The organism is Streptomyces sp. A 4/2 (assembly GCF_940670765.1).
GTDB lineage: Bacteria > Actinomycetota > Actinomycetes > Streptomycetales > Streptomycetaceae > Streptomyces.
This window is the reverse complement of sequence record NZ_CALNVW010000044.1, coordinates 1-56,682: the sequence shown is the minus strand read 5'-3', so window position 1 is coordinate 56,682 and position 56,682 is coordinate 1. Positions and strand designations below refer to the sequence as shown.

The following is a 56,682-nucleotide window of genomic DNA, read 5'->3' as shown; positions in this document are numbered from 1 at the left end:
GGCGGCAGCGTGTGCCGGCAGGTGTTGCTCAGCCCAGGTTTCGGCAAGGCTGAGGAAGTCCTGCACATCCTGCTGGACGCCGGTGACGAGCGTGCGTATCTGGTCTACCGACAGCTCGATCACCGGGCTGCTGTCCGTCTCGTGGGCGTCGAGCGTCAGCCGGACGATGTCGCCAAGTCGTTCGGCCATCGAGGACGGATCGTGGCCGAAGTAGAAGCAGCCGGTGCCGTTGAGCACCTCCAGCCAGTCGCGCCAGGTCTCCAGGCCGTTGCAGCAGCCCGGCTCGACGAAGACGATGTCGGTGGCGTTGTCGATCACCCGGAAGCCGCCGGCAGCGAACAAGTCAGGCATGGTGAGCAAGCCGTGCAGGAAGGTGCCGAGCGGGTCGGTCGGGCACGGCCCGTGCTCCTCCTCCGGCTCGAAGTCGTTGCAGTCGGCGATCTGCATAACCGCCGTGCCGACCTCCGCCGGAGTGAGCTCCCCGTTCAGCACGAGGTAGCCATATGACTCGTGCTCGCGAACAGGCCAGAGCGCGAAGTCGTCGGCTGCGGAGATCTCCAGAACGGGTTGCATCACAATCACATGGGGATGATGCCGGACCCACTGCTACACCGCCACGGGCTTTCAGCTGGCATCGGGCTGGGAACGGGGCCCGCTACCTGGTCAGTTTCGCGGTGCGCTCCGGGCAGGCGGCGCTGACATAGCGCATGGCGGTCTGCGCGGTGACCCCGAAAAGCCGCATCAGCTTGAGGGGATCACCGGTGGCAAACGCCTCGTTGAGTTTACCGACCGCGGGAGCTCGTGATTCGGCTCTGACCTGCGGCAATTCATAGACTACATGTCCGTGACGCCGAGTTGGGGTCGATGCTGTCGCTCGTCCGAGTGATCCGGGTGGCGACCATGGCTCGGCGGACTCTCATGCGTTGTGCTGCCGAGGATCAGTCGGTGGCGCCTGCCGAGCGGAGCGAGCGGCCGAGATCGCCGACGAGCAGGCGAGGGTGGCGCCGCCACCACCACATGTCGATGGGGTCGAAGCCACTGATCCGGTGGAACTGCGACAACGCGATGCCGTCGTCGAAGACGGTGGCAGCCCGAAAGCGGTCGTCGAGGGCTTTGATCTGCGGGGTCCATAGGACGATCTCGCGCTCAGTGAGGATCGGCCATGCCTCGTGCAGCCAGTTCCGGCTGTAGAGGTCGTTGGTGTACTCGTCGACCAGGTCGCTGTAACCGTCATCGACTTTGCCCACGAGCCAGGCCCACTTGTCGACCATCTCTTGGACGGTGAATGCCTTGCGCCAGCCGCGTTGATGCAGAACCTCGCCTGCGGCCTGTTTGTTGTGGGGCTCCATATGCTGGAGCCTGGCATACGGAACGGTCCGGTGACCACGGGTTTCCCCTGGTCACGGGACCGGACTGAGCGGTCCCCGGGTTGTCAGGTGCCCGCGATCTGGGCTTCGAGGTCGGCGACGCGCCGGTCTTGGAAGCGGAGGTTGGAGCGGGCGGCCTTGAGCCGTTCGTCGAGGGTGCGGTTGTCGGTGGTGAGCTGGCGGACTCGCTGCTTGAGTGTGGTGTTCTCGGTGGTGATCCGCTGGATGGCTTCCTCGGTCCATTCGGCCTGCAAGTCGCGGAGCTGGCCGAGTAGTTCGCCGATGCGGGTGCGCTGGGCGAGGATCTCGGCGTGAGCAGCCTTGAGGGCGTCCTCAGCGTTGAGTGCGCGCTCACGCCAGGTCGCCTCGCGCTCGTCGTCCTGGTCGGTGAGCGTCCGGGACCGGCGGTCTCCGGCGTCGGCCGTAGCGGAGGCGACTGCGGCTCTAGCCTCAGGATTGTCGTAGAGGAAGGTGCGGGAGACATCCGCGCGACGGGCGACGGCAGCAACGCTGACCCGGGCCCTCTCACGGCGGAGGCGGGTGATGGCCTCGTGGACCCGTTGGAGGGGGGTCTCGGTCTTGCAGCGGCGGGCTGCCAGGGCAGCGGCCGTGCGGGGCTCGGGGACGGCGGCGCTCGTCATGCGACGTCCTGTTCAGGGTCGACGTCCTCGCCTGTGCAGGTATCGCTGTACTCGCCCTCCTCGCCCTCGCTGCCCGCGTCGACGAGGTCGGCGGCGCGGAAGACGGTGGACCACACGCGGTGGAAGTAGTCCTGGGGTTTGCGCAGGTCCAGAGCGAGGGCGTCGTCGAGGAGGCCGAGGCCGGCCAGGGCCTTTTCCAGGCCGTCGATGGCGCGGGCTGTGGGCTCGACGTAGCGGTGGAGGTAGTCGGCGGTGGCGTCGTCCGGGGCGCCCTCGGCCAGCAGCCGCCACTGCTCGCGCTTGCGCCGCCAGTAGAGCAGGTCAGCGCCGGACAGCACGAACTTGTCGCAGTTGTGGCAGTCGAGGTTCCAGGGGCAGGCGCCGCCATCGACGACTGGCTTTATCGAGCAGCAGCTACAGGTACTGAGCGAAGGTCTCGCAGTGCCCGAGCCCTGTTGCCGCCACCTCGAAGTCGCCCTTGGCCGCAGACCGCCGGGCCGACGCGATCGACGGCAGCAGGTTCCGCAGCGGGCTGTCCTCGCCGGAGGCCGCGGCCTCTTCGATCTGGGCTCGCAGCGCGCGGTGGGCCTGGTCCAGGACCTCAGACCACACACCGCCGTACTCAGCCGGGTCGACTCCGGTCAGCCGTGTGAGCCAGAGGTCGGCGTGCGACTGAAGCCGTTCTTCCCCGGAGCGGTAGTCGAACACGGTGCCCGCACGGGTTCGTGTCGTCGTCCGGGTGGTCCGCGATGCCGGGCCAGCCGTCCAGGTCCACGGTGTGGACGGGGCACAGGTACGCGAGCCAGCCCGCGCCCGGCCCGGAGACCTGTGCGGAGCCTTGGCAGAGCACGGTGGCCTTGAAGGGGCAGTCCAGCAGGACGCGGAGCCCTCCGAGGTCGCGGTGGCCGGTGAGCTCCTGGACGATGGACGGCACTGCGGCTCCTTCGCGGGTCAGACCTCGATGTACGCGACGACGACCGGCACTATCTCGGGTTGCGGCGTGTTCTCTGCAGGTCGGGTTGATCTGGCAGCGTGAGGGACGTTAGGCATGTAGCCGGTGTCGGCTGAGCAGGACAACTGTCATGGGCCAACTTGGCGGACTCCCGTGCAGGCCAAGACGACGCTGGCATCCTTGGCGAGGAAGAGCATGAAGGCCCAGGATCTGTCGCGCGCGAAGATGCAGCCGATTCGCAACGGCGTGGTGCCGTACTGGGTGCGAATGTCGACGGTGGCTGACAAGGCGAGTGTCTCGGTGCCCCGTTTCCTTGCGCGCCGGTGGCGAGCGGCGTAGATGCTGGCAAGTTGCTGACCGGGGACATTGCCGTCCCAGATGACGAAGTCGCCTCCGCCGAGAAGTGCTGCCTTCGCCGGTTCGCAGGCTGCGGTCTGTTCGTTGAGCATCTCGGCCAGGGCTGCCCGGTTCATCTGCCCCCTTCCTGCCCTTGGTGCCGGAGCTCCACTCAGTCGTTGTAGTGGAGCCGCTGGCGGGTCCAGAGAGTGAGGTCGCTGCTGGTGGCGACGGCCAGGGTGAGGCCGGAGGGTGAGAATCCGGCGGTGCGAAGTTCTGAGTACTCCGAGTGGAAGACGTGCCACCATGCCTCTCCTGCTGGGCCTTTGTGGGTCCCGCCGTCTGCGGAGAGGATGACGCGGTCGTGGGGCCATTCTGGGCTGACGACGTCCAGGGTCCAGCCGTCGGGGGTGGTGCTGTGGAGGCCGCCGCCGAAGATACCGGCGATGCGGACCTGGGTGCCTTCGATCGGCCCGAGACCGGGGCAGGTGAGGTCTGGGTGGGCGTCGGGGGTGCTGATGTCGGGGTTGGGGTCCCGGTCGCGGGCGATCTTCTCGCCGGTGACCGCGGTGAAGAGCCCGTGGCCGTCGCTGGAGACGACCATGACGAGGTCGTGCCCGCTGTCGGGGTGGACTGCGAAGCCGATGCCGAGCAGGCCGCCGATGGGGGTTCTGCGGTCAAGTACCGGCTGCCATGGCTCCGGGGCCGGCATGACGGGGGCGGCGAGGTAGCGCTCGCGCAGCTTCTGCTGGTACTCCGTGATCAACTCGTCTCCTCGGTGCGATTCGCGTCGAGGGTCTCTCGCACAGCGGCCCAGGTCGACTCAAATTCATGCTCGGTGATCTCGGTAGGGCCGTCAAAGTCTTGCCACCCGTGCAGACTGCCCTCCGCGAGGACTCCATACGTCCGCTCGTAGGTGGTCATCGCCGCGAGGTCGGCGTGGTCCCGGACCTCGATGACCTCCGTCAGGGAAGCCGCAGCCACGGGCCGGCGCTGAGGTCCTTGCAGGTCGACCTGCCGTAGCGCCCCTCCGTTGTCGTCGAGTTCGATGTACGACCAGGTGTCGCTCTCGTCGTCGTAGGCGCGGATCCAAGGGGTCACGTTGGCATGATCTCGCGGCGGGAAGATGCAGGCGCCGGCGGGTCGACGGCCTGGGTTCCTTCGACGCGGGTGAGGAACGCGGCGAGCGCGCCAGCGGCTTCGGGCTCGGTGCTGGCGATCCGGGCCGTGAACGCCAGCTCGTCGACGTCGGCGCCGGGGGCCAGGCGGGCGAGTTCGGCGAGCAGCGCGGCGTGCGCGAGGACCGGCGGCGTCAGAAGGCCGGTTGCTTCCTCGCGGGCGGCCGGGTCGCGGTAGTGCCCGAGGTGCGCGGCCAGTACGTGCGCGAGCCAGGCGTCGACGTCGGCCTGGACGTACCCGCCGGCTCGCCGGGTGAGTTCGTCACGGACGGCTTCGTCGCCGTCGCGGGGCTCGGTCCGCTCCAGGGTGCCGAGCTCGCGCAGCGCCTGGAGCTCGTCGGCGCGGGCCGTGATCCGCATCGCTTCGCGCAGCTCGGCTTCCCGGGCGGCGGCGGCCGCGGCGTCGGCGGCGAGCTCGGCCTGGGCGACGTCGTCGGAGTCCGGGTCGTAGACGGTGCCCGCGGGCGCGGCGGCGAGCAGCTGGTCGATGCGTTCCCACTCCGCGAGCTCCGTCGGGCCGCGGGCGTCGTCGGCCAGGTCCTCGTGCCGGGAAGCCTGTCGGGCGTCGAACCGAACCGGGCGGCATCGAGGGCCGCCGCGATGGCACCGGCGTCCATGCCGTTCGCCCGGCGCCGTACGACGCGACGGCCGATGCGGGCGGGGTCGACCGGCTCTCGGGGCGAGGCAACGCGCGGGGCGGGCGGTCGACGGGTGCCGTCGCCGAGCGGCCACATCCTGGTCATCTTCGGCCTCGTATTCGTGGGACGGATTCGGAGCGGGCCACTGCCAGAGCGCTGTACGGCGGCCCGCAGATCTGTGCCGACGCACGGTTGTTGTCACCCCCGGACCACGCCAGCCTGCGGACTCCCGTGGACGAGGCACCGTAGTTGTCATTGGAGAAGCAAGCTACTTGTCACCAGCCCGCTCAAAGCAGGTCAGTTGTCACCACTCAATCTCGTAGAGCGTCGCGTTGGCTTTGCGGACGGCACCGAGAGGGCAGACGGGCAGCCGGTCCAGCGATCCTGCAAAGGCCGCCCTCCGATGACAGGATGTCCGTCGGGGAGCCGATTCGCGAGGTCACGGGGGGTATGAGTGGCAGGCATAGTGCTTGAGACGCTGGACGATGTGCCGTGGGAGCGGCTGGAGTCGGCGCTCGGGCAACACCCGGCCAAGGAGATGCGGCGAGCGCTGCGTCGCCTGGCGCTCAAGGGCGGTGCAGCGACCGAGGAAGACTGCTATCCCCTGTTCGACTGCTTCGCGCTGAGCACCGGACGCGTGGCCTCCGTCGCAACCGCCGCGCTGCCGTTCGTCGTTGCACTCGCCGACGATCCGGACATGGGCGCCCGGGCCACGCTGGTCCAGCTGTTGGCGAGTTTATCCAAGGCGGCGGCCGAAGCCGACCCGGGCCTGGTGGACGCGGGGTGGCATGAGGCATGGCGGGCCCAGCATCCCCGGATCCGGGCGCTGCTCGCGGATCCCCTGCCCGAGGTACGGAGGGAAGCCCTTCCCCTCGGAGAGGGGATCGGCGTGCTGCTGGAGCGGTGGCACGCCGAGACGGACCCGACGGTGCGGCTGCCTGTGCTGCTCGCGCTGGGGACCGCCGCAGCCGACTCCGCCGAAGCCGGGCCGGTGCACCGGGTGCGGGCGGTGGTGGCCGAGGCGTTGCGTACGGACGGCCCCGTCATGCGGGTCGCGGCCGTGCACGCCCAGGCCGCGTTCGATCCCCAGGCGTCGGTCCGTGAACTGGACCTGCTGGTGGCGGTCCTGTCCGACCCGGCCGTGCGTCCGCAGTTCGCGGCGGTCTGGTACGTGCCTGATATCGACAGTGCCTTCACCCGTGAGGATGTCATCTCCTGGACGGCCCACTTGTTCGAGGGTGCGCCACGGACGGCACTCGCCTTCGTCGTCCGGCTCATCGGCGCGGCGCGCCGGAACGGGGACACCCTGCTGTGCCGCGCCGCGCTGGACGAGGGATGGCAGCTGTTGATGGTCCGGCCGTCCGCGGCATCATCGCTGTTGCCGCTCGCGGGCGCGTTGCTCGCCGAGCCGGACGACGGCGTAAGGTACCGGGCGGCCCACCTGCTGGCCGTGCTCGGTTCGCGTGCGGCTCCGTACGCCGACGAGTTGGCCGCCCTCATCGACGACCCGGGCGAGGCCAAGTTTCTTGAGGGCACCATCGGCGACCACGCCCGCTGGGCGCTGACCCGCATCGGCGACGAGCGCGCCCTGCCGGGGCTGGTCGAGCGACTGTACGCGCCGTACCGGGGCCAGTACTCCCGCGGGTACGTCTCGGGCGACCCACACCTGCCAGCGGTCGAGGACGTCCTGACCCCGCTACGGGCGCACGCGGAGGACCTGCTGCCCGCGGTGCGGAAGCTGCTCCGGGATGACGACGTGGGCGGCTCGCTGACTTGCTGCTTCTTGGAAGTCCTCAAAGCGTGGGGGCCGGCCGCGGCGCCCGCGCTGCCGGAAGTGGTGGCCCTGCTGGACGACACCCGGTACTCGTTGCACGCAGTCGATGCGCTGGTGGCGATGGGGCCAGCTGCAAAGTCAGCCGAGCCCGCCGTGCGCCGCTGCACAGTCCTCGACTCCCCCGGCAACCATCACAAGGCGGCGTGGGCAGCCTGGCGCCTGGGCGCCGACCGCGACGCGGCGCTGCAGCTCATCGGCGAGGCGGTGCTGACTGAGGAGGGGCCGCTTTACGGCCCGGTCGGCCTCCTCGGCGATTTCGGACCGGCGGCCGCGCGCTACGCCGACCGGGTGCGGCGTGTCATGGAGCACGGTGACAGTTGGCTGCGGCTGCGCGCGGCGGTCGCGCTGTGGTCGATCACTGGCGATCCGGAGCCGAGTGGATCCGTCCTGGAGGAGTATCTCCTTCCCGTCGCCGATGGCGGCGACGCCTACGGCTTCTTCCTCGACGCGCTGCGCGCCCTCGCCAGGATCGGCACGGTCTCTCCGGCGGCACGCGCAACCTTGCGTACGGTGCGGGGATCCGACCAGCGGCTGTCGACGTACCGGGACTACCGGGCCTTCATTCAGCACGAGGAGATCCGGTCCGCGATCGACGACGTCCTCGCCCTGCCGTGACGATCGACCAGTGGCCGGTGCCGACAGCAGGAGGACGTTACCAAGCCGAACGCTGAGCTAGGCGCCCAGTTCGTGGAACCCCAGAGCTGCAGCGACAGGGCCGTGATGGATAGGGCCGTGCTCTCCACTGCGGAAGCAACCCGGCATCGAGGGCATGGGCCACTGCTGCGGACGCCACGGCCCTGGGCCCACTGCACACGCCGAGCAGCCCTGCCCGTGACAACAAGCGTGCCTGTGTGACAACTATCTTGCTTCGGCTCAAGATCTGGTTTAGAAGCCATCTCAATTGGCTCGGTACTCTGTTGACCATGGTGGGGATTGTTGAACGGCTGGTGCCGGAAGAGTTGTGGGAGCTGTTTCAGCGGGTGGTGCCAGAGGCGCCGTCGCGGCCTCAGGGTGGCGGTCGGCGCCGTCACAGTGACCGCGAGGTGCTGGCCGCGATCGTGTTCGTGGCGACGTCGGGATGCACGTGGCAGCAGGTGCCCTCGGCAGCGTTCGGTCCGTCGGGGGCTACGGCTCACCGCCGGTTCACCGAGTGGACGAGGGCCCGGGTGTGGGCCAAGCTGCACCGTCTGGTCCTCGATGAACTGGGCTCCCGCGGTGACCTGGACTGGTCCCGGTGTGCGATTGACTCAGTGAATATGCGGGCTCTGAAAAGGGGGATCTGACAGGTCCGGATCCTGTCGACCGGGGTAAGTACGGGTCGAAGATCCACCTGATCACAGAGCGGACCAGTCTGCCCTTGTCCGTCGGGATTTCCGGTGCCACCGTCCACGACAGCCAGGCGCTGATCCCACTCGTGAAGGGCATACCGCCGATCCGGTCCCGCCGCGGCCCTCGCCGGCGCAGGCCCGCCAAGCTCCACGCCGACAAGGGCTACGACTATCGCCACCTGCGGCGATGGTTACGTGAGCGCGGCATCCAACAACGCATCGCACGCAAAGGGATCGAGTCTACGCAGCGACTTGGCCGCCACCGCTGGACTGTCGACCGCACCATGTCCTGGCTCGCCAGTCCTGGCTCGCCGGCTGCCGCCGACTCCACCGACGCTACGAACGCAAAGCCGACCACTTCCTCGCCTTCACCAGTATCGCCTGCACCCTCATCTGCTACCGCAGACTCACCAATTGAGATGACTTCTTAGATCAAGACCCCCGTGTCAACAACGCTCGTGATCAATACATCTAGCTTGACTCTGTCGGGGATCTTGGAGCTGTCGAGGTCAGGTGCGCAGGGTTCGCCAGGATTTCGGTCGGGGTAGCTCGCGCTGGTCGAGGTAGTTCTGGAAGGCAGTCGGTCGGCGGGGTGCAGGTGCTTCCTCAGCCGGTGGCAATCTGCTGAGGCGCTCGATGTTGACGGCGATGGCCGTCAGGACGTGTTGGATGGGGGCTTTTCCCTGTCCGCGGTAGCGGCAGCGTCGCATGCCGTGTCCGTGGGCGAACTCGTTGACCGTGCCCTCCACACCGGAGCGGACCGCATAGCGCGTCTTCCACTCGGGCGTCTGTTGCTGCTGGCGGGTGGGGTTGCCTGGCCGTGGTCCGGTGGCGGTGACCTTGTGTTCTCGGGCGACTTGTTCCAGGTGGGGCAGGGAGGTGTAGCCGCTGTCGACGAGATGCTCGGCGGGCTGCAGGCAGCGACGGGCCAGGCGTGTGTGGATGCCGGGCAGGACCTTGCTGTCGTGTGTGGTGGCTGCGGTGGTGGCCACGTCCGTGATCACGTTGGGGCTGTCGGGAGCACAGGTCTCCGTCAGGTGAGCGGAGAACCCCTTCCAGCTGATGATGTGTCCATGGCGCGCGTAGCGGGCCGAGGTGTCGTAGGGAGAGACGACCGCCCGGGACGAGGGCGGCAGCCCGGGCCCGCCTTCCGATTCGGCGGTGCGCCAGCGCAGGTGTCCTGCGGCGTCATGGTGGTAGTTCTGCACGATGATCTGGCGCAGGGCCTGGACGCGAGGGCCGGACGCGCGGCCCGCTCCGTGCTGGTAGAGGTGTTCCAGGAGCCGGACGGCATCGTTTCCGGTGGCAAAGATCCTGGTCTTGGGCTTGGTGGGGTTCTTGCCCAGGCGGACTGGCCGCCCGTAGCGGCGTCCCCAGTCCTCGTCGACCAGCTCGTCCAGCAGGTGAGGGGTTGTGCCGGCAACTTCTTCCAGTGCGGCGCGGACCGCCTCGGTGATCAGCTCCAGGCGGGTCAGGTCCCGCACCAAGGCCAGGACGTGGGTGGAGTCGGTTCGCTGCGTGGTGCGCTCGCGCACCAGTCCGGCCTCCTTGAGGCGGGCCAGCGCGAGGTCGAGGAGTCGGTCAGCACGGTCATCTTCGGCGAGACGGTCGCGGAAATCGGCCAGCACACTGTGGTGGAAGCCGGGGTCGTCCAGCTCCGTGGCCATCGTGTACTTGAAGTCGATGCGGCAGCGGACCGCCTCGGCGGCCTGCCGGTCCGACAGGCCGAGCAGGAACTGCAGCACGCAGACGGTGGCCAGTTGAGCAGGCGAGAGTCCCGGACGTCCGTCACGTGGGTACCAGTCGGCGAAGTCCTCGTCGCACCACAGTCCGTCCAGCCGATCGCGCACCCATATCGCCGTCGTACCACCCGGGTTGCTCGCCCGCGCGATCCGCGCGGTCAGAGACGGTACGTGCTCACCGGAACGCGGGCGCAGGGACAACGGGCACCTCGACAGCTGCATCGGTCATCGGAACCATCCGAGCATGCCCGCTGATCATGCTGGCCCACTGGGAAACTCCAAGATCCCCGACAGAGTCAAGCTAGAGCGCGTATCTCCCGTTGGCTGGCAGCTTCCGCCGCGCGCCGTATCTGATTCCTGGTCCCTTCAGTCCCTCCTGGTCTCCCTTCACACCCTCCAACACATCGAAATCAGACGTTACATACCGATTTCTTCAGGGTCTGGAACACCACCATCGCAGCGTGGAACCTCCCGCGAGCGCGCGGGGCGCGGCTCATGGGGTCTTCGGTTCTACACGGGGTGCAATCTCTGCCAGCCATCTCGACAGGGGCCGAGGGACGGAACGCGGGCATCAGCCCCTCCCTTCAGTCCCTCGGCGTACCTGCAGGTCAGAGCAGGACGACTAGCTCGGAAGGGACTGAAGGGACTCAAATCTCTCATTATGAGCCAGTCTCCATAAGCCAGTAGGACGAGTGGGACAGGTTTCACGTGCCTGCGTACACCCGCACACGTAGTGGCGTTATAACTCAGGATTTGAGTCCCTTCAGTCCCTGAAGCAGGCCCCACATGTCCTCTGACCTTGCGTTTTACGCAGGGACTGAAGAGGAGGGACTGAAAGCGATCCGGTCTCTGTGCCCGGGCAACAGACAGCCCCCAGTGGGCCAAGCTCCTGGAACAGTCGACTGGATCAAGCTGATTCAGTCGTGCCCGTTGACCTGTCTCTCCAGAGCGGGGAGAAGTGACTCTTGCCTTGCTCGCAGGGCTTCCGATGCGACTGTCAGCGAGAACCCTCTCGGGATGGCTCAGGCAAGGGCAGTCGCCGCTCAGGGCAGTCATTTCCAACCGAGTTACACGGCAGAGCCCAGCGGTAGCCACGAAAAGTAGTGCATAGATGCATCACCTGTCCTGCCCGGAAAGCGAGCTGACTGCCGGTCCGGAACTCACCTTCTTGGGGACCTGACGCAGGGTATGCATCGCGGTCGGTGCCGCGTCTTCCCAGATGGCCAGGCTTTGGTTGAGAGGGCGCCAGCAGGGCAGTCGAAGCGCAGGCGTTGCCGCCGGACAGGCAGGCAGAAAGTCCCCACCCAGCCCCCCGGGGCTTTTCGCACGACGATGTCGAGGCGACGTTCTTTCTCCCCGACCTGGACAAGGAGATCTACGTGGAGCCGGTACCAGCCGGTGTCCTCGTTCCACGCGACAAGCCGCCGCCACCACGTCATGCCCGAACCGAAGCCCAGCTCCTGCGGCAGTATTCCCACGGGTCACTTGAGGGTGGGAGCAGGCGCTATTCCAGCCCGGCCGCGTGATCGGGTACGTACGTCTGCAGGTCCCGGGGCGGCCGCTGATAGCCGGTGGCCGGCGGCCGGGGAGGCAGCGTGAGGGCCGCCGGGGTGACGTTGTAATAGGGCATGGTGGACAGCAGATGGGCGATCATGTTCAGCCGGGCCCGGCGTTTGTCATCGCTTTCCACGACGTACCACGGTGACTCCGAGATGTCCGTGTGCACGAACATCTCGTCCTTGGCGCGTGAGTAGTCCTCCCACCGGGTCAGCGACTCGAGGTCGATGGGGGAGAGCTTCCAGCGGCGGGTCGGGTCCTTGAGCCGGCGCCGGAAACGCCGCTCCTGCTCCTCGTCGCTCACCGAGAACCAGTATTTGCGCAGCAGGATCCCGTCCTCCACCAGCATCCGCTCGAAAGCCGGGCACTGCCGTAGAAACAGTTGGTACTCGGAGGGGGTGCAGAAGCCCATGACCCTTTCGACGCCGGCCCGGTTGTACCAGCTGCGGTCGAACAGGACCATCTCGCCGGCCGCGGGCAGGTGCTCCATGTAGCGCTGGAAGTACCACTGAGTCCGCTCACGCTCGGTGGGCCGGGGAAGTGCCACGATCCGGGCCGCCCGGGGATTCAGATACCGGGTGACACGTTTGATCGCGCTTCCCTTGCCGGCCGCGTCGCGCCCCTCGAAGACCACCACGAGCCGGGCGCCCTCGGCACGCACCCACTCCTGTAGCTGTACCAGCTCAGTCTGAAGCCGGTGCAGCTCCCGCTCGTATACGGGTCGCGGCAAACGTGCACGCTTCCCGTTGCCCGGTGACTCCGCCATGGGACGACCCTACGAAGGATTGCCGTCCCTGGCTCAGGCAGGAGGGCCGAACGGGGTCCGTGAAGCTCGCCTTCAGACACAGGTCTCCCAGTTACGAGAGACCCCGCCCGTCAACAAGGCTCGTCCGTTCTGTACGTGTGTGCGGTGTATCCCTTGGCAGAGCGGGAACGACGGACGCGTTTCACTGAACCCACGCTCGGACAGCGAAGCCGAGCACGGCGTGGCTGACGCGTTTTCACCCGCCCGGTGAAGAGGTCCCGACACCACCGGCCCCCGTTTGCCCCCGGCCGGCAGCCACCGCACAGTTGAGTCATGACGTTCGCCGCCTCCGCCGCGGAGGTACAGAGTGGCTGGACCGTCGAGACACCGGGGCCGATCAGCGGTGGTCCTCTGATCCGCAGCCGAAAGCCAACACCCGTCCCGGGCCCAGGTGATCTGCTGCTGCGGGTGGAGGCCTGCGGTGTCTGCCGAACGGACCTTCATCTGGCTGAGGGGGACCTCCTGCCGCGCCGGCCATCGACCGTGCCCGGCCATGAAATCGTTGGCCGGGTGGTCGCCGTGGGCGAAGCAGTGACCTCGTTCCGTACCGGTGACCGAGCGGGCGGGGCGTGGCTTCGTGGCACCTGCCAGAGGTGCCGCTACTGCCGGTCCGGCAGGGAGAACCTGTGTCCCGGGTCCACCTACACCGGGTGGGACGCGGACGGTGGCTTTGCCGAACTGGCCTTGGTGCCAGCAGCCTTCGCGTACTCCCTCCCGGAAGCTCCGGATGCCACTGCGCTGGCACCGCTCCTGTGCGCCGGGATCATCGGCTATCGTGCGCTTCGTCGCAGCGCACTGCCCCAAGGCGGGCGGTTGGGTATCTACGGCTTCGGGGCATCGGCCCATCTGGCGGCCCAGGTGGCCATGGCCGAGGGGGCCACCGTCCATGTGCTGACGCGGTCGGCGCAGGCACGCACGCTTGCGCTGGAACTCGGTGCAGCTTCCGCGGGCGAGGCGTACGACCTCCCTCCCGAGCCCCTGGACTCAGCGATCCTGTTCGCCCCCGTGGGCGACCTGGTGCCGGTGGCGCTGGAGGCGCTGGACCGCTCCGGCACGCTTGCGATCGCCGGGATCCACCTCACCGACGTTCCGGTACTCAACTACCAGCGCCACCTCTTTCAGGAGCGGAATCTGTGCAGCGTCACGTCCAACACCCGGCAGGACGGCCGTGACTTCCTGGCCCTGGCCGAACGCATCGGTATCCAGGTCACCGTGAGCCCCTACCCGCTGAGCCAGGCAGATCTGGCGCTCGCCGACCTGGCGGCCGACCGTGTCCACGGTGCCGCCGTGCTCGTTCCCGACTGAGCCGGCTTCCGGGCAGATCGGGCCATCAGGCGCTGCCCGGTGGGTGGTGAACCGGTGGCCCCCCGGTCTCACCCGCGGGTGGCATCACCGGCGAGGACGGTTCGACGTCGCCTGCGATTTTCACCGAGCCCCACTCAGGCCCCTTGGCTTTGTGGGCAACATGGACGTCCGTACGACGGCGCCCACAAGCGATCACGTCTTCGACCGGAACGATTGTGACGGTGCAGCCGGCGCGATGGAGCCAGCGCGATGGAGCACCCGATGACCGACGTTTTTCAGTTGTCCGGCCGTCCCCGCATGCCGGGAGTGTCCACCGATCACCAACAATCCTGCCTCCCGACTGGCCTCCGCGAGGACATCGCCGGCCGGCCCCTCCACCGCATAGCTACGGACGGGGACGCCTTCGTGACGCTCGGCGGCCCCGGCGACCGTCCCGTCAAGCCACTGCTGAGCCTGACGACGATGGGCGTCGCGCGCCTCGTCGTACTGCCCGGTGTGGGCCGTGGCGCTCTCGGTACGCGGGCAAATCCACGCATGCACCACCGCCACACCCCTGTCACGCCGGCGTGCCTCGCCGAAGGCGTAGTCCAGAACCTCGAGGAATGCGGTGCTGCGCCCCAACCCGACCACGACCCCACCCTGTTCGTCCCGCCGATGCCGTCGGACCACCCTGACGGCCCGTCGTAGGGATGCCGGGGGCAGGGAAGACCACGAGGGCTCGCCAGCTGGCCAAGGAGCACAACGCGCTTCGGCTGACGCCTGATGAGTGGATGATTCCGTTGCCCGTCGCCAGGCGCTCACTCCGGATCAGACCTTCCCGATGAACGAGGCGGACCTCTTGAACTGGAGGATGCTGTTCGAGGAGCCGGTTGCCGCAGAAGAACTCGATGGGGATGAGATTGGCCCCCCGCCTCCTGATTGGCCAAGTGGGCCCGAGTGGGCCGCCGATCGGTGGCCATCTTTCACTGCCCGCTCCTGAGGCAGGAATTCGTGGGAAAGTGGGTTCCTGGACGGGACTCTGGGCCGGTCCGGGTGAAGTTGCCGACCGTGAACTTGAGAACGATCAGTCCCGGTTGGCCTCGCGGGAGGCGGGCTGTCCGCTCCTTCGGGAGGACCGCCGGGTGATGCGCCTGGTCATCAGCGTGATCGCGGCCCAGGTGATCAACGATTCCGAGTGCTGGATGAGCCGTTCGTAGTCGCGGGCATGACGGCGGGCATGCATGATCCACGCCAGCGACCTCTGGACGACCCACCGACAAGGCAGGATGACGAACCCGACGGCGTCCTTCGGCCGACTGATGGTCTTGAGCGTCAGGTCCAGATGTTTCTTCGCACAAGTCACCAGCTGTCCGGCGTAACCGGAATCGGCCCAGACGATCGTGATCTCGGGGTACATCAGCCGCAGCCGGAACAGCACTTCCTTGGCCGCTTCGCGATCGGTCATGCCGACCGGGGTGACCATGACGAACAGCGGCAGGCCCTTTGCAGCCGGTGTCGACGACGTAGCGGATCGCGTCGACGATCTCGCGGCGAGAGTGCTTCTCAGGGCGTCCCCCTTTGGGGGACTCGCAGGCCGGCGGCGGGAGAAGGGGTTCGATGAGGGCCCATTCGTCGGGGAAGGTGTCGGAGGGGTAGCAGCGGCTCCGGGACAACTCGAACCTCCCTTCCAGAGACGGGAGTTGGGGAACGGCCGCGCCGTCTCCCAACCCGGTCAGGTGTCGATGAAGTCGGAGATGATGTCGAGCGTGGACTCGACCGAGCTGAGCTGGGTGTTCAGGTGCTTGATCCACCGTCCCTTCGGCTGGAGAACGGCGTGCGGGCCGACGACGGCGGTGATGAACCGGCGGATCTCCGTCAGCTCCTCCCTCACGAACCCGAGTTCGTATGCCTGGAGCTCGGCGGTGTCGGTGCAGAACCGGTAGCCGTCCTTCTTCGTCCAGATCAGGGGCGGCCAGCCCCGTTCGGAGATGATGTCGCGCAGGCAGGCCAGGCCCGCGCGGGTCTGGCTGGGTGTCAGTGCGGGCTGAGCGGGGTCACGGGGCGTTCCAGAGATCCCTCAGCTCCGCCCAGGTGGGCGGGCCGACCGATTGGATGCCGGTGTTCGCGGGGTTGCGAAGACCGCTCAGGACGAGGTCCAGGTAGCGCAGGTGCAGTTCGACCGCGCGCTCGGTGGTCGTGGGCAGGCGGGCGTTGAGGTGAGCGAGCAGCAGCAGGAGGTCTGCCGAGCTGAAGTCCGGGCGTAGTGCGCCGGACCGGTGGGCGGCGTCGACCAGGACGTCGAGTGCTGCCCGGAGGCAGTCGTCCGCGGCGTCCACTTCGTCGGTGGCTGGCAGGCGGCCCCCTATGAGAGGGAGGAGGGAGCCGGTGCCGGTGGTGGACAGCGTTGCTCGCAGGAAGGCGACGAGTGCGGCCCAGGGGTCGGGGTGGTCGGCCATGGCGGTGCCGGCCAGGGATGCCAGGTCGTTCATGCCCTCCACACGCAGCGCCTGGGCCAAGTCCTCTTTGGCGGGGTAGCGCCGGTAGAGACTGCCCATGCCTACGCCGGCACGGCGGGCGACCTCCGAGACGGGGGCGTCCCAGCCGTGTTCGGCGAAGACTTCACGTGCCGCACGCAGGATCCGCTCGTCGTTGCGGTCGGCTTCCTTCTGGCGTCCGCGGGGCGGTTCGGTGCGGTCGGCGCGCATGCTCGTGCTCCTTCGGTGCGGCAGTCAACGCGGGTGCTGCCACATGGGCGGGCTGACTGGGTCAGTGTGGGTTGCTGAGGACGGGAACCGGTGCTGCCAGTGCTGCCACGGTGGGCTCGGGTGTGGGCTCCTCGTGGTGCGGGCGGATGCGCAGGGCCCCGACGAGCAGGATACCGAGGGCGCCGAGCGCGGCGGCGACCCAGAAACCCACCGTGAAGGCCTTCTCGGCGGGCACGGGCGTGCCGTCCACGGTGAAGGTCTGCAGGAAGCCGACGGAGAGCTGGCTGCCCACGGCGCTGCCGACCGTCCGGATGACGGTGTTCAGCCCGTTGCCTGCGGCGATCTCGCGGCGCGGCACGAGGGCCGCGACCAGGTCGGCGAGCGCTGCGTACCCGTAGCCCGCACCGAGGCCGATCAGGCAGAACCACAGCGCGAGCTGCGTCGGGGAGCCGTGGAAGAACGCGGTGAGCACGGCTCCCGACGTCATCAGCGTCATGCATGCGGCCAGGGGTGCCCGGGCTCCGAGCCGCCCACGCAGCCAGTGCGCGGTCCGCCCGGCCAGGACGACGCAGACCGAACTCGGCAGCACCAGCAGTGCGGCCTGGACGATGGTCAGGCCGCCTCCGTAGGAGGCCGCCGGGCGGAGCGCAGGCGGCAGGCCGTTGGGCAGCTGCAGCAGCTGCGGGACCAGGACGTAGAAGAAGAACGGCACGACACCGATCAGCAGCGCCGCGAGGTTGGTGACGAGCATCGGCAGATGGGTGATGTGCCGGAGGTCGAGGATCGGGTCGGACCGGCGGGCCGACACCACGCCGAGTACGGCGAAGAGCGCCACGGCGGCCGCGAAGAGCGACAGCACTCCGGCGGAGAGCCAGCCCCACTTCGTGCCTTCGGTGATCGCCAGGAGCAGGGCGACGAGCCCGCCGGCCAGGAGAACGGCCCCGGGCACGTCGACGCGCTTGCTGTGGCGTTCCGGGCTTTCCGGCACCCAGGCGATGACCATGAGGGTCGCCAGCGCGATGAACACCGCTTCGACGCCGAACATCCAGCGCCACGAGGTGTGCTGGATGATCAGGGCGCCCAGGACCAGTCCGATGCCCGCGCCGCCGCCGAGCATGGCGGCGGTGGTGCCGAAACTGGAGGCGATCCGTTCCCGGGGCATCGCTTCGCGGACGATGGCGAGGGCCAGTGGGAGCGAGGCCATGGAGGCGCCTTGCACCGCGCGCATCGCGATGAGGAAGCCGATGTTCGGGGCGGCGGTGCCCCCGAGGGTGCTCGCGAGGAATATGAGCAGGACGATCACGAGGAGTCGTCGGTGGCCGTACTTGTCGCCGAGCAGGCTCAGTACGGGGGTGAGGACGGCCCCGCCGAGCAGGAATGCGGTGATCAGCCATCCGGCCGTGGCGGTGTCGGTGTGCAGGCGTTGCGCGAGCACGGACATCGCGGGAATGACCAGGGTCTGCATTAGCGAGAAGCAGCCCACCGCGGCAAGCAGTGCCGCCAGCACCAAGTTCGGTCGCGATGCCATCGCGCCACGGTGCTGGGTTCTGTTGTCGTCCACTGACGACTCCTTCTGAGGTTGAGGGCGGCGGCAGCACGCCGCGTGGGAGCGGGGGCGGTACGCCCGGCATAGGTCCGGCCGCCGTCCCGGGCGCCGATGTGATGGCGGCTGGGCAGGAGACGCGGAGGCGTCACGACCGCGCGTGAACCGCGTGCGCCGTACTCGCACGCCGCGAGTGTCATGCCGCCCGGCCGGTGAATGTAAATCTATCGGAGCGGAGCGCTCCGTTCAAATTTGCCCGGTCAGCCGGGCGCCGAGGAGATCGTCGACGCGTACGCGAAAAACTCGGCGTACAGCGATGTCCGCCGGTTCGCCCGTCTGCCCGACCGCAAGCGGGAGATGCGCGCGGCCTACGAGCAATCGGCCGAAGCAGGACTGGGACGGCCTGTCGGCGGGGCATGGGCGCAGGGCGCGGCCGCTCTGCAGGATCTAGACCATGAGCGGGACGGCGAGCCGGGCTGGGTGTTGTGTCTGGTGGCCGGATGTCCTCCGGTCGCCGTCGCCGCGCCCGTCTGGCAGGCGATCGCCGAAGCCGGTCGGCATGCACCGGGCCAGGGTCCACTCGCGGCCATCGGCTTTCCCTGCCCGCCCGAGGGCATGGACACGCCGTGGGTGATCGCGGCCGACTCACGGAGTGTGGACCTCGACGGCGGATCGTGGGGCGCGGGCCGCCTGACGTGTTCGGAGCGCGGCGTGTGGCGGTGGCAGCCGCTCCCCCGCTTCAGCCTCAACCAGGGCCGGTCGGCCGAGAACTGGACTGCCGGGCAAACGCCGACGCTGCACCTGCGCGCCGTGGTGAACCTGCCCTGGGCCAAGGCTGGCCGGCTGGAGATCAGCAAACCCCGGCGCGCTCTGCTCGAGCAGCAGCTTCCGCACAGCCCGGTGGCCGGGGCGGTGACGATGCCGTCCAAGCGCCGGGGCTCCAATCTGCCCGCCACTCGCTGGGAACGGGGGCCCTTCGGCAACTCGGCCCGCTGCGTCGGCTACTCGTGCACGATCGCCGGACCGGACGGCGGCCCGGCCCTGAAGACGTCCGTCATGCTCGCCCTGCCCACCACGATGGAGTCCACCGGGGTCGCCTGCGCGGACGTTCTGATCGAGAACCCGCAGGCGTGGGCGGCAGCCGTTGGCCCCGGCCGGGACACGCGGCTGGGCTTCGAAGAGGTCCAGGCCGTGCTGCTGAACACGTGGGAGACGGCTACCGAGCTGCTGCCCGACATTGTCGGTGACCCAGCCGGGCTGTCGTTTGCCGCCCCGCCCACCACCGAACTGCGGATCACGTGCGAACAGCCCGCCGACAACGGCGTCCTGCCGACCCTGGACTCGCTCGTCGACCTGGCGTCGCTCGGCACGAGCGACGGTGGCACCCTCTCGCGGATGGCTGTCACCATCACGGCCGCGCCGACCATGGGCCGGGGGCGGAGCGCCAGAGCCTGCTGCGGGAGGCGCTGATGCACATGGCCCGCGAGTTCGGGTACGTCGACGCGGAGGTGGACCTGCTGTAGGTGGGATACCGCGCCCCTGGGAGAAGGCGGCCAGGTCCGCTGGATGCGCGGGTCGAGTGGCCCCGTAGCCGCGCAGCGCGGGACTTGCGCCGACCCCAGGTCACCCGGTGGCGTCCCAGGCCTGTTCTTCGTCGGCAACAGCGAGCCGATCGTGTTCCGATCGGGCGGCTTCCAGCAGGCGCCGCCAGGACGTGACCAGAGGGCGACGTCGCAGCAGAGCCCGCCGTTCGCGCTCACTTCGCCCCAGATTCCGTGCTCGATGCGGTTATCGCGAGCGTAGGCGCGGCATTCGGTGCGCACCGGGCAGCCGGTGCAGAGTGCCTTGGCTCTGCGTCCGGCCCGTGGACCCCGGAGCCACCGCATAGACCCGTCCCGACGGTGAACTGCCCGCGACTGTGGCGGGCTACAGCTCGGAACGCGGGCCCGTGACCATGTCTGGTCCGTCCGGATGATCAGGGGCCGCAACTCCGGTGTTCGAACGGTCCCCCGGGCCGAGTCGGTCCGGGTAGCCCGCCGGTCAGGTCACTCCCACTCCACCCTGACCTCCGAGACCTCCATCAGGCCGTCGAGTTCGACCCGGCCGACGGTCTGGGCGGGGCTCACCGTGAGGCCGTCCCGGCGCACCAGATCGAGGAGGCGCTCGGCGAGCGGCAGCACCATGTGGCGGCCCCAGCAGCGCTCGTTGGCGTGGCCGAACGGCAGGTATCCGGGGTGGTCGTCCGGGTCCAGATCCGCCCACCGCTCGGGGAGGAAGGCATCGGGCTCCTCCCACAGGGCGGGGTCGCGGTGGCTGAGGAGGGGCAGCAGCAGGACGTCGTCCGCCGGGCCGATCCGGGGGTCCACCGCGGTGAATTCGGGCGAGGCCACCCGGAGGATGTTCCAGGAAGGCGGCAGCAGCCGGAGCGCCTCCGCGATGAGATGCCGGTTCGGGACGGCGTCGTCGAACGGTGCGCCCAGCCAGACCGCGTTGGTGGCCAGCGCGGCCACCGTGAAGCAGATCGGCGCCGCCACCCGCCGGTAGAGGTACATGGCGTACCGGCGGTCCGGGTAGGCGGCGGCGTCGAGGACGAGAGTGGCCAGCTTCGAGAGGGGTTCCGTGTGGCTGGGGCGGCGCAGCAGGGCGGCGCCCGACGTGACGGCGGACCAGGTCAGTTTCGGGGTGAGTTCCAGCCGGCGGTCCACCAGGACCCGGAAGCGCCCGAGCTCCCGCCCGAAGACCAGGTCCCGGAGGTAGTCGTGCGGCACCTGCGGCCACAGGCCGGTCAGGTCGGCCGGCGTCTCCAGGGGGCGCTGGAGCGCCTGCCGCACATCTGCCGCCACCGCCTGCATGTAGGCGGACGCGTCGGCCCGCTCGACGTTCCGGCCGCGGACGGGTTTGAAGGTCGGCCGCTCCTCGGTGTTGGCGGGCCGGCTGCGGAGCAGGGCGTCCAGCAGGTCGGCGCCCGCGACGCCGATCGTGTCGGGTTCCAGCCGGAACAGATCCTGGCCGGTGTGGCGGCTGAGCAGCGCGTCGATCTTGGGTGCGAAGCGCACCTGCCGGCCGCGGTGGCTGACGATCGGTCGCTGGGACATCGGGAACCTCCGGGAGCGCGGGCCGGTGGCGGGCCATCGGGTCAGGCCCCCCACCGGCTTCCAGAACCTACGGGCGTGGGCCGGTCAGATCCAGCCGTACCAGGCGTACGCCTTGAGGCTCTTGTCGCTGCGCATCCGCTTCACGAGACGAACGAACTTCATCCGGACCTCCATGGCGGGGAAGGTTCTGTTCCCCAGTTGCAGGCCGCCGAACGGTCTTCGGCTGCGGCAGAAGTGAATGCCGAGGCTCCCACGGCGTCAAGTGACCTGCGTCACCGCAAAGAACAGCCACCCGATGTTTGGCAGTAGTTCAGAGTGTGCGGTGGCAATATGCCCGCGGCAAGGCGGTCGATTGATCCCGATGTAGTGGATGCACATCCCAAGTACCGTATAGAACTGCAGTATTGGCGGTTGCGATGTAGCAGCGGAGATTTTACGGAACGGGGGCCCCTGGCGCCTGCGGACGCGACCCGACCTGCCGAGCACGCGGCCCGTCACGGGGTGTCGGTGGAGACGACATACACCCTTCTGGCATGCGACAGGGTCCGGTCCACCGTGATGTCCACGGTCGGCTGCGGCTGCTTCTGGGTGAAGGTGGTGGGACCTTGACCCAAGGCCGGGTGGTTAGCGTTTTCGCTGGTCACGCAAGTGGGGCTGGGGACCATGGTGTTGCGGCGTAGAGGCCGGGGCCGAGCTTGCGGACGAGCCCACCGACGGCCCACCGATTCAGTTGTCCGTACATGGCTTCCAGGGTGATGTCGCCGAAGTGGGCGGCGATGTCGCGGGGTTGCCAGAGGCGCCTGCGGTCTTCCTGGAGGAGTGCCAGGATGCGGTGTCGGCGCCGCCCGGCGGGGTTGGCGTGCCGGTCGTCCCGGGATGCTGTGGGCAGCGCGGGTGACGGGTCCACGGGTTCGAGGACGGTGACGTCGAGGCGGGTGACGGTGCGGCTGGTGTCGGGCCGGCCGTCGGCGTGGCGCTCGCTGTAGCGGGACATCGGTGACTTGACCTTGCGGGTACTGACCCGCTGCCGGCGGGGCGGGAGCAGGCCGGTCAGGATCCGGCGGCCGATTGTCCCGAGAAGAGTCTCCCGATCGGTGTCCGCGCTGACGATGCCCGCGGCCTGCATCACCTGGTCGCGGGCGGTGTGGAGCGCGATGCTGAAACAGCAGCGGTGGCTTCGTTGATCTCCAAAGGTTCTGGCACAGATCTTGGGGAGATCTGCGACGCGTACGGCTACCACCCGTTCGAGGGCCATGCCCAGGGCCGGAGGTTCCGGGCGTTCCTGCACGGTCGGGCGTGGACGCCGCACGCCGAGGGGCCGAAGGCGTTGTTCGATCACGCGGTGGGCTGGCTGCGCCGGCACCGGGTGCTGTTGCCGGGGGTGAGCGTGCTGGCCCGGCAGGTGTCCGAGGTCCGCGTCATCGCGGAGAAGCGGCTGCACACCACCGGCGCGAAGGCCGCCCGGCAGGCCGACCCCGCGCTGCCCGGTGATCTGGTCGCCACGCTGAAGACGCCGGAGGGCAAGCGGTACTCGGAGCTGGAGCGGATGCGCCAGCCGCCGACGCGGACCGCTGGTACTGCGATGAAGGGCGCGTTGCAGCGAGTTGAGGACGTCGCCGCCTTCCAGCTGGGCCGCCTGAAGCTGGAGCTGATCGAGCAGAGCGGCTGCGATGTGGACGTGGCGGCCCTGTGGGCGGCGCTGGAGGAGGTCGCGCCCCGTGCGGCGCTGTCCAGCTTTCGCGGCCACCGTGGTGGTGAGCCTGGTCCCCGAGGACGACGGCACGGCCGAGAGTGCGCTGCGCGGGGCGCTGGCGTTGCGCTACAACACCGTCAAGCCGTTCCTGTCGCTGCTGGGCGAGTCGAGGGCGCTCGGGGCGGCGACCGGCGGGATGCGCATCCTGACCGGGGGGAAGCGGCTCCCGGCGCTGTCGCGGCGGAAGGCGGGCGAGAAGCCGCTGCTGCCGCGGGAGGTCGACGACAAGCTGGTGCCGGGGCACTGGCGCAAGGCGGTGTACGCGAACGCCGAGCTCCCGCAGGGAGCGGTCGACCGTGACGCGTATGTGGTGTGCGTGCTGGAGCAGCTGTTCCGCGCGCTCCAGCGCCGTGACACCTTCGCGTCCCCCTCGCACCGTTGGTCCGACCCGCGCGCCCGCCTGCTGGACCGCAAGGGCTGGGAGGCGGTGCGCGAGGACGTCCTGGCCGGGCTGAGCCTGGAGGAGGACACCGAGGAGCACCTGCGGGAGCTGACGGAGGTTCTGGACGCGAGGTGGAAGCAGATGGCCGAGCACCTGGAGGAGGCCGGAGCGGACGCGAAGATCAGCATCGAGGTCCAGCCCAACGGGCGGGCGAAGCTGAACGTGGAGAGGCTCCACGCGCTCGGCGAGCCGAAGTCCCTGGCCTGGCTGCGCAGCCGGGTCGAGAAGATGCTTCCGAAGATCGACCTGCCGGACCAACTGTTCGAGGTACACGCCTGGACCGGGTTCCTGGACGCCTTCGTGCACCTGGGTAACGGCCGGACCCGTATGAAGGACCTGACCACCTCGCCCGACTCGCGTCCATCAATCCTGACCGGGTCAAGATCCCCGACACCGGGGAAGGGCGTCGTCTGCGAGCCGCCCTCCGGCGCGTGCCCGCGGCTGCCAACAGGTGGCTCTGCGTCGTCTTCTGCTCCTCGATCGTGGCGTGGCCGGGGGCCAGGGCTGTACGTGAACGGGCCAGGAGCACCGTGCCAACGGCACCAGCAGTTGTCGTGACGCCGAGCACCACGGTGGCGGCTTCGTAGATCCCAGTCACGGGGAAGGTCCTCGGGGAATTGGAGCCGGGTCTCTGGACGTCGAGCGGGATGGCCAGGGCACCCCACGCGGGGATATCTGACGTCCGCAGACTCGACGGCTAGTACTCCAGCCGGACTTCTTCATTAGCGCTGGTCAGCGGTTCGAGTGTGGGGAGTGTAGCGGGCTGGAACAGGGGTGGGGCGGTCTTGGCCGGGCCGTCCCACGAACGTGTGGCCGCGCTGCTTGTAGTGGCAGTGTTTCGGGCATTCCGACCGCATGGACGATGTACCAACAAACCTGTGGGAAGAGGAACTTGGCGAGCTCCTCTTGCGGATCGGGGGCCGTTTTACCCGCGTGGAGTCCAGGCGTCGGATGCGGGACTACGTCCGTGGGCTTCTTGGCCCGGTGGGCCGCAAGAATGGCTGGCAGCTCGCCGAATACGCCGGGCACGCCACCCCCGACGGGCTGCAGCACCTGCTCTCCCGGAGCCGCTAGGAGGCCGACGAGGTCCGCAACGACCTGCACGCCTACGTCGCCGAACACCTCGGCGCGGACAACGGAGTGCTGATCATCGACGACACCGGCTTCGTGAAGAAGGGCACCACCTCAGCCGGCGTCCAGCGCCAGTACTCCGGTACCGCAGGCCGCACCGAGAACTGCCAGATCGGCGTCTTCGCCGCCTACGCCACCACCCGCGGCCACACCCTGGTCGACCGTGAGCTCTACCTGCCCAAGTCCTGGACCGAGGACCGCGAACGCTGTCGGGCCGCCCGTGTCCCCGACGACCGCGCCTTCGCCACCAAGGGAGAGCTGGCGAGGGCCACCATCCTGCGGGCCCTCGCCTCGCCCCTGCCCGTTGGTTGGGTCACCGCGGACTCCGCCTACGGCCAGGACTCCCACTTCCGTCGCTTCCTCGAAGACCATCAGCTTTCCTACGTCGTGGCCGTGCCCAAGTCCCAGCAGGTCCACGGTCCGCGCATCGACCACCTCATCGGCCAGGCGCCGCCCGAAGCCTGGCAGCGGCTGTCCGCAGGAAGCGGCGCGAAGGGCGAGCGCTTCTACGACTGGGCCGCAGCTCGCCTCCCCGCAGTGTGGGAATTCGACGGCGACGAACCGACCCGGCAGCGCTGGATGCTGGCCCGCCGCAGTATCGCCAAGCCCGACGAACTCGCCTACTACCTCGCCAGTGCACCCCTGGACGCCACCGTCGCCGACCTGGTGCACGTCGCCGGCTGCCGCCGGAAGGTCGAGGAATGCTTCCAGAGCGCGAAGAACGAATGCGGCCTGGACCAGTACGAAGTCCGCCGCTGGGTGGGTTGGTACCGGCACATCACCCTCGCCATGCTCGCGCATGCCTTCCTCGCGGTCCTGGCCGCCCAGGAACGAGAAAAGGGGGCATCGAACGGGACACACCCGACCTCGTGGACCTCACACCGGCCGAGATTCGACGTCTGCTGGCAACTGGACCCCGCCACCGTGCTCCGGACCGCAACCACGCGATGACGTGGTCCCACTGGCGTCGCCGCCACCAAGCACGCGCCCGCCGTTGCCACTACACACGGCGCGGCCACACGTTCGTGGGACGGCCCGGCCAAGACCGCCCCACCCCTGTTCCAGCCCGCTACACTCCCCACACTCGAACCGCTGACCAGCGCTAATGAAGAAGTCCGGCTGGAGTACTAGGCCGTGTCTCTTTGGTCGATTGGTCAGTTGATCGGACATGTCTGTCCGGCTGGTGATCACTGATGCGATGTGGGACCGGATCGAGCCGCTGATGCCGGCCGACCCGGTTCGTGGGCGGCGGTGGGCCGACCACCGCCGAACCCTTGAAGCCATCGCGTGGAAGTACCGCACGTGCTCACCCTGGCGTGACCTGCCGGACGAGCTCGGCTCGTTCCAGAACCGCTCACAAACGGCTGCTCAGATGGGCTGCGGACGGCACCTGGAAACGCATTCTGGCCGCGCTTCTGGCAGCGGCCGACGACGCTGACAACATCGGCTGGACCGTGTCGGTGGACTCCACCGTCTGCCGAGCCCACCAACACGCTGCCGGAGCCAGGAAAAAGGGGCTCCAGACCAGGCCGAACCCGACGACCACGCGCTCGGACGCTCCCGCGGCGGCCTGAGCACGAAAGTCCACCTTGCTAGCGACAGCCATGCGCGGCCGCTGGCCGTCCGCGTCACCGCAGGCCAGGCAGGTGACGCGCCGGCCTTTGAGGCCGTCATGGCCGACATTCGTGTTCCGCGACGTGGGCCTGGAAGACCGAGGAGCCGACCGGATGTCGTCCTGGCCGACCGCGCTTATTCATCCCGCGCGATCAGGAACCACCTTCGCCGACGCGGAATACGTGCCGTCATCCCTCAGCCCGCCGATCAGGTCGGTCACCGCCTTCGTCGCGGCAGTGCCGGCGGCCGACCGCCCGCTTTCGACGCCGAGACGTACAAGCAGCGCAACGCGGTCGAGCGTTGCATCAACCGCCTCAAGCAATGGCGCGGCCTGGCCATGCGAACCGACAAGCTCGCGATCGCATACGAGGGCGCGCTCCACCTCGCAGCCATCTTGATCTGGACGCGAGCGTAGGTGCGGGTCAGCGGGAGCTGTGCGCCGCCTGGAGCGTCTCCCATTCCAGGGCGGGGAACTCGTAGCCCCAGCGCTTCCGGTACCCGTCTGTTCCGTGTTCGGAGAGAAGCTCCTCAACCATGGTCATGAAAGCCTCGACAAACGCCTCGGTTGGTAGCCGGCCTGCCCAGACCAGTTTCGCGTCCGACCACCAGGACGAGGGTTCGTTCAAGTCCGCGAACTCCACGATCTGTACGAAGACTTCCTTCTCTGTCTGGTTGAAGAAGACCCTCGTCCCGCTTGGCTCGTTGAGGAACGTCACGAAGGTCGCACTGCACCCACGGAGTAGATCCCGGACGCCGTTCATGAACGCGGCCAGAACCTCGGGTCCTACATAGGAGGCGTGCACCTTCTGTTCCGCAGCGTTCACTGACCATGACCAGGTGGCCCACCCAGACCCGCCGAGCTTCCATTGCATGCTCTGGCCGTGCGCCAAAGAAACGTCGAATGGACTGTGAACCATGCCTTCCCCCTGCGCCAGGCGGTGCTGGCCCTAGAAATTACCGAGCCAACCAGGACTCGATTACGAGCATGACGATGCCACAGACGGATCTGAGAGACAGGCTCTAGAGGCGGACGGAACGGGGGAAGCTCAGGTGCTCTTGCCAACCGGGCGGGATAGAGCTCATGTGGTGGTGGGGGCGTCAAACTGCCTTCAGATCCAACGGTTTGGAGCCTGATCACCAGCCTGCCCTGGCCGTCATCCGTCGGACCAGACGGCCGAAGGCTTCGAGGGTCATTCAGATGAGCCTTCGAACTCTCGACTCAGTCACCAGATGCGGGCATTTCCGGACGAGTCGAGTCGACACGGCATGTTCTCGCCCGGGAAATGACCCCCGATATGAGCCGCTGGGCAACGGGACGTCACCTTCGGACAAATGCCACGGCAGGAACGGGGTTGGCCAAGCCGCACACCGCCCCATTTCCCTTTCGATCTCCCCGGGCTCTCGCCTCGATGCCGTTCCACACCGCAACGGGCCGAGTCGCCGCCCCAGTCTTCGCGATGAGAGCGAGCCCGTCGTGACTTCTCACTTGCCCCGGTGACGCCTGATCGCTGGATGGGACGAGCATCCCCTCGGTGTCGGCTGCCACCCCATCGGGGGGGGCGGCGATCAACCAGGGCCACGCCGCAGGGTGGGCGCCCGTTGCTGACGACAACGCGGTCGATGCCCTCCTCAGCACCCACGCAAAAGGGGGCAACTGTCTACGACACCTCCGACGTCTACGGTCTCGGCCACTCTCTGAGACTGCTGGGCCGGATTCTTGCCCAAGTGCCCGTAAGGAAGTTCGGATCACGTGCTCGATCGGGGCCTCCAGAGGTACTGGCCCTCAACGCACACAGCCCTCTCAACCTGCACAGCCAGGCGGAGCAAAGCCTGGAGAACCTGGGCGTGGAGTACCTCGGCCTACTCACCTTGAACCACACCGACTTCGGACCGCACGACTGCTACCTGGAGGACGGGTGCCACGCCGACCCATCCTGTTCCGGCCCGCAGCGAGGGTCCGACACCAACCGCGCAAGAGCCTGATCGGGTGCCGCCCAACCCGCGTCCACTCGAACGTGTGAGTTCAAAAGCGTCCAGGCCCACAGGCACTGCCCTGTACATCATGACCGTATTTACGTTCGAAGAATTCGTCCGTCCGAGGCCGTGACGGCCCCGGACGGACGGCGTTTCTTAGAGCACCAGTACCCCTCGCGCGCCCAGATGGAGGATGAAATGAATCCTGTACTCGCCCCCGTGTATCAGCCTCTTGGATTCGAACAACGACAGCCTGCTGCGGACCATCTCTCTGTCGATACGCAGAGGGCCGACGCCGACGTCTGCCGCTCATCACAACCGGATACGGAGTGGGCAGCATGAGCGAGCCCACCGATGCAGCAGCCGACAACATCCCCAGTCCGCGCACCACCCCGGCCGCGGTACCACCGCCTGGACCGCAGCACGAACCTGACGGCTCATGCGCAGCCGAGGCAGTTGAGGAGGTCTCCCCCTCGGAGACGACTGGCCCCGAGCCCCAGATGCGGTTCGTCGACCTGACCGGCAGCCGAGAAGCGGCCGGCCGCTCCATCCGCATGCGCGACATGGCCCGGCGCCTGCCCCAGCTGGTCCGGCGGTCGCTGGCACTCGCCTGGCGGGTCGACCGGCGGGCCACCACCGGCCTGCTGCTGTGCCAGACGGTGGCCGGCATGATGCAAGCCCTGGGCCTGATTGCGATCAGCGGTACCCTCACCGCACTGCTGACCAGCGGAGATGTCTACCACCGGCTCCTTCAGGCATGGCCGTCCGTAGCCCTGTTGGCCACCGCTTCCGGAGTGCGGGCCCTGTTGGGGATTACCGTCAGTTGGCTCTCCTCCCGGCTGAGCCCTCTCATGTCGCGCGAGGCCGAGCAGATGCTGCTCACCGGCTGCGCCGAGGTGGAGCTCGCCGCCTATGACGACCCCGACTTCAACCGTGACCGGGAGGCCGCCGACCGCGGAGCGCAGGTCACCGGTGATTTGATCAACGAGGGCCAGGACCTGATCGCCTCGGCTGCCTCTTTCCTGGCCGGGGCCATCGTGCTCGCCGGTGTGAGCTGGGTGCTCCTTCCCCTCCTGGTCGCGGCCAGCCTGCCGCAGGCCCTTGCCCAGGTCAGCGCCGCCCGGGTCCGCTACCTGGCGAACCTGCGGAGCAACGGCGACAACCGCATGCTGTCGGTGCTGCGTTGGCACATCTTCACCCGCGAGGCAGCCGACCAGATCCGCGCCGGCACGATGGCCGGTTTCCTGTCCGGCCGGTACCGGCAGACGGTGACCCGGATCAACCGCGAGGACCGGACCGCGGCCGACAAGGGTGCCCGCATGTCGCTGGTCGGCGCGCTGTGCGGCGGCCTCGGATCGGGAGTGGTGTGGGCGGCGGTGGTGTGGCTGCTGGCCACCGGCCGCATCAGCGTCGGGCACGCCGGCACGGCCGTCTTCGCTCTGCAGACGGCGGGCCAATCGGTGCGCGGGCTGGTCGCCGTCGGGGCCCGTGCTGTGCGCACCGGCCTGTACATGGACGACTGGAGCAGGTTCCTCGACTTGGCCGGCGGATACACCATGCGCCGCGGCGAGCACCGGCCGACGCCACCCGATGAGATCGAGATCAAGTCGGTCTCGCACCGCTACGCAGGGAAGGACCAGGACGCGCTGTCCGACGTATCGCTCACTCTGCGCCGGGGCGAGGTCACCGCACTGGTCGGCTTCAACGGCTCAGGAAAGTCAACGCTGTCGAAGCTGGTCAGCGGCCTGTACTTGCCCACGGGCGGGCAGGTGTTGTGGGACGGCGTCCCCACCGACGATGCCGACCCGCAGTCGCTGTGGCAGCAGGTCGCCCTGGTACCGCAGGACTACGCGCACTGGCCGCTGACGGTGCGCGAGAACGTGACCCAGGGGCAGCCCACGGCCCGCGGTGACGCGGCGGTGCGTGAAGCGTGCGAGGCCGCCGACGCGGACGAGGTCGTCGACAAGCTCGGCGCCGGCCTGGACACCCTCCTGGCCCGCGAGTGGCTGAACGGGGAGGAGCTGAGCGGCGGCCAGTGGCAGCGCATCGCGCTCGCCAGGGCGTTCTTCCGCGAGGCAGGGCTCCTGGTCCTCGACGAGCCGACCGCGAACCTCGATCCCCGTGCCGAGTTCCGGATCTTCCAGCGGCTGCGGAACCTGGCCCAGGACCGGGTGGTGTTGCTGGTGACACACCGCATCACCAACGTGGCCGTCGCCGACCGGATCGTGGTCCTCGACGAGGGCCGAGTCGTGCAAGAGGGCACCTACAAGGACCTCGCCGGACAAGAGGGCGGCCTGTTCCAGCAGTTGCTGTCCTACCAAGTCACCTCGGAGCCGGACGGCGAAAGGCACGGGACCCGCGCATGAGGGACCCCGACATTACTTCACAAGCTTCGCCCGGGTCCGCTACCCCGGCTGCCCCGCACACCGTTGCCCCATCCACCAGTCCTTCCATGTTCCTCCGAGGTGTTGACGTGCCGATCGCTCGCCCCCGCGTCCGCGCGACCGTCGGCAGCTATCCGACTCGGCATCCGTATGAGCGAGAGTCTCTTGCCGGGCTGCTTGCCGCCCTGGACAGCCCTGACGATCCGTCCAACCGCACGACGCTTCCCGGCAGGTCGGAGGTGGGGCGATGAGCGCCCGGTCCGGCGACATGGTCGTGGCGGGAGTCTTGGAGCTGCACTACCGCATCATCCCGACCGACGTCTCCGAGGGGCCGTCAGGGACGGCCACCTGCAACTACGTGGCCCGGGATACCGACGGCCGGCGATGGTTCGTGAAGGCCTATCCGGTGAGCGCTGATCTGGGCGCCGAGCGGCGCTCCATCGAGCTGGCCGAGTTCGCCGCGCTCGGCGGGGCCCCAGTGCCGGTGATGCGCCGCACCCTCGACGGTGATCTCATCGCGACGGGCGGCGGGTTGTCAGTGTCCGTCGCCGCGTTCGTCGAGGGTGCCGAGACAGCGGAAGGCGGTCTGTCCGGCAAGCGGTGGGCCGCTGTCGGCGAGACCGTGGGCCGGCTGCACCGCACGCTCGCCCGCCACCCGGCCGGACCGCCGTGCCGCGTGCCCGTCCGGCAGGTCTGCGATGTAAAACGGGCCCGGCAGCGCCTTGAAAGACTGCTCGCCTGTTTCAGCAAGAGGCCGCCCACCTCGGAGTTTCCCACCTGGGCACGGGAGACCGCCGTCCGACGGAACGAGGCGCTGCCTGCCGTGGCCGCCATGCTCGAAGAGCTCCCGGCGTCCTTGACCGTGCAGACCGTCCACGGCGATCTGGCCTCGCCCAACCTGCTCCTGCGCGGACAGCAGGTAGCGGCATTGATCGACTTCCGGCCGCCCGGTCACCGGAGCCCCGCTTGGGAGCTCGGGCGGATCGTCCTCGACCCGCGCACCGTTCTGGCAGAGCCGCACTGGCCCACCGGCCTGGCCGAAGCGATCACCGTATACCGGGCAGCCAACCCAGCGTTGCCGGCCGAAGAACTCCTCGCCGTACCTCGGGTCGCCGCCGGATATCTGGCGTGTTCGGTGTATCCCCTGTCCGAGGCCGTCGATGACCCTGCCGCTGTCACCCCGGAGCTCGTGGCGTACGGCCGGAACCGGCATGCGGCCATGGTCGAGCTGCGCGAGCGCCTGACGGAAGCCGAGGAGGTGCTCCATGACCTCCTCCATTGACCCCTCGTCCTCTCTCGCCACCCGGCCCTCGCTGTGGCGACAGCGCAACTTTCGGCGCTACCTGACCGGGCAGGCAGCCAGCGTGACCGGCAGCTCGATCAGCACCATGGTGATCCCCGTGCTGGCGGTGCTCGAACTGGACGCGACCACCGCCGAGGTCGCCTGGCTGACGTTCCTGGGCCAACTGCCGCCCGCACTGCTGGCCTTGCACGCCGGGGCCCTCGCCGACCGCCACTCCAAGCGGAAGCAGATGATCACCGGTGACCTCATCAGCGCCGCCGCGCTGACCAGCGTGCCGGTGGCGGCCGCGCTGGACCGGCTGTCCCTGGGCCAGCTGATGGTGGTAGCGGCCGTACAGGGCGCGGCGGGCGTACTGCACGACGCTGCCGCGATCAGTCTCCTGCCCAGCCTGGTCGACCGGTCCCTGATCCAGCGGAGCAACAGCCGCATCGGCGGGCTCTTCTCCGTCGCCGCCACCGCGGGCAGCAACCTCGGCGCCGCCCTGACCGCGCTCCTCGGCCCGGCCCGGGCGCTTCTCGGGGACGTCCTCTCCTACCTCGTCAGCGCTTGGTGCACCGCCCGCATTCAGGCCCCCAAAAGCCCCCGGTCAGCAGCGGAAAGCCGCCGACTGCACACCGAGATCGGTGAGGGCCTGCGCTACGTGCACGGCGACCACCGGCTACGCACACTGACCCTCGTCAACGCCACGACGTCGGCCGCCCTGGCACTCCTCAACACCCTCTGGGCGCTCCACCTTTTCCGGTCCCTTGCGATGAGCGCGACCGCCTTCGGCGTGGTCCTGGGACTCGGAGCTCTGGGCGCGGCGGCCGGCGGACCCGGCCCCTGGCCCGGAGCCGTCATCGGCGGGCCCGCCGCCGGGCGCGCCCCTCTCGCCCCGTACCTACTTCCTGCCCACCAACATTCGAGGTGATCACGTGCCGCCCTCCCGCTCTCACATCCGCGCGACCGTCGAGGCCTATCTCAGCCGGCACGCCGAGGAACGGGGCGCTCTGGAAGGGCTGCTGGCTGTCCTCGACGGCACCGAGGAGCCGTCCAGCCGCGCCACGCTGCCCGGTCACGTCACCTGCAGCGCGGTGGTCATCGACCGCGACCGTCGGGTGCTCCACATCGGTCATCGGGTGACAGGGCTGCTCCTCGCTCCAGGCGGCCACGCTGAGGCGGGTGACCGTACGCTCCTGGCCGCGGCCGTGCGCGAGGTATGCGAAGAGGCCGGGCTGTGTCCCGGCGACCTGTGCCTGACTCCGCAGTTCCTCGACGAGCCGATCGACGTGGACGTCCATGACATCGACGCCGATGCGGCCAAAGGCGAGCCTGCTCACCAGCACTTCGACTTCCGTTTCGCGTTCTACCTCACCGCCGAGCAACCGCCCGCGCTCGCTCTCCAGGACGAGGAAGTCGCCGGGGCCCAGTGGCTTCCGTACGCCGACGTGCGCTCCCCTACGCTGCGGGCCAAGCTCCTCGCTGCCGAGCCGCACGGCCTGGATGGGCGCCCGGAGCCCGTCAGCGCCAACGCCCTGATCCACGACGGAGCTGGCCGTTACCTCCTTCATCTACGAGATGACCGCGAAGGCATCTGGGAGCCGTGGGTCCTGGCCCTCGTGGGAGGCAAACGGTCGCGGGACGATGCCGGCCTCGAGGCGACACTGCGGCGCGAGCTGGCAGAGGAGACGCCGGGCCTGGAGCCCACGGGCCTGATGCCTTTCGCCGTCCAGGAGGCGACGAGCGTCGACGGCCTGGCGGTGCCCATCAGCGTCTACGCCGGGCACTGGAGCGGTGATGCCGAGGCAGTGGATCTCCGCGAAGGTGTCCTGCTGACGTGGTGCACCGTGGACATGCTAGACCGGCTGCGCCTGAGCCCCGGGCTTGAGGCGCTGATCCGGCGGCACGCCGCCGAGCACCTCGCGGCGGAGGAGCCGGCGGTCGGCACTGGGCCGCTGGCCGACGAGGTCCCGCCGGGAACCCAGCTGCACATCGTGGGTGTCCACCTGCACCTTCAGGACGACCAAGGCCGGATCCTCCTGGGGCTTCGCCACCCGAACTCGGCCTATGCGCCGGACACCTGGCACTTCCTGGCCGGCCACTGCGAGCGGGAGACGGCGATCGACTGCCTGGTACGCGAAGCGAAAGAGGAAGCGGGCCTTACCATCGCGCCCGAGGACGTCGATCTCGTCCACACGGTGCACCACGTCGACTCCCCAGACGCCCGGCCGAGGATCGGGCTCGTCTTCCAGGCCCGCTCCTGGACCGGCGACCCGGAGGTCCTGGAGCCCGACCGGTGCGTGGAGTGGCGGTGGTGGAAGCCGCAGGACCTGCCGGAAGCGGTCGTGCCGTACACCCGCATGGCGATCGACGGAATCCTTTGGGGGCGCCTGTACTCCGAGCAGGGCTGGGGCGAGCGATGAGCACTCTGGACACCTGTTCCGCCGCCGGCCCGGTCGGCGGGGCCACGCCGACGGATGCGGAAACGGATTCGGCAGCCGCGCGGGCGGTGATGGTCGCCCGGCTCGAGGAGGAAGGGACTCTGGGGCCGGGCCCGGTCCGCGACGCTCTCCTCGCGCTGCCCCCGCGAAGTGCTGATGCCGCAGGCGTACGTACGGCGCAGCGTGCCGGGAGAGGAGGTGCCGCGGTGGGATCTGCTGGACTGGTCGGCGCCGCTGGACCGCCCCGAGCTGCTCGGGCTGCTGTACGGCGGGGCCAGTGTGCTCGTCCAGCATGACGGGGAGCCGTTGCTGGGCCGGGCGCGCGGGACGCGGTCGGGGGCGTCGATCACGTCGATGTCGACGGTGATGGGTTTGACCGTCGAGCTGCTGGAGGAGCTGGATCTGCGCCCGGGTCTGCGGGTGCTGGACGTCGGGACGGGCGCGGGGGTGACCGCCGCAGTGGCCTGCCAGGTCTGCAGCGACCAGGGGGTGGTCACCCTTGATCGGGACCAGCACCTCACCGACGCGGCCGCCGCCCGCCTGGCCGATCTCGGCTTCCGGCCGCAGGTGGTGTGCGGTTCGGGCGAACAGGGCCTCCCGGGCCGGGAGTTCGATCGGATCTTCCTGTCGTACACGGTGGAGTGCGTGCCGACGGCCCTGGTGGAGCAACTCGCGCCAGGCGCCGAGCTGCTGGCGCACGTGACCAGCGCGTCCCCGTCGTGGCCCGGCCTCGCCGTCGTCCGGCGCACCGCAGACGGGTATGTCACTGCGGAGCTGCGGGCCGTGGAGTTCGCCCACCGTGCCGGGCACGGCATGGCGCGGATCTGGCTCAGCGAGGAGTTCCGGCAGCGCATGGCCGCCGAGTCCGGCGCGTGGACCCAGCGGAGCATGCTGGCGCCGCCCGCGGACAGCGACCGCGGATTCTGGCTGGCGGCCGATCATCTCCTCGGCGGAGGTCTGGTGCGGGACTTCGGCGCTGAGCACCTGGCGATCGGCGCACCCAGCTGCGGATCCTGGATGCGCGCGGAGCCGGTGGGCCACCGGCGCTGGAGCGTCACCGTCGACGGCCCACGGGACATCTGGAAAGAGATCCAGGACCTCGCCGACCGGTGGCGGGCCGCATGCTCTCCCGACCGCTACCGCCTCTACTTCGACGCGGACGGCGGGCAGCGCGCCGCGTCCGAGTGCGGACGCCTGGCATGGCAACTACCCGCCCCCCGGCCGCTCGATGAGGGAGCCACCTCGTGACCTACCCCGACGGGCCCCTTCCGGGCCTTGCACCGGATCAGGAATCCATGTTCGACGGCGCGGCGTTGACCTACGCCCGCCACCGCCCCGGCCTGCCGGAGGCAGCGGTGCGCCTACTCGCCGGCACGCTGCGGGGCCGGCCGTCCCCGGTGCTGCTCGACCTGGGTACCGGAACCGGGCAGGTGCCCTTCGCGCTCCTGTCCGCCGGCGCTGCCCTGACGCACATCGAAGTGGTCGACGTCAGCCAGCAGATGCTGCATCAGGCCAGGCAGGCCCTCCAGCCTGTGCTCGGTCACTGCACCCTCACCCTCGTCCACGCGGCGGCCGACGCCTATGAGCCGCTCGCGACGCTGCCGGGCGAACCGGACTGCGGCCCGGACCTGATCACCTTCTGCCGGTCCTACCACTGGATGAACGGTGAGGCGGTCCTGGAGATGGCCGACCGGGTTGCCACACCGGGTGCCGCAGTGGCGATCATGGGCGACGGGAGCCTGTGGACCCACGACGCGGCCTGGACCCGTGCGCTGCGCGAGTTGATCCAGCGCTACCTGGGCGCCGGGCGCCGGGCGGGCGCCCGCCGTTCCTACGCCGAGCCCCGCCGCTCGTACGAGGAGGACCTCGCCGACTCGGCGTTCAACGACGTCACCGAGCACCTCTTCCCGGTGACCCGCGCGTGGGCGCCGCAGGAGGTACTCGGCTACCTGCGCACCACGTCCTTCGCCGCTCCTGAGCTCTTCGCAGAGCGGCACCAGGCGTTCGAGGACGAGGCCCTCGCCCTTCTCCACGCGCAGGCGGTGGACGGGTCTCTGGTCGAGGACGCGATGTTCAGGGTTCTGCTCGCCCGCCGTCCGGAGGGAGCGCGGTGAGCGGCGGGCAGCGGCACACCGAGCCGGTGGACGTCCACTTGATCCTGCGCCGGGAGACCGCCGACGGGCCTCAGGTTCTGCTGTCCCGGCGGGCCGGGCAGGTGTACGCCACCGGCCTGTGGCACCTGCCGTCGGGGCATCTGGACGGTCCGCACGAGGACGTGGTCACCGCCCTGATCCGCGAGGCACGGGAGGAGACCGGGGTCGTCATCGACCCGGCCGACGTGCGGGCCGCCGTGACCGTGCACCACCGAAGCCCAGGAGGCGCCTCGCGTACCGGGCACTTCTTCGAGGTTCGGCGGTGGAAGGGCGAGCCCGAGATCGCCGAGCCGGACGTCTGCGACGCGATGGACTGGGCGCCCCTTACCGCCCTGCCCGCCCAGATGGTGGCGTACTGCCGTGCGGGCCTGGACGCCTACAGCGCCGGCGCGCCGCTCGCCGTGCACTTCCAACTGCCCGGCGACAGCATCGCCTTCGACCCCGGCGCCGACCGGCTGCGCCTTGTGCCGGACGTGACCGGCCAGGCGTCTGCCGCCCGTCCCGACGCTGCGGTCGTGCAGTTCGCGGAGCGGGCGGTCGGCCGGATCGCGCAGTGGACGGATACCTCATGGGCGCGCGAGGAGAGCCGCGTGTGGCGGGTCCACGGCGTCCAGAGCGGCACCTGGTACGTGAAGGTGCACCAGAGCGAGCGGTTCCACGGCAGGGAAGTGCGGGGGCTACGGACGTGGGCGCCGGAGCTGGGGGCGGCCGCGCCCCGGCTGGTCGCGGCCGACGAGACACTGCGGGCGGTGGTCCTCACCGCGGTGCCGGGCCGCCCGCTGCACGGTGCCGTCCTTGCCCCGGACCGGGAGAGGGTGGTCTTCCAACGGATCGGCGCGCTGGCGCGCCGCATCCACCAGTCCTCTCCCCCACGGCCCGCTCCTGCCGGCAGCGGCCCGGCCGTGGCCAAGGCCGACCGGCATCTGGCCGGGGCACGGTCTCATCTGCTCCCGGGTGATGAGGAGTTCGTCCGCGACCTCGTCCGGCAGGCCGAGGATCTGCAACCGTTGGAGTGGGTGGAGACCCACGGAGATTTCCAGCTCCGCAACATCCTCCTCTACACCCCTGACGCCGCGAACGGCCCGGCCGATCCCGACGTCTTCGTGGCGGTGATCGACCTTGAGCGCAGTGAGCCGGGACCGGCCGTACGGGATCTGGTCCGCCGGTCCGACGCCTGGGCCGGCCGCCCTGACCTGTTCGAGGCATTTCTGGCCGGGTACGGCAGGTCCCTGACCGCCGCCGAGGAGGCCCGCCTCGTCATCGACGCAGCTCTCGATTCCGTGAGCGGGATCTCGTACGGCGCCGCCCACGGTGACCCCGAGCTGGTCGAACGCGGCCGCCGGACGCTGGCCCGCCTACGCGCCGAACATCATGCAGCCCTCTCACCGACAGGAGATGCGACATGAACGCCGACACGGCACCCACTGCCGAGGCCGAGCCGCACGACGCCGCCGGACGAACACCGGTCCGCGCAGCAACGCCCGCTGACGCCGAGGCCATCATCCGGATCCGTTCCGAATACGTCCTATCCTCACCGTTGACCGAGGAGTGGGTCCGGCGGTGCACGGACGAGCTGGCGCCACGGCTGACGCCGGAGGGAGACGCGCGGGCCTTCGCCGTCGACGCCCCGGACGGCACGATGGCCGCCTGCGCCCTCGGCCTGATCCACCCCGTCCTGGCGGGGCCGGCCTACCCCCGGGGCCGGGCCGCCCGCGTGCACGTGGCCGCCACGCACCCGGACCACCGGCGCCGCGGCTATGCCCGGGCCGTCGTCTCCACACTCCTCGACCACCTCGCCGACGTCACTCTGTTCGAGCTGCATACCAGCACGGAGGCCGCGCTCCTGTACCGGGAGTTGGGCTTCAGCGGCAGTCCGGCACTGATGCGGATGACCCGTCGCAGCCAGCCCGTCGTTGGAGCGGCCGGTGCGCAGCCGGACTCGACGTGGGTGCCGCCGCAGCAGTATGCCGACTCACTGCCCCGGGCGGCCGCGTTCGTGTGCCTCTACGCCACCGACGAGGACGACCGGCCGCTCCAGCTGCACTCCGTCTACTCCCCCGGCCACCCCTGGCACATGATCGGCGGCGCGATGGATCTGGGCGAGCGGCCCTGGGACGCGGTGGTGCGTGAGTGCCGGGAAGAGACCGGCATGACCGCCGTGGGTCCGCCCCGGCTGCTGGCCACTGTGTACGGGCAGCCCCGGGCGCAGCGTCCGTACAGCACGCTGCAGCTGATCTTCGATGGCGGTCGCCTCACCGATGAACAGATCCGGGGCCTCACTCTCGACGCGCGCGAGCACGACGAGGCCCGCGTCCTGCCCCTGGCCGAGTGGGAGGCATTGATGCCGGCCCGCGATTTCGCGCGGCTGCGCGCTGTGGAAGGCGCCCGCCGTACCGGCGTGGCCGCATACGTCGACACCTGGGGGGACGCATGACCACCAGCAGCATCGTCTTGATGTCCGACCGGCGGGTCGCCGCGATCCCCGTCCAGGAGCGCGGCGAAGCTCTCATCGACGTCCGCAAACAGGACACGGCGGGCGCATGGACCACGTCCGCCAGGGCGTGCTCACGCGGCTGCAGCAGGCGCAAGCGCTGCTCCCCGGCGGGCAGTTGCTGTTCATCGAGGGTTACCGGCCTCCGTCCCTGCAGCGCCGGTACTTCGAGGAGTACTCCGGCAAGCTCGCGCGTGTCCATCCGGGCTGGCGGGCCGCCGAGCTTCGGGAGGCCGCCAGCCGCTTCGTGTCACCGCCGGAGATCGCGCCGCACTCCGCCGGCACGGCCGTCGACGTGACGTTGATCGACGACCAGGGCCCGCGAGCTGGACATGGGCACGCGCATCAACGCCTCCCTCAAGGAGTCGCCCCCGACCTGGGCGCCCGGGCCCGCACGAACCGGGCCGCTCCGGGCGGCGCGCTGTCCACCGCAGGCTTGATCAATTACGGGACTGAGTGGTGGCACTGGTCGTTCGGCGACCGGTACTGGGCGCTGCAGACCCAGCAGCCGACCGTCCTCTACGGCCTCGTGGAACTGCCCTGACACCGCGCCACCACCCCGCCTTTCACGAACGAGGAGCGATCTGTGGGAATCACCCGGACCGACTGGTCCGAGCACTACAACGACGGGCGAAGCTTCCGGCGGCTCGGGGACGAGGAGAAGGGCCTGCTCGTCGAGCACGCCCCGGCCCCCGAGGGCAGCCGCGCGCTCGACATCGGCTGTGGCACGGGCGAGTTGTCCGTCTACCTCGCCTCGCTCGGCTACACCGTCGACGGAGCGGACTTCGCCGAGGGCGCGCTCGAGCGGGCCCGCGCGGAGCACGCCGAGATGGACGGGGTGCGCTGGCTGAGCCTGGACGTGGAGCGCGACGACCTGACCGGCCTCGCCGAGGACGGCTACGACCTGATCGTCCTGCGGCTGTCCATCGCGTTCATCCGCGATCGCACCCGTGTCCTTCGCAGTCTGGCCGCGCGGCTGCGCGAGGGCGGTGCGCTCGTCATCATCACACCGATCGTGGAGAACACCCCGGATGAGCGGCGCCACATCGCCCTGGACGAGAACGAACTCGCCGCGCTCACCGACGGGTTCGAGCACATCGAGCAGTGCAACGCGGAGGACCTGGCGGTGCTGGTCCTGCGTGGACCGGCCGGATCGTTCAGCGTGGAGGAAAAGCTGCGACCCGAGCCACAGGCCGTCTTCGGTGCCGCAGTGGTGGTCACCGACACGTTCGGCCGGGTCCTGCTGGGCCGCTCCACCCGGGACATGTGGGAGCTGCCCGGCGGCCGCATCGAGACAGACGAGGCCGCACCCTTGGCCGCCGTGCGGGAGCTGAACGAGGAGACCGGGCTGACGGCGCGCGTGGAAGACGCTCACGTCATCACCGTGCTGCACGACGACCGCCTGGGCGTACGCCGCATCACCGCCGTGGTCCGCGTCTCCCGCTGGGGCGGTGAACCCGGTCTGCCCGAGCCACACCGCTTCGTACGCTGGGAGTTCCACGACCTGAACACCCTGGCGACCCTCGGGAAGATTTTCGCGCCCAGCGCCCAGGCCCTGACCGCGGTGTGGCCCGGGGTGCTGCCGGGCCTCCCGCCGGTCCACTCCTACCCGTGCTCCGCCGCCGTCCCGCCGGTGCCCGGGGAGCCGGCCGAGGCGGTCCGGCTGCGCGAGCGGATGGCGGACACCGTGATCAGCAGGGGCTGGGCACCCTCACCGCGGGTCCAAGTCGCGTTGCGCGAGGTGCCCCGGCACCGGTTCGTCCCCGAGACCCCGCTGGAGACGGCTTACCACGGCGACCACGCCGTGGTGACGGTCCGGGAGTCACCCCGGACCGCGCTCAGCTCCGTGTCCGCGGCCTGGCTGCAGGCCGACATGATCGAGCAACTCCGGCTGGAGCCGGGGACGACTGTGCTGGAGGTCGGCTCCGGCGGATACAACGGCGAGCTCCTGGCGCACGTCCTGGGACCGCTCGGACGCGTGGTGACCGTGGACATCGACCCGTACGTGGTGCACCGAACGCAACGGCTGTGCGCGGAAGCCGGCAGCGGCCGGGTCACCGCCGTCCTCGGCGACGGCGGACTCGGCGCGCCGGGCCACGTCCCCGCCGGCGGGTTCGAAGGGATTGTGGTCACGCACAACGTGTCCGACATCGCACCCGCATGGCGAGACCAACTCGCCGAAGGGGCCCGGCTGGTCGTGCCGCTGGAGATGGGCGGCTACACCCGCTCCCTCACCCTGGTCCGGCGGGGCGACGTGCTGCGCTGCGACCACTGGACGTACTGCGGTTTCGTGCGGGACCGCGGCGCCGCCGCGCGCACCGCCCCCGCCGTCCGGCTGGCCGACGGTAAGGTCACCGTGCGGTGGGAAGACGGTGAACCTGGCGATGCCTCCGGGCTGGAGGAGGCGCTGCACGGGCCCCGGCACGAGCTCACCACCGGCCTCGTGGTCCGAGGCACCTTCAATTTTGAGACCTTGCAGATCTACGCCGCGACCACGCTGCCGGGGTTCTGCCGCCTGACCGTCCCGGACGGATGCACGCTGGTGGCGCAGCAGGACGCGGCGGCGATGCTGACGGATGGCTCCCTCGCCTACCTGACCTACCGCAAGGTCAAGGAGGCGCCGGATCCGGCCGACCGCCTTACCGAGTTCTTCATCCACGCCTACGGCCCGGCCGCCGACGAGTTGGCGGAGCGCTTCGCCGACTGTGTGCACACCTGGGACCAGAAGGTACGCGAGAGCGGTTACCCGCAGATGACCGTCCACCCGGCCGGTACCCCCGACGAGCAGCTGCCGGCCGGTACCGTGCTCGACAAGCCCTCAGCACGCCTTGTCTTCCGGTGGCCCGGCCGCGTCCCCGACGGAGCACAGGCCCTGCTCGCGGCGGGCGGACAGCATGCCTGACCCCACCGGACCGATTCCCGCAGTGCTCGGCGTTTTCGCGCACCCCGACGACGAGAGCCTCCTGGCCGGCGGTGTACTCGCTCGGCACGCCGCCGCCGGTGCCCGTACGGCGGTCGTCACTGCGACCTGGGCGCCTGACAACCCGCGGGCCGCCGAGCTCGCCGATGCTCTGGCTGTCCTGGGAGCGGGGGCGCCGAGGATGCTCGGGTTCAGCGACGCCCGCAACGAAGCATCGGCGCCTGGACGGCCCCGGTGGTGCGACGTGGCCCTGGACGAGGCCGTCGCCCAAGTAGTGCTTCACATCAGGCAGTTCCGTCCCGATGTCGTGGTGACCCATGACGTGCTCGGCCAGCTCACCGGGCACCCGGACCACCGGCGCACCCATCAGGTGGCACTGCTCGCGGTAGAGGCCGCCGCTCTCGCCGACCTCCATCCCGAGACCGGTGAGCCGTGGCAGACCAGCGCCCTCTACGCGGCCACACACCCCCACTCCGGGATCGGTGAACTGGGGCCACTCCTTGCAGGGGTCGGCAAAACGTTGCTGAGCGTGCCGGACGAGCACGCGACCGCCGCCGTGGACGTGACGACGTGGCTCGATCAGAAGTGGACCGCGATCCTCGCGCACTGCAGCCAAGTGGAGCGCGAACGGCCGCTCCCCGGGATTCTGTCGCGGCTTCCGGGCGACGCCCGTAACCAGATTCTTGCCACCGAGTACTACACCCGCATCAACCTCGCGCCCGCCCCGGGCTGCTCGACACAACTGACCGCCTGACCCACCGCAGGTCAACCAGGACACGCCACCTCGATCTCCCGGGTTCTCGCCGCCAGCCGCACCACGCCGTGCTCGGAGAACACTCGCCCCACCAGCAACTCGCTGAGGTGCGGAAACAGGTCGCCCACCAGCTCGTCACACCGCGTCACGGTCCCAGATGACGTTGCGTCACCGAGGCCGGACACCATTGATCGTCCTCACGGAACGTGTGCCAGAACCGACTGTGGACAGCAGTTAGCGATCACCGGAGCACTGAGTATTCACGGGTTCTGACGCGCCCACGGCCGGTGGGGGCCTGGTTACCGCCGCCGTTCGTCTTCGGCGCCTCGGTACGTAAGCAGGTCGCCTGGCTGGCAGTCGAGGACCTCGCAGATGCGGGTCAGCGTGGTGAAGCGGATCGCGCGGGCCCGGCTGTTCTTCAGGATGGACAGGTTGACGTTGGTCACGCCGACCCTGGAGGCGAGCTCCGCGAGGGTCATGCCGCGCTCGCTGAGCATGCGGTCGAGATGGACCTCGATCCCATGGCTGTCGTTGTCGTCCGACGTCATCACACCGTCCCTTCCAGATCCTCCCGCATGGCCACCCCAGCGCGCATGACGCGGGCGAACGTAAGGATGCCAAGGGCCGTCAAGACGAGTGCATAGGGCGGCTGCCAAGCCCCCAGCCAACTCTCCACTGTGAAGGGGTAGTCCTGGGCCAGAGTCGCCAGCAGCGCCGCGTACGCGCCGGCTTCTACCACCCCGGCGGCCAGACAGCCGAGCAGCAGCCACCAGCCCGCGACCCGTAGGTGCTTGGCGGTCCGGGTGGTGAAGACGCCCTCACGGGAGGCACCCCCTATCACGCGGTTGAGCAGGAACAGGATGCCAAGGACAAGCAGCAACGAGGGAAAGCCGCCGAGGAAGTCGAACAGCCGCTGGGCACCGCCGGCGTGATCCGTGCAGTAGGACGGGCGGGTCATGACCTCGACCCCCGCATGGGGCCGGAACCTGCCGGTAGACCCGTCGGTGCTGAAGTCCGAGCTGGAATCGGCACACACGTTAGGACCACCCCATATCAGACCCAGCTTGGTACCGAACAGTGGTCCCATGGCGCCAGCGACGAGGCCTACGAGGAACAGTCGGTAGACGCCCCGGACCACAGTGGCGACCGGCTCCAGCAGCCTGACCTCGGTGTGGTCGCCATGTGAAAGCGGTTGATCCAGCAGCTCGGGCCCCTTGGAGCTCTGTACCTCAGCAGACATCAGTAACCACCCCTCTTATCGTTTATCGATGTTATCGAAAAACGATATGGGTAGGCGGAGTAGTGGTCAACCCCTCTCGACACCCGCCAACAAACCCAAGCACCGCCCCGCGCCCCGCCCCACTCAGGGACCCTCACACCAAATCGCCGCACACAGCGGCACCTTCGCGCGAACGAGGCGGGCGCGGTTCGGGACGCAGCACACGGCACCCTCCAATATCGCGGCCCTGGCCGCCGTCGGGATCGCGCACGAGCAGGCGGACGACATCGTGTCGAAGCTGGAGGCCGGACCATTCGAGGGGCCCGCACCTGGGTCCGGCCCCTCGAATGGTCCGGAGACGCACGGAGTGATCAGCCGGCCTGCTGCTTCCCGGTGGACTCGGGCGCCTTGCCCGGGACCTGTCCAGCCTTGTCGACGATGGCGTGCTCCATCTCGGCGGTGCTGTAGAGAAGGGTCCCGGCCTTCGCGTACGGGGCGTCCTTCGTTCGGTACTGGCGGGAGCCGAGGAAGGAGTAGTCGTCCTTGTCGAAAACCCATTCGGTGCGATCGCCGTGCTTGGTGTCCTCACGGGCGATGCCGAGGCCCGTGCGGCCTATGGCGTCCTTGGCGTCCGGCGCCTCCTTGACGCCCGGGATGTTCGCCGCCGCACGGTAGAGGGTCGCGGCCGTCTTCGGCGGCAGCACCCCGCCGAGAAGAACGCCGATCTGCTCGAAGACTGTCTGGTCGATTTCCTGCTCGGCGTCCTTCCGGACGTGAGTGCGGAGATAGGCCAGGAGTTCGTCCGGGTCGGTGGGCAGCGAGGCGAGCCAGTCGTAGGTGGGGCGGGACAGTCCGGCGGGGGTGCCATTGTCGTCCCCGAGCTGGGCGTTACTGACCTCATCCTTGCCATTGACCCGGGTCAGCCCGATCTTTTTGAGGGGGCGCGGGTCCTGCGGCGCCCAGCTCTCCGTCTCGGTCAGCGGGCTGAGTACAGCCTTGTCGCTGCGGATTTCGGCCTCCCGAACCTTGGAACGGGTGTAGAGGAACTGGTCGTCCCGTACGACGGGCGCCTCACTCGTGAGGGCGACGGTCGAGAGATGGTGGAGAAGGCCGCCGGTGCCCTGGGTGGCCGTCGCCGTCGTCGTCCGGTCCTTGTCGTCCGTGCCGAGGGCGAAACCGCCCGCGAGGATTCCGGCCAGTGCCATCGCCGACACGGGGACGAGAAGGGCGGGGCGCAGGAGTCGGCTGGTGGGGCGGGTGGTGGGCTGAGCCGGACGGTCACGACGGGAGTCGGCGTCGATGTGGTTCATCAAGAGTTCCTTCTGGTGACGGAATCGCTCGGGCGACAGGTCCTCGGTCACCGGAGGGGGAAGTAGCCAGGCCAGGTGCCGGGCTTCGTCGTCGTTCCTGTTCTCAGGAGAGGCGGCGTCTTCGCGGTTCATGGGGTTTCCTCCCGCACGGGCTGGGCCGCGATTGCGGCTGTATTCCTTACCTCTCCGCGGACTCTCGCGGGTTCCAGGTTTCTTCGCGGGCGTTCCGCGCGTTCCGTCTGTTCCGCGATCCGGGCGAGTCTCTTGCGGGCGCGGGAGAGGCGGGAGCGCACCGTGCCCACCGGGATGCCGAGCGCGTCGGCGGTCTGCTCGTAGTCCAGTCCGGACCACACGCACAGGGAGAGCACTTCCTTTTCCTGGCGGCGCAGTTGACCGAGGGCCGCCGAGACGGCGCGCAGACGACTCCGGTCGTCCAGCCGGGACGCTGCCTCCGCCGAGAAGTCCGCGACGTTGGCGGGCGGTGGCTGACGGGCCAGGAAGACCAGCCGCCGCCGCAGCCCCCGCCGGGTGTTCTCACACTTGTGCGTGGCGACGCCGAGGAGCCAGGGCAGGACGGAGCCCTGGCCCTCCTCCAGCTGCTCTCTGCCCTGCCAGGCGGCCAGGAAGGTGTCCGCCATGATGTCCTCGGCGGTCGACCAGTCACCTGTCAACCGCAACGCATGGCGATAGACAGCCTGGGCGCAGCTCTCGTACAACTCGGCGAAGGCCTCGCGGTCCCCTGCGCGCAGTCGTCGGCGCACCTCGTTCCCCGCGCTCTCCGGGGCCTTGGTGGGACTCTCCGGGGCCTCTGATTCTGGTGATTCCTTCACACCCGGTATCTCTCCGCGACCTTGCGCCCGTTCCTGTGACTCGCGCCACAACCGATTGCCTCAACTGGCGGACGGCGGGGGCTGATGGTGTCGTCCGCCCGGAAGACCGCCTCGCACGGCCGGTACGCGCTGATCGGGCAGCCCGAGACCCTGGTCATCGTGGAGCGGATGGAGACCAACCCTTTCGGTCTGCGCGGCCAGTGGGAGAAGGAGCAGGAGACCATCCTGCTGGACGACCTCGAGTTCGTGTGGGGGCCGCGCATCCGCCTCAGCCGGTGAGCAGCCAGGAACGGGAGAGCGCGGCCTGGTATCAGTACTTTGCCGTGTGACACAGACGTGCAGATGATCAAGGTCTTGCCCACCGTGTACTCCCCTCGTAGTGCTGTCGCGCCAGGGCCATCTGACCGCATGCGGGGGCCGGAACGCGGTGGGGATGGACGGTTCAACTGGCCGGTTCGTGACCGGTACACGGCGTGTTTTAGATCCCCGGGGGGCGGGTTTCTGAGGGAATCCTCCATTCCGGGTTCCGCCCCTCTACGCTCACCGAGCGCGATAGGAGATCCACAAGAACGACACAGAAAGCGATCATGAGAAGACACATAAGAAGAGCCGCGAAACTGCTCACCGCGCCGGCTGTCGTCCTGGGCCTGCTCGTGCCCGCCCTCGCCGCGACCCCCGCAGCCGCCGCGACGGACCCCTACACGTTCACCAACACCGACGGCACGCTGAACGCGACCGGCAACGACGACGGAAACCAGATCTCCGTCACCCCCGACGGCACCAACTACACCGGCTTCCGCCTGATCACGCTGGGCGACCCGGGCCAGTTCGAGATCGCCAACACGTCCTCGGGGAAGTGTATTTACGCCTCCTCGTTCGCCACACAGAAGTCGTGCGGCCAGGACGGCGAGCAGTGGCACTTCCGTCCGATCGACGGGAAGCCCAACAGCTTCGGCCTCGTGCGCCGCGACGCCAACACCGGTGCCGAGTACTGCCTGGACAACGCCGGTGGCCTGCATCTGTGGGGGATCCTCGCCAATCCCAACCCCTGCAACGGCAGCCCGAGTCAGGAATGGACCATCCCGGCGTCGAAGGCGGCTGAGGCCAGGAGTCTGGCGCTCGACTACTACGCCGACCTGTGCTCCAAGCAGACGTCGACCTGTTCATGGACCGAAACCTCCGAAGGCCAGCCCGAAGCGCTGCCCCGCGAGAAAGCGTCCTCGGTCTGGTACAACGACACCTCCGACAAGGTCACCCAGGTCTTCACCACCGTCTACCACTCCGGCTGGTCGCAGTCGTTGTCGTCGGGCCTGTCCACGTCGGTCGGCGTCTCGGTTCCCGTGCAGGCGATGATCTCCGCCCAGCTGACGGCGACGACCACCTACCAGTCGGACTCGACCACCATCAATGGTGTCGTCGTCACCGTCCCCACCAAGAACTACGGATGGGTCGACTTCGCGGCTGTCGGCAAGAAGGTCACCGGTACGTGGACGTTCGACACCGACCACCAGCCGTGGACCACTGACGCCACGGTAACCGTGCCGGTGGTCGACTCCCCTGCGGGCTCCACGATGTACGTCGCGCACACCAGCCCGGACATGCCCACCAGCGGCACCAGCCCGGCACAGAAGCCCGCCGTGCAGACCTTCGCCGCCACCTCCACCAGCGCGAAGCTCGACCTTCCGGCCGGAACCCACCTCGCTCCCACCGCGAACGGCGCGGAAATCGCCGACGCCCAGGGCAAGCCCATCATGCGGATGCAGCCGGGCAGCGTGACCGACACTCAGGGAGTCAAGCACGCCTTCAAGCTGACGGTCGACGGGAACACCCTCACCCAGACCCTCGAAGCCGCCACCGGCACGACGGTCGAGGGAACCGAGAACCCGTCCTCGGTCACGTTCGGCCCGGGTACCTTCCCCGGAAGCACGCCACTGAAAGCTTCCGCCGCCAAGACGAAGAGCCTGAAGGTGCAGCCCTTGCGGATGTCGCCCATGGACAACGTCGGTGACGCCTGTGCCAGGTACCAGGGCCACACCTGCTCGGACGCGGAGAAGAAGGCGTACGAGGACAAGCTCAAGAAGGACGGTGACTGGGACAAGTGCGTGGCCCAGTGGGCCGTCGGTACCGCGATCACCGGAGCCTTCGCAGGCGCCTTCGCCGGTGGAGTCGGAGCGCTCCCGGGCGGCCTCATCGGATGGGCCGGCGGAGCCACCGCTGGCATGGTCGTGTGCAGCTTCTGACCCGCACCACCTGAACCGATCGCGTCCCCCTGCCTGTTGACCGGACCGGGGGACGCTGGGTTCGGATCAGACCCGGTGCGGGAGCGGGCCGGGCCTGGGGGCGCCGTGGTCGGGGCCGTAGACACGGCCGTTCAACAGCTACTCAGTTAGCCGATAGTGCTGCGCTGGGTGTCGGGTGCCCCAGGCAGCCAACACACCACGGACGCGCGGACACACGCGAGGGAGAGCCGACCGGCACCGGCGCCCTGCCGCCTCGTTGTCCTGCTGAACCGTCCTCACGACACGAAGGAGAACACCCGTGACGACCAGTCGCCTCGCGGCCTGCGCCACCGCCATCGCCGCCCTGTCCATCGCCCTCGGCGGGACCGCCCACGCGGACACCGGCACCAGCAGCGAATTCATGACCGGCCACACCCTCAACGAGTCCGGCGACAGCAACGCCGTCACCTGCCAGAACAACACCACGAACGGACTCGTCAGCATCGGCTGCTCCCCCATTTCGGTCCTGTGAGGATTCCTCCGCCGCGGCGGACGGCAACCCGGTCCGGGCGAGAATCAACCGGGTGACCACCCGCCCCCCTGGGTCGCCCTCAGCCACCGGTGAGCAATGGAATGGCTGGGACGATGCCTCGGTGAACTACTTCTCGCATTTCAGCATCGGTCCTGGTCACGAGCGGCAGGATCTCCCGGAACCCAGGCGAGTCGAGCCCGGCCAGTGGCCGAAGTTGGAGGCTGCGCTCGCCGTGGTCAACCGCGACCTGATGGCAACCCTGCCAGGCCAGGACGCGCTGATACTGATGCTTGCCCCGTCTTGCGAGCCGCTGCCCCGGAGATCCATCGATAGAGATCAGATCTACGTGGCGATGCCGGACGGCCGTTGGCACGGCAACTCGGTCAATTCGTGCGACCTGGAGGAGGGCGACCCGCCAGAGCCGGACGATGCGACGACGGTCCTGTCCGTGGTCGCGGATGCGGCGCAGGAGACCATCATGGAGCTGCTCTGGCAGGTCTGGCCGATCTGCTCGGCACACAAGATCGGAATGCACCCTCGGCCTGCAGGAACCACCGACGGCTGGTGCCAGAGCGAAGCGGACTCGGCAGGCCCACCGGTGTGGTGGTGCCGGGGCGGCCGGGATGGCACGTGCCACGACGTCTCCCTGGTGGGCGAGTTGGCCGCCGCCCTGCCGGGCAAGCAGCATCGGGCCCTGCGGCGCAGCGAGCGCAAACAGGATGGTTGCCGATAACCGCAGGCCATACAACTGCGCATTCCCGCTGGAACCCACCATCCACTGCCACCCGCGAAGTACGGAGCTAGGAGGCCTGGCACGGGGATGCCGTAGTGGGCCGACAGGCGGTCCACATCGCTGAGCAACCACGGGGTGGTCCCCGCCCGCCGGCGGCTGATCTGTGCCTGGCTGTCCTGTCTCGACGAAGATAGTCGTCCGCAAAGTGCTGACCTGCGTGGACTGGATTGAGTGAGACGCGTGGACTCGGTTCGTCGACGGCGGTAGCCGCGGGCCGGATTAAGCCCATGCGTCTTGTGCTGTACGACCCATTTCGGCTTACGGGTGCCTCTCTTCAGGGAAGAAACGAGGGTATGACCGCCATACTCGTATCGGTCGTGGGCGTGCTGGGAACCGTCATGGGGGCCGCCCTCACCGCCTTCGTCGCAGCTCGCACGGAACAGCGCAGAGAAAGATCACAGGCGCGCGTGCAGCTGAATGACCTGCGGGTTGAGCATCAGCGATGGCGCCGTGAACGCCGACAGGCTGCCTACCTCTCATTTCTTGAAGCGCTGGGCGCCGCTGACCGGGACAACCAAGGCTTCTTCCGAGAGCTGCGCGCCGGACATGGTCCAGTCCCGCTCGATGAGACGCGGGTCGCCGCGATCAGGATGAAGTTCAAGGAGGCTGAAGGGGCGGGGCTCGTGGTGATCCTGGAAGGCCCTGAGGCTGTTGCCGAGGGGGCTCAGAACCTTGTTGATCAGTTGTCTTCTCTCGTCCAGCACGTTCGTGATTACGCAGAAGCAGTAGTGGCAGGCAGGCAGCCCTGGTAGCGGAGGCGACAACGTGCACGAGGCCGGCATGGGATTCATAGCGGAGCGCAGGGCGTTTCTCGGCTTGGCCAGGGACGCGCTTGACGACGTAGCCAAACGTGTCCAGGTCCTCCCCGAAACTCAGTCGCGCGACCAGGTTCGTTGAGAGACAGAAGCCCAAACGACTTGGTTCGTCGAGAAAGCGACTTGCTTGAGCGAGACAGGACACTGGCCGATCCCGAGACCGGCCGCCAGATCGGCTGTCCTCCGACAGGTGATCTTGATCGTTTGCCAAGTGATCTTGACCTGTCTGGCCAACCATGGCGGGTGGCGGTCCCGGCCGGTCCGCCCCTTCACCCGATGCCCCACAGCGCGGCCCTTCACACACCGCACCAGGCCCGTCCGTGCGGACCACCACGCGATCATCACCCGCGCGACAGCCGACAACCGGCACTCACTCGCCCCCCTCACCCGACGAGCGACCGCCCCGGCAATCCCGTCCACCCGGCGCTCACGAAGCAGCGGGAACCCGGTACCGCGCGGACGACGACAACGGCCATGACGGTCGGCGGCCCGCCGTCAGCAGACCCGGCTTCCCGGACGGGTCGTGTACCGGGAGGTGCGCTGCTGTCCGGGGCGCGCGGCGCCCGCGCCCGTTCACCTCATTGGGTGAACACGGCAGAAGTACAGTGGCGCAAACGATCACGGGCCTAGATTCCCCACCACACCGAGGGATGGCGACCATGAGCGCGTACAAGATGAGGGTTCTCGAACTGTTCAACCTTCTCGACACCAGCAATAGCGGCTTCCTCGACGCGGCCGACGGCCAGAGCGAGAAGCAGACACAGGCGACCCGCAACGTCCCGCAGTTCGTCAGGGGTCTCATCTACGAGGCCGACGCGAACAAGGGCGGCAAGGGCGATGTCGGCGAGTGTTCGTGGGCCGCTGTTCGTCATGGTCACCCCGGCCGACATGATCGACCGCAACGCGGCCATGGAAGTGCTGTTCCGGCTGCGGCTGATGCACCCCGAGATCCACCATCGTCTGGGCCGACTCCGCCTATGCCGGACAGCTCGCGACCTGGGCGAAGACATACCTGAATCTGACGATCAAGACCATCAGCCGTCCGAAGAACACCCCCGCGTCTGTCGTCCTGCCCCGGCGCTGGGTCGTCGTCGAACGCTCACCCGCCTGGATCATGCACGCCCGCAGACACGCCCGCGACTACGAACGGCTCATCCAGCACTCGGAATCGCTCATCACCTGGGCCGCGATCAACCTCAAGGCCAGGCGCATCACCCGCCGAAGTTCCCGCAGAAGCGGACAGCCGGCCTCCCGCGAAGCGCAACGGGACTGATCGTCTTGGCGTTGGCGGTCACCACCGTCACCGGGAGACCCTGCATGCACGGAGTCCTACCGATTCTCCCACCGCCGTCACGAACCCGTCAGCCCAACCGGCGAAGCGAGCACATCGGCATCGCCGCCATCAATCAATGGCTCCCAGCCGGGGTGAGGGCGGGCTGCGCCGCCCTCACCCCGGCTTCGAAACATCGCTAGGACTCCGGAGCCATTCGCTTCGGGTTTTTTTCCGAGCCGGAGCCTCAGCTGTTGGCCAGGGTGCGGTCGAGAAGGGGCAGCAGGCGGTCCCAATGGCGCTGTAGTGCGGCGGGGTTGAAGGCGTCGGTGTCGGACATGGTGAAGCCGTGGATGGTGCCGGGGTAGATCTCGGAGGTGTAGCCGACGCCTGCGGCGTCCAGTGCCTGGTTGAGCTCGCTGAGGGCCTCGGGTGTCAGGTCGCTTTCGGCGTGGCCGAAGTGGACCTGAGCGGTGATCTTGGCGAGGCTGTCGGGTCCGTCGGCGCCCACGGGGCCGTGGAATGCGGCGACGGCGGCCATTCCCACCGAGGACGGCCAGGCCGACGCTTTCGCCGCCTAACCGATCCGAGGCTCTGCGCGGCGCGCGTAGACCGGCTCACCTTCAACGCCGCTCTTATCGAGACTGGCACCGAGTCCTACCACCTGGCCGCACCAAGGCGAACAAGACCAACGCAACGAAGTAGCGGCCCTACTCCGACGGTGCGGCGGTGTCTGCGCGGCGGGACTCCGGACCCGCTGACGACGGCAAGAGGTTCCGGGCGAGCACATCCAGCGCCTCCGAGACCTCTCTCAGCCGCTGCGGCTCATCAGATCCCAGCGCGCTGGTGAGAGCTTCCTCGATGCCGGCGGCGCGGACCTGCGCCACCCGCTCGGACACCTCAGCGGCCTGACGCACCAGCACCCGGCGCCGGTCGATGGGATCCGGAGCCGTCTGCACCGAACCGGCTTCCTTGAGCCGGGCAATGGCGGAGGACACCTGGCTCTGCGGCAGACCGGTGCGGGCGGCGATCTCACCGACGGCGGTGTCGGGATGAGCGGCGATGTCGCTGGCCACGATCAGCACCAGCCGGGCGCTGCCCGCATAACGCCGGGCGCCGCCCGGAGGCTCGGGCAGGGCCTCCTCGCCGATCTTCATCAGGGTGCGTCCCAGCAGGAACAGCTCGACTCCGTCCACACACCCAACATACATCGAAATAGATTCATCTATATTGATGTATCTATTTCGATGGATTATGTTGGTCGGCAGACGCGGCGGAGGGCCCGCCGCCCACAAAGGGGGAACCGTCATGCCCAACACCACCGGCGCGCTCGCCGTCCCTGGCGCAGTTCTGCACTACCAGGTCCGCGGGACCGGCCCGCTGCTGCTCATCTCGCAGAGCGGAGAGGGTGACGCCGACCGCACCACCGACCTGGTCACCCAACTCATCGATTCCTACGCCGTGGTCACCTACGACCGCCGCGGCCTGTCCCGCAGCCGGCTCGATACCCCCGGGCAAGGCGCGACGTTGGCCGAGCACGCCGACGACGTCCACCGCCTGCTGGCCTCTCTCACCGACACCTCCGCCCTCATGCTCGGCTGCAGTCTCGGAGCTGTCATCGGCATGCACGCAGCCGTCCGGTATCCCGGGCAGATCCGCACCCTCATCGCCCACGAGCCCGTCGCCCCACGCCTGCTTCCGGACGGCGAACGCGCCTGTCACGAGCGCGAACTCGCCGCGCTTCAGGACTTCTACCTCCGCGAGGGCCTGGCCGCAGCACTCCCGGAGATCGCCAGGACCCTGGGCATTGACCTCACCGCCAAGGACGTGGAACCCGATCTGACGCCTCAGCCGATCAACGCCATTCGCGCCGCGAACTTCGACTACTTCTTCCGGCACGACTTCACCGCGGTCATTCACGACACCCTCGACATCGCGGCGCTGAAGGACGTCAGCACTCGCATCGTGCCCGCCGCCGGACGCATCACTGCGCGGAACGTCTTCGACTACCAGGCCGCGACAGCCCTGGCCGCGCTCCTCGGCCGCGAACTGCAGGAACTTCCCGGCGGTCACAACGGAAACACCACCCACCCCCGGGCCTACGCAACACGCATCCGGGAGATCCTGAATGCCGAACACTGACGCAGAGCGGGCCGTCAGGAACCCCTGCCGGAAGGCCGGGCGAGGCGGACATCCATGGCCGGGTGGTCCCAGACCAAGCCGCCTTCCGGGGCCACTTCACCACGCCTGATCTTCACGAATCATCCCCGCACCGGAGCCAGTTGGAACCACCCCGGTGGAGCCGCTGGGGGCCGCCCTAGCCAAGATGGACCGGTACATCCGCCCGACAAGGCGTGTCGCCGTCGTCATACGATTCGCGGCATGATTCGTGCAGTTGTTTTCGATGTTGGTGAATGCCTCGTCGACGAGGCCAGGGAGTACGGCTCCTGGGCCGATCGGCTCGGTGTCCCCCGGCACACGTTCGCCGCGATGTCCGGTGCTGTCATTGCCCAAGGCCGCGACTATCGGGACGTGTTCCAGGAATTCGAGCCCGAATTCGACCTCTCTGAGCAGCGCGAGGCGCGGGCCGTGGCGGGCCAGCCCGAGCGCTTCGACGAGAGCGACCTGTACCCCGACGTCCGGCCCGCCCTCGCAGCACTTCGTGAGGCCGGGCTGTGGCTGGGCATCGCAGGGAACCAGACCGTCCGGGTTGGTGGGATCCTCCGTAAGCTGTTCACCCGCGACGTCGACCTCTTCGGGACGTTGGACGACTGGGGCGGTTCCAAGCCGGACCCCGAGTTCTTCGTGCGCGTCGCTGAAGCCGTACCGCACACGCCCGGCGAGATCCTTTGCGTCGGCGACCGGATCGACAACGACCTCAAGCCCGCTGTCGCCGCGGGCATGCCCACCGCGCTGATCCGCCGTGGCCCATGGGAAACCATCCGGTGGGGCACCGACGAAGCGAAGACGCCCTCCACCTTCCGGGTGGAAGTTACCCCGAGATCGAGAATCTCCACAGAACCGATAGGGGCAAGGGATTCGACTTGGGTGCTGGCCGCTTCAACTCCAACTGACAACACGAATGCCCCGGAAGGCGCTCCCCGATGAAGCAGCGTAGGTTGCTGACCGGCCTGGTCGTGGCCGTCCTCGTCGGCACGGCCGGTGCCTGTGACAGCGGGGGCGGCGGGACCGGCGACCAGTGGACCGCGCCCGCCCCGGGCCAGGCTGCCGCGCTGCTCGACTTCGCGGAGGGCGGCCGCGATGCCGCCTTGCGGGACGTGGCGTTCTACGGTTTCGGCGGAGTCACCGCCCCGGGTGGCATGACGACCGGCCCGGACGGAAGCGTCTATGGTCTCGGCGACAAAGCGGTCCGGCTCAAGCCTGATCGGACGGTGTCGACGGTCGAGGGAGCCACGAAGGCCGGCACCTCTACCTCCGGATTGGTCGCCCTACCGGATGGCTCCCTGGTAGTCGGCGGCGCCGGGCAGGTGAAGAGGATCGCTCCGGACGGCACCGTGTCGGTACTGGCCGGTGCTGCCGGCGCGGCCCGCACACCGGGTGCCCCCGTGCCGGCGTCGGTTCCCGCCGTCGGATTCCACTTCGCCGGGCCGAGCCCGTTCGGGGTCGGCCCCGACGGCACCATCCTGATCGGGGACCGGGACGTGCTGTGGGGGCTCAAGAACGGCACCCTCAAACAGCTCTATCGCACCACCGGGAAAAGCGCCGACGGCCAACTCCTCCACATCGGCCGGGACAGCGCAGTGGACGCGACCGGCACCGCCTACATCTCACCCGAGGTGCCCGACCGCTTCCCCGGACGTCTCAGCGACCTGCTGGCCGTCCGCGCCAACGGCAGCCTGAGCAAGCTCCAACTACCGGCGGCCATCGACGGGATGCCGGGGGCGCCCGCCGCCCTCAAGGTACGGTGGCTGACCGGCGACGGTGCGAACGGGATCTTCGCCCAGGTCTACGACGCGTCGGGGAACAACGGCGCGGTCCTGCATCTCCATTCCGGGAAAGCAGATGTCATCGCCCACGAAGCCTCCGACGTTGAATCCACGAAGCCCTGCCGTATCCCTCAGCCGGTGGACGCACTACGACTTCCGTGCGCACTCCCCGAGGCCATGACCTATCGGTCGGGCAGCCTCATTCTTGGCGGCCTCGCCGACTACATCCTGCAGATCCGCGTCACATGACGTCAACTGCTCGCATTCCGCCGCGTGAAGACGTGGGAAGGGAAACCGGCTTCGAGTCCCCTTCGGAAAACGTGAACCCACGGCCTTTCGACATCGCCCGCTTCATCGCCACCCTGACTCTGCTGTCGCAGGCCGCCGCACGAAGACGGTAGCCGGTGCGCGCTGGTAACAGCAGCGAGGCCCGATCCAGACTGCCGCCAGGGAGACCACTACCCGCTTCTCTGGACTCGCGCCGTGGAATACAACACCTGGTTCGATCACGAGAACCTCAAGGACTACGACGACGATCCCTTCGAGTTCACCGATTCAGAGCTCAGCTTCCTCGCAGTCCTGCGTGCCCGGGCCGCCGCATGGCGGGTGTCATGGGCACCCAGCAAATGTCTCACGGCCGGAGGACGACTCCTCACTCCTCGTCTGGATCTCTCTGCTCGACGAAGAGCGCCCGCTGATACTCGGCCAGTGGGCCGTGCACTTCTACGGCGCCCACGTGCAGGCAGGAAAAGTCTCCGACGACCTCTTCAACCTCGATAAAACTCCCGGACGAGGATTCTTCTTCGCCTCCGGCACGACCGGCGAACTCGCGCTCCACTGCGCCGACTGGCTCGAGAGGGTGCTGTGCCGCCCCGTTGTCCGTTCCGAATGGCCTACCGGTAAAAGAGTTCTTGCCTCCTGGGAGTTCGCCGACACAGAAGAGGGCCTCGTCAGCGACCTCCTCGTGTCCGCCAACGCTCCGCCCCCGGCCCGGCGCATCCAGATCCGCCCCTGACCCCGCACAGGCCCTATCCGCAGGTGTGACTATGCGTTGTGCGGGTGTGCCTGAGTTCTCAGTGACCAGGAATTCCCGTGCAGTCGGAGGGATGCGGTGGGAACCGGTGGCCGCGTACGTCCGTGCTCCAGTGATGCTCGGACCCGCAGTCACACACGTAGATCCCACTGTCCGGCACGATCTCACCCGGATGGAATGAACTCTGCTCGCTCATGCCACCTGTCTGCCGTGCGCGAGATACTGCTCACCAGGATCGCGGCCACGTCCAGCGCCTGATCACGCAGTTGCCTGTACCTGTGACATCAACGAGCAGTTGTGACTCCTTCATCTCACCCGCGCGAAGTGTTGGCGGCGAGCAGTTCCTGCAGAAGTTCAACGACGAGATCGA

The 56,682-nt window shown here is 68.8% G+C and carries 51 protein-coding genes and 10 pseudogenes (1 of these 61 only partly in view); 30 read left to right on the top strand and 31 right to left on the bottom strand.

What is annotated here, in order from left to right; translation table 11 throughout:
• The 9 genes from NBY69_RS30355 to NBY69_RS30315 form a co-directional block, all read right to left on the bottom strand.
• Positions 1–573: the 5' portion of a hypothetical protein gene (locus tag NBY69_RS30355; RefSeq protein ID WP_250305113.1), read on the bottom strand. It extends 48 nt beyond the left edge of the window; only the first 573 of its 621 coding nucleotides appear in the window; its start codon is at positions 571–573; its stop codon lies beyond the left edge, outside the window.
• 365 nt (positions 574–938) lie between these two features.
• Entirely contained in the window at positions 939–1,349 is a 411-nt protein-coding gene (locus NBY69_RS30350) for a hypothetical protein (protein ID WP_250305096.1), read from the bottom strand.
• Positions 1,350–1,432: 83 nt separating this feature from the next.
• Positions 1,433–2,008 (bottom strand): DUF6262 family protein, encoded by a 576-nt coding sequence (locus NBY69_RS30345; RefSeq protein ID WP_250305095.1) that lies wholly within the window; start codon positions 2,006–2,008, stop codon positions 1,433–1,435.
• Complete coding sequence (locus NBY69_RS30340) at positions 2,005–2,346, bottom strand: hypothetical protein (protein ID WP_250305094.1); 342 nt, start codon at positions 2,344–2,346, stop codon at positions 2,005–2,007. Before NBY69_RS30340 ends, NBY69_RS30345 begins: the two co-directional genes overlap by 4 nt.
• Positions 2,347–2,422: 76 nt before the next feature.
• A complete protein-coding gene (locus tag NBY69_RS30335; protein WP_250305093.1) occupies positions 2,423–2,716 on the bottom strand; it encodes a hypothetical protein in 294 nt (97 codons plus the stop codon).
• Between the two features lie 372 nt (positions 2,717–3,088).
• A complete protein-coding gene (locus tag NBY69_RS30330) occupies positions 3,089–3,433 on the bottom strand; it encodes a hypothetical protein (protein WP_250305092.1) in 345 nt (114 codons plus the stop codon).
• A 35-nt stretch (positions 3,434–3,468) separates the two neighbouring features.
• Positions 3,469–4,062: a hypothetical protein gene (locus NBY69_RS30325; RefSeq protein WP_250305091.1), complete on the bottom strand. Its 594-nt coding sequence runs from the start codon at positions 4,060–4,062 to the stop codon at positions 3,469–3,471.
• Positions 4,059–4,397, bottom strand: a complete 339-nt coding sequence (locus NBY69_RS30320) for a hypothetical protein (RefSeq protein WP_250305090.1) — start codon at positions 4,395–4,397, stop codon at positions 4,059–4,061. Before NBY69_RS30320 ends, NBY69_RS30325 begins: the two co-directional genes overlap by 4 nt.
• Complete coding sequence (locus NBY69_RS30315) at positions 4,394–5,206, bottom strand: hypothetical protein (RefSeq protein WP_250305089.1); 813 nt, start codon at positions 5,204–5,206, stop codon at positions 4,394–4,396. The genes NBY69_RS30320 and NBY69_RS30315 overlap by 4 nt, the downstream gene beginning before the upstream one ends.
• A gap of 360 nt (positions 5,207–5,566) precedes the next feature.
• On the opposite strand from NBY69_RS30315, the gene NBY69_RS30310 reads away from it, so the two are divergent.
• Positions 5,567–7,561 carry a hypothetical protein gene (locus NBY69_RS30310; protein ID WP_250305088.1) on the top strand — a complete coding sequence of 665 codons (1,995 nt, stop codon included), beginning with the start codon at positions 5,567–5,569 and terminating at the stop codon, positions 7,559–7,561.
• Positions 7,562–7,618: 57 nt separating this feature from the next.
• On the opposite strand, the pseudogene NBY69_RS30305 reads toward NBY69_RS30310, so the two are convergent.
• Positions 7,619–7,745: pseudogene (locus tag NBY69_RS30305) on the bottom strand (GNAT family N-acetyltransferase); the annotation flags it as partial.
• Between the two features lie 124 nt (positions 7,746–7,869).
• Between NBY69_RS30305 and NBY69_RS30300 the strand changes: the two are divergent.
• Positions 7,870–8,692 (top strand): annotated as a pseudogene (locus tag NBY69_RS30300) (IS5 family transposase).
• Positions 8,693–8,783: 91 nt separating this feature from the next.
• On the opposite strand, the gene NBY69_RS30295 reads toward NBY69_RS30300, so the two are convergent.
• From NBY69_RS30295 to ppk2, 3 genes and pseudogenes are all read right to left on the bottom strand, one after another.
• A complete protein-coding gene (locus tag NBY69_RS30295) occupies positions 8,784–10,238 on the bottom strand; it encodes a transposase (RefSeq protein ID WP_250305087.1) in 1,455 nt (484 codons plus the stop codon).
• 1,145 nt (positions 10,239–11,383) lie between these two features.
• Positions 11,384–11,485: pseudogene (locus NBY69_RS30290) on the bottom strand (IS5/IS1182 family transposase); the annotation flags it as partial.
• A gap of 35 nt (positions 11,486–11,520) precedes the next feature.
• Positions 11,521–12,339, bottom strand: a complete 819-nt coding sequence (gene ppk2, locus NBY69_RS30285; RefSeq protein ID WP_250305086.1) for a polyphosphate kinase 2 — start codon at positions 12,337–12,339, stop codon at positions 11,521–11,523.
• 312 nt (positions 12,340–12,651) lie between these two features.
• On the opposite strand from ppk2, the gene NBY69_RS30280 reads away from it, so the two are divergent.
• On the top strand, positions 12,652–13,683 hold the full coding sequence (locus tag NBY69_RS30280; protein ID WP_250305085.1) for a zinc-dependent alcohol dehydrogenase family protein: 1,032 nt from the start codon (positions 12,652–12,654) through the stop codon (positions 13,681–13,683).
• Positions 13,684–13,875: 192 nt separating this feature from the next.
• On the opposite strand, the gene NBY69_RS30275 is transcribed toward NBY69_RS30280, so the two are convergent.
• Positions 13,876–14,313, bottom strand: coding sequence for a universal stress protein (locus NBY69_RS30275; RefSeq protein WP_250305084.1), 438 nt, complete (start codon positions 14,311–14,313; stop codon positions 13,876–13,878).
• 59 nt (positions 14,314–14,372) lie between these two features.
• Here NBY69_RS30275 and NBY69_RS37725 point away from each other — a divergent pair, with 59 nt between their 5' ends.
• Positions 14,373–14,507: a hypothetical protein gene (locus NBY69_RS37725; RefSeq protein ID WP_329164319.1), complete on the top strand. Its 135-nt coding sequence runs from the start codon at positions 14,373–14,375 to the stop codon at positions 14,505–14,507.
• 176 nt (positions 14,508–14,683) lie between these two features.
• Here the strand turns inward: NBY69_RS37725 and NBY69_RS30265 are convergent.
• The 4 genes and pseudogenes from NBY69_RS30265 to NBY69_RS30250 all read right to left on the bottom strand — a co-directional run.
• Positions 14,684–15,335 (bottom strand): annotated as a pseudogene (locus NBY69_RS30265) (transposase); the annotation flags it as partial.
• Positions 15,336–15,394: 59 nt separating this feature from the next.
• A complete protein-coding gene (locus NBY69_RS30260) occupies positions 15,395–15,553 on the bottom strand; it encodes a hypothetical protein (RefSeq protein WP_250305083.1) in 159 nt (52 codons plus the stop codon).
• Between the two features lie 163 nt (positions 15,554–15,716).
• Positions 15,717–16,367, bottom strand: coding sequence for a TetR/AcrR family transcriptional regulator (locus NBY69_RS30255; RefSeq protein ID WP_250305082.1), 651 nt, complete (start codon positions 16,365–16,367; stop codon positions 15,717–15,719).
• A gap of 61 nt (positions 16,368–16,428) precedes the next feature.
• Positions 16,429–17,928 (bottom strand): MFS transporter, encoded by a 1,500-nt coding sequence (locus tag NBY69_RS30250; protein WP_250305081.1) that lies wholly within the window; start codon positions 17,926–17,928, stop codon positions 16,429–16,431.
• 234 nt (positions 17,929–18,162) lie between these two features.
• Here NBY69_RS30250 and NBY69_RS30245 point away from each other — a divergent pair, with 234 nt between their 5' ends.
• A complete protein-coding gene (locus tag NBY69_RS30245; protein WP_250305080.1) occupies positions 18,163–19,380 on the top strand; it encodes a hypothetical protein in 1,218 nt (405 codons plus the stop codon).
• A 153-nt stretch (positions 19,381–19,533) separates the two neighbouring features.
• On the opposite strand, the pseudogene NBY69_RS30240 reads toward NBY69_RS30245, so the two are convergent.
• From NBY69_RS30240 to NBY69_RS30225, 4 genes and pseudogenes are all read right to left on the bottom strand, one after another.
• Positions 19,534–19,796, bottom strand: a pseudogene (locus NBY69_RS30240) (WhiB family transcriptional regulator).
• A gap of 159 nt (positions 19,797–19,955) precedes the next feature.
• The gene (locus NBY69_RS30235; RefSeq protein WP_250305079.1) at positions 19,956–21,005 is read right to left on the bottom strand and encodes a cytochrome P450; all 1,050 of its coding nucleotides are present in this window, start codon (positions 21,003–21,005) and stop codon (positions 19,956–19,958) included.
• Positions 21,006–21,089: 84 nt separating this feature from the next.
• Positions 21,090–21,179 carry a tryptorubin family RiPP precursor gene (locus tag NBY69_RS30230; RefSeq protein ID WP_020930389.1) on the bottom strand — a complete coding sequence of 30 codons (90 nt, stop codon included), beginning with the start codon at positions 21,177–21,179 and terminating at the stop codon, positions 21,090–21,092.
• 466 nt (positions 21,180–21,645) lie between these two features.
• Positions 21,646–21,999 (bottom strand): hypothetical protein, encoded by a 354-nt coding sequence (locus NBY69_RS30225; protein WP_250305078.1) that lies wholly within the window; start codon positions 21,997–21,999, stop codon positions 21,646–21,648.
• Positions 22,000–22,218: 219 nt separating this feature from the next.
• Here NBY69_RS30225 and NBY69_RS37720 point away from each other — a divergent pair.
• The 3 pseudogenes from NBY69_RS37720 to NBY69_RS30205 form a co-directional block, all read left to right on the top strand.
• Positions 22,219–23,548: pseudogene (locus tag NBY69_RS37720) on the top strand (DUF4158 domain-containing protein); the annotation flags it as partial.
• Between the two features lie 507 nt (positions 23,549–24,055).
• Positions 24,056–25,282 (top strand): annotated as a pseudogene (locus NBY69_RS30210) (IS701 family transposase).
• 217 nt (positions 25,283–25,499) lie between these two features.
• A pseudogene (locus tag NBY69_RS30205) lies at positions 25,500–26,360 on the top strand (IS5 family transposase).
• Between the two features lie 7 nt (positions 26,361–26,367).
• On the opposite strand, the gene NBY69_RS30200 reads toward NBY69_RS30205, so the two are convergent.
• Positions 26,368–26,769, bottom strand: coding sequence for a hypothetical protein (locus tag NBY69_RS30200; RefSeq protein WP_250305077.1), 402 nt, complete (start codon positions 26,767–26,769; stop codon positions 26,368–26,370).
• A 688-nt stretch (positions 26,770–27,457) separates the two neighbouring features.
• Here NBY69_RS30200 and NBY69_RS37715 point away from each other — a divergent pair.
• The 12 genes from NBY69_RS37715 to NBY69_RS30145 all read left to right on the top strand — a co-directional run bounded on the left by NBY69_RS37715 (position 27,458) and on the right by NBY69_RS30145 (position 42,344).
• Complete coding sequence (locus NBY69_RS37715; protein WP_353961847.1) at positions 27,458–27,928, top strand: aldo/keto reductase; 471 nt, start codon at positions 27,458–27,460, stop codon at positions 27,926–27,928.
• A 491-nt stretch (positions 27,929–28,419) separates the two neighbouring features.
• On the top strand, positions 28,420–30,285 hold the full coding sequence (locus NBY69_RS30195; RefSeq protein WP_250305112.1) for an ABC transporter ATP-binding protein: 1,866 nt from the start codon (positions 28,420–28,422) through the stop codon (positions 30,283–30,285).
• 265 nt (positions 30,286–30,550) lie between these two features.
• On the top strand, positions 30,551–31,585 hold the full coding sequence (locus tag NBY69_RS30190; protein ID WP_250305076.1) for a phosphotransferase enzyme family protein: 1,035 nt from the start codon (positions 30,551–30,553) through the stop codon (positions 31,583–31,585).
• Positions 31,569–32,516 carry an MFS transporter gene (locus NBY69_RS30185; protein ID WP_250305075.1) on the top strand — a complete coding sequence of 316 codons (948 nt, stop codon included), beginning with the start codon at positions 31,569–31,571 and terminating at the stop codon, positions 32,514–32,516. The genes NBY69_RS30190 and NBY69_RS30185 overlap by 17 nt, the downstream gene beginning before the upstream one ends.
• 4 nt (positions 32,517–32,520) lie before the next feature.
• Entirely contained in the window at positions 32,521–34,008 is a 1,488-nt protein-coding gene (locus tag NBY69_RS30180) for an NUDIX domain-containing protein (protein WP_250305074.1), read from the top strand.
• A 174-nt stretch (positions 34,009–34,182) separates the two neighbouring features.
• Positions 34,183–35,274, top strand: coding sequence for a protein-L-isoaspartate O-methyltransferase (locus NBY69_RS30175; RefSeq protein ID WP_250305073.1), 1,092 nt, complete (start codon positions 34,183–34,185; stop codon positions 35,272–35,274).
• A complete protein-coding gene (locus NBY69_RS30170) occupies positions 35,271–36,140 on the top strand; it encodes a class I SAM-dependent methyltransferase (protein WP_250305072.1) in 870 nt (289 codons plus the stop codon). The genes NBY69_RS30175 and NBY69_RS30170 overlap by 4 nt, the downstream gene beginning before the upstream one ends.
• Entirely contained in the window at positions 36,137–37,585 is a 1,449-nt protein-coding gene (locus NBY69_RS30165) for a phosphotransferase (RefSeq protein WP_250305071.1), read from the top strand. Before NBY69_RS30170 ends, NBY69_RS30165 begins: the two co-directional genes overlap by 4 nt.
• A complete protein-coding gene (locus NBY69_RS30160) occupies positions 37,582–38,613 on the top strand; it encodes a GNAT family N-acetyltransferase (RefSeq protein WP_250305070.1) in 1,032 nt (343 codons plus the stop codon). The genes NBY69_RS30165 and NBY69_RS30160 overlap by 4 nt, the downstream gene beginning before the upstream one ends.
• Positions 38,614–38,719: 106 nt before the next feature.
• Positions 38,720–39,214, top strand: a complete 495-nt coding sequence (locus NBY69_RS30155; protein WP_250305069.1) for a M15 family metallopeptidase — start codon at positions 38,720–38,722, stop codon at positions 39,212–39,214.
• Positions 39,215–39,256: 42 nt separating this feature from the next.
• Positions 39,257–41,572, top strand: coding sequence for a methyltransferase, FxLD system (gene fxlM, locus NBY69_RS30150; RefSeq protein ID WP_250305068.1), 2,316 nt, complete (start codon positions 39,257–39,259; stop codon positions 41,570–41,572).
• Entirely contained in the window at positions 41,565–42,344 is a 780-nt protein-coding gene (locus tag NBY69_RS30145; RefSeq protein ID WP_250305067.1) for a PIG-L deacetylase family protein, read from the top strand. The genes fxlM and NBY69_RS30145 overlap by 8 nt, the downstream gene beginning before the upstream one ends.
• An 11-nt stretch (positions 42,345–42,355) precedes the next feature.
• On the opposite strand, the gene NBY69_RS30140 is transcribed toward NBY69_RS30145, so the two are convergent.
• The 5 genes from NBY69_RS30140 to NBY69_RS30120 form a co-directional block, all read right to left on the bottom strand.
• Positions 42,356–42,493, bottom strand: coding sequence for a hypothetical protein (locus tag NBY69_RS30140; RefSeq protein ID WP_250305066.1), 138 nt, complete (start codon positions 42,491–42,493; stop codon positions 42,356–42,358).
• A 150-nt stretch (positions 42,494–42,643) separates the two neighbouring features.
• On the bottom strand, positions 42,644–42,892 hold the full coding sequence (locus NBY69_RS30135) for a helix-turn-helix transcriptional regulator (protein ID WP_250305065.1): 249 nt from the start codon (positions 42,890–42,892) through the stop codon (positions 42,644–42,646).
• The gene (locus NBY69_RS30130; RefSeq protein WP_250305064.1) at positions 42,892–43,584 is read right to left on the bottom strand and encodes a DUF2975 domain-containing protein; all 693 of its coding nucleotides are present in this window, start codon (positions 43,582–43,584) and stop codon (positions 42,892–42,894) included. Before NBY69_RS30130 ends, NBY69_RS30135 begins: the two co-directional genes overlap by 1 nt.
• A gap of 350 nt (positions 43,585–43,934) precedes the next feature.
• Positions 43,935–45,005 carry a CU044_5270 family protein gene (locus NBY69_RS30125; RefSeq protein WP_250305063.1) on the bottom strand — a complete coding sequence of 357 codons (1,071 nt, stop codon included), beginning with the start codon at positions 45,003–45,005 and terminating at the stop codon, positions 43,935–43,937.
• Positions 45,002–45,634 (bottom strand): RNA polymerase sigma factor, encoded by a 633-nt coding sequence (locus tag NBY69_RS30120; protein WP_250305111.1) that lies wholly within the window; start codon positions 45,632–45,634, stop codon positions 45,002–45,004. The genes NBY69_RS30125 and NBY69_RS30120 overlap by 4 nt, the downstream gene beginning before the upstream one ends.
• 153 nt (positions 45,635–45,787) lie before the next feature.
• Between NBY69_RS30120 and NBY69_RS30115 the strand changes: the two genes are divergently transcribed.
• The 5 genes from NBY69_RS30115 (at position 45,788) to NBY69_RS30095 (ending at position 49,999) form a co-directional block, all read left to right on the top strand.
• Complete coding sequence (locus NBY69_RS30115) at positions 45,788–45,982, top strand: hypothetical protein (protein ID WP_250305062.1); 195 nt, start codon at positions 45,788–45,790, stop codon at positions 45,980–45,982.
• 308 nt (positions 45,983–46,290) lie between these two features.
• Complete coding sequence (locus NBY69_RS30110; protein WP_250305061.1) at positions 46,291–47,943, top strand: RICIN domain-containing protein; 1,653 nt, start codon at positions 46,291–46,293, stop codon at positions 47,941–47,943.
• Between the two features lie 298 nt (positions 47,944–48,241).
• Positions 48,242–48,454, top strand: a complete 213-nt coding sequence (locus tag NBY69_RS30105) for a hydrophobin family protein (RefSeq protein ID WP_250305060.1) — start codon at positions 48,242–48,244, stop codon at positions 48,452–48,454.
• 121 nt (positions 48,455–48,575) lie between these two features.
• A complete protein-coding gene (locus NBY69_RS30100) occupies positions 48,576–49,187 on the top strand; it encodes a hypothetical protein (protein WP_250305059.1) in 612 nt (203 codons plus the stop codon).
• 353 nt (positions 49,188–49,540) lie between these two features.
• Entirely contained in the window at positions 49,541–49,999 is a 459-nt protein-coding gene (locus tag NBY69_RS30095) for a hypothetical protein (protein WP_250305058.1), read from the top strand.
• 689 nt (positions 50,000–50,688) lie between these two features.
• On the opposite strand, the gene NBY69_RS30090 is transcribed toward NBY69_RS30095, so the two are convergent.
• Positions 50,689–50,973 carry a hypothetical protein gene (locus tag NBY69_RS30090; protein WP_250305116.1) on the bottom strand — a complete coding sequence of 95 codons (285 nt, stop codon included), beginning with the start codon at positions 50,971–50,973 and terminating at the stop codon, positions 50,689–50,691.
• Here NBY69_RS30090 and NBY69_RS30085 point away from each other — a divergent pair.
• Positions 50,894–51,281, top strand: a pseudogene (locus tag NBY69_RS30085) (transposase); the annotation flags it as partial. The gene NBY69_RS30090 and the pseudogene NBY69_RS30085 sit on opposite strands and share 80 nt — an antisense overlap.
• 298 nt (positions 51,282–51,579) lie before the next feature.
• Here NBY69_RS30085 and NBY69_RS30080 read toward each other — a convergent pair.
• A pseudogene (locus NBY69_RS30080) lies at positions 51,580–51,870 on the bottom strand (dienelactone hydrolase family protein); the annotation flags it as partial.
• A gap of 172 nt (positions 51,871–52,042) precedes the next feature.
• On the bottom strand, positions 52,043–52,528 hold the full coding sequence (locus tag NBY69_RS30075; protein WP_250305057.1) for a MarR family winged helix-turn-helix transcriptional regulator: 486 nt from the start codon (positions 52,526–52,528) through the stop codon (positions 52,043–52,045).
• Positions 52,529–52,640: 112 nt separating this feature from the next.
• Here NBY69_RS30075 and NBY69_RS30070 point away from each other — a divergent pair, with 112 nt between their 5' ends.
• The 4 genes from NBY69_RS30070 (at position 52,641) to NBY69_RS30055 (ending at position 56,294) form a co-directional block, all read left to right on the top strand.
• A complete protein-coding gene (locus tag NBY69_RS30070) occupies positions 52,641–53,474 on the top strand; it encodes an alpha/beta fold hydrolase (RefSeq protein WP_250305056.1) in 834 nt (277 codons plus the stop codon).
• Positions 53,475–53,714: 240 nt separating this feature from the next.
• Entirely contained in the window at positions 53,715–54,440 is a 726-nt protein-coding gene (locus NBY69_RS30065; RefSeq protein WP_250305055.1) for an HAD family hydrolase, read from the top strand.
• A complete protein-coding gene (locus NBY69_RS30060) occupies positions 54,437–55,528 on the top strand; it encodes a hypothetical protein (RefSeq protein ID WP_250305054.1) in 1,092 nt (363 codons plus the stop codon). The genes NBY69_RS30065 and NBY69_RS30060 overlap by 4 nt, the downstream gene beginning before the upstream one ends.
• 466 nt (positions 55,529–55,994) lie before the next feature.
• Positions 55,995–56,294 (top strand): hypothetical protein, encoded by a 300-nt coding sequence (locus NBY69_RS30055; protein WP_250305053.1) that lies wholly within the window; start codon positions 55,995–55,997, stop codon positions 56,292–56,294.
• Positions 56,295–56,682 lie beyond the last annotated feature (388 nt).

Excerpts from the sequence above, each read along its gene's own strand:
- NBY69_RS30065 (WP_250305055.1), top strand. The coding sequence starts at position 53,715 with ATGATTCGTGCAGTTGTTTTCGATGTTGGTGAATGCCTCGTCGACGAG.
- NBY69_RS30125 (WP_250305063.1), bottom strand. The coding sequence starts at position 45,005 with ATGAACCGCGAAGACGCCGCCTCTCCTGAGAACAGGAACGACGACGAA.
- NBY69_RS30185 (WP_250305075.1), top strand. The coding sequence starts at position 31,569 with ATGACCTCCTCCATTGACCCCTCGTCCTCTCTCGCCACCCGGCCCTCG.
- NBY69_RS30175 (WP_250305073.1), top strand. The coding sequence starts at position 34,183 with ATGCCGCAGGCGTACGTACGGCGCAGCGTGCCGGGAGAGGAGGTGCCG.
- NBY69_RS30235 (WP_250305079.1), bottom strand. The coding sequence starts at position 21,005 with ATGTCCCAGCGACCGATCGTCAGCCACCGCGGCCGGCAGGTGCGCTTC.
- NBY69_RS30295 (WP_250305087.1), bottom strand. The coding sequence starts at position 10,238 with ATGCAGCTGTCGAGGTGCCCGTTGTCCCTGCGCCCGCGTTCCGGTGAG.
- NBY69_RS30280 (WP_250305085.1), top strand. The coding sequence starts at position 12,652 with ATGACGTTCGCCGCCTCCGCCGCGGAGGTACAGAGTGGCTGGACCGTC.
- NBY69_RS30225 (WP_250305078.1), bottom strand. The coding sequence starts at position 21,999 with ATGTCCCGCTACAGCGAGCGCCACGCCGACGGCCGGCCCGACACCAGC.
- NBY69_RS30160 (WP_250305070.1), top strand. The coding sequence starts at position 37,582 with ATGAACGCCGACACGGCACCCACTGCCGAGGCCGAGCCGCACGACGCC.
- NBY69_RS30090 (WP_250305116.1), bottom strand. The coding sequence starts at position 50,973 with ATGGCCGCGTTGCGGTCGATCATGTCGGCCGGGGTGACCATGACGAAC.
- NBY69_RS37725 (WP_329164319.1), top strand. The coding sequence starts at position 14,373 with ATGCCGGGGGCAGGGAAGACCACGAGGGCTCGCCAGCTGGCCAAGGAG.
- NBY69_RS30135 (WP_250305065.1), bottom strand. The coding sequence starts at position 42,892 with ATGACGTCGGACGACAACGACAGCCATGGGATCGAGGTCCATCTCGAC.
- NBY69_RS30130 (WP_250305064.1), bottom strand. The coding sequence starts at position 43,584 with ATGTCTGCTGAGGTACAGAGCTCCAAGGGGCCCGAGCTGCTGGATCAA.
- NBY69_RS30350 (WP_250305096.1), bottom strand. The coding sequence starts at position 1,349 with ATGGAGCCCCACAACAAACAGGCCGCAGGCGAGGTTCTGCATCAACGC.
- NBY69_RS30345 (WP_250305095.1), bottom strand. The coding sequence starts at position 2,008 with ATGACGAGCGCCGCCGTCCCCGAGCCCCGCACGGCCGCTGCCCTGGCA.
- NBY69_RS30115 (WP_250305062.1), top strand. The coding sequence starts at position 45,788 with ATGGTGTCGTCCGCCCGGAAGACCGCCTCGCACGGCCGGTACGCGCTG.
- NBY69_RS30095 (WP_250305058.1), top strand. The coding sequence starts at position 49,541 with ATGACCGCCATACTCGTATCGGTCGTGGGCGTGCTGGGAACCGTCATG.
- NBY69_RS30155 (WP_250305069.1), top strand. The coding sequence starts at position 38,720 with ATGGACCACGTCCGCCAGGGCGTGCTCACGCGGCTGCAGCAGGCGCAA.
- NBY69_RS30330 (WP_250305092.1), bottom strand. The coding sequence starts at position 3,433 with ATGAACCGGGCAGCCCTGGCCGAGATGCTCAACGAACAGACCGCAGCC.
- NBY69_RS30190 (WP_250305076.1), top strand. The coding sequence starts at position 30,551 with ATGAGCGCCCGGTCCGGCGACATGGTCGTGGCGGGAGTCTTGGAGCTG.
- NBY69_RS30145 (WP_250305067.1), top strand. The coding sequence starts at position 41,565 with ATGCCTGACCCCACCGGACCGATTCCCGCAGTGCTCGGCGTTTTCGCG.
- NBY69_RS30195 (WP_250305112.1), top strand. The coding sequence starts at position 28,420 with ATGCGGTTCGTCGACCTGACCGGCAGCCGAGAAGCGGCCGGCCGCTCC.
- NBY69_RS30230 (WP_020930389.1), bottom strand. The coding sequence starts at position 21,179 with ATGGAGGTCCGGATGAAGTTCGTTCGTCTCGTGAAGCGGATGCGCAGC.
- ppk2 (WP_250305086.1), bottom strand. The coding sequence starts at position 12,339 with ATGGCGGAGTCACCGGGCAACGGGAAGCGTGCACGTTTGCCGCGACCC.
- NBY69_RS30255 (WP_250305082.1), bottom strand. The coding sequence starts at position 16,367 with ATGCGCGCCGACCGCACCGAACCGCCCCGCGGACGCCAGAAGGAAGCC.
- NBY69_RS30060 (WP_250305054.1), top strand. The coding sequence starts at position 54,437 with ATGAAGCAGCGTAGGTTGCTGACCGGCCTGGTCGTGGCCGTCCTCGTC.
- NBY69_RS30110 (WP_250305061.1), top strand. The coding sequence starts at position 46,291 with ATGAGAAGACACATAAGAAGAGCCGCGAAACTGCTCACCGCGCCGGCT.
- NBY69_RS37715 (WP_353961847.1), top strand. The coding sequence starts at position 27,458 with ATGGGACGAGCATCCCCTCGGTGTCGGCTGCCACCCCATCGGGGGGGG.
- NBY69_RS30070 (WP_250305056.1), top strand. The coding sequence starts at position 52,641 with ATGCCCAACACCACCGGCGCGCTCGCCGTCCCTGGCGCAGTTCTGCAC.